The 57216-nt window shown below is 56.1% G+C and carries 52 protein-coding genes and 2 pseudogenes (1 of these 54 only partly in view); 36 read left to right on the forward strand and 18 right to left on the reverse strand.

What is annotated here, in order from left to right; translation table 11 throughout:
- The 6 genes from G0034_RS05415 to pheP all read left to right on the forward strand — a co-directional run.
- On the forward strand, nucleotides 1–837 hold the 3' portion of the coding sequence (locus G0034_RS05415; protein ID WP_179120585.1) for an iron ABC transporter substrate-binding protein. It extends 180 nt beyond the left edge of the window; the window shows 837 of its 1017 coding nt (coding positions 181–1017); the start codon falls outside the window, past its left edge; its stop codon occupies nucleotides 835–837.
- Between the two features lie 24 nt (nucleotides 838–861).
- Nucleotides 862–2436 (forward strand): ABC transporter permease, encoded by a 1575-nt coding sequence (locus tag G0034_RS05420; RefSeq protein WP_048997086.1) that lies wholly within the window; start codon nucleotides 862–864, stop codon nucleotides 2434–2436.
- A 1-nt stretch (nucleotide 2437) separates the two neighbouring features.
- Nucleotides 2438–3460 carry an ABC transporter ATP-binding protein gene (locus G0034_RS05425; protein WP_179120586.1) on the forward strand — a complete coding sequence of 341 codons (1023 nt, stop codon included), beginning with the start codon at nucleotides 2438–2440 and terminating at the stop codon, nucleotides 3458–3460.
- Nucleotides 3461–3637: 177 nt separating this feature from the next.
- Entirely contained in the window at nucleotides 3638–5821 is a 2184-nt protein-coding gene (locus G0034_RS05430) for a TonB-dependent receptor (RefSeq protein ID WP_179120587.1), read from the forward strand.
- A 127-nt stretch (nucleotides 5822–5948) separates the two neighbouring features.
- Nucleotides 5949–7922, forward strand: a complete 1974-nt coding sequence (locus G0034_RS05435; RefSeq protein WP_179120588.1) for a PhoX family protein — start codon at nucleotides 5949–5951, stop codon at nucleotides 7920–7922.
- 102 nt (nucleotides 7923–8024) lie between these two features.
- On the forward strand, nucleotides 8025–9413 hold the full coding sequence (pheP, locus tag G0034_RS05440) for a phenylalanine transporter (RefSeq protein ID WP_179120589.1): 1389 nt from the start codon (nucleotides 8025–8027) through the stop codon (nucleotides 9411–9413).
- A gap of 110 nt (nucleotides 9414–9523) precedes the next feature.
- Here the strand turns inward: pheP and G0034_RS05445 are convergent, their stop codons facing one another.
- On the reverse strand, nucleotides 9524–9823 hold the full coding sequence (locus G0034_RS05445; RefSeq protein WP_014882863.1) for a helix-turn-helix domain-containing protein: 300 nt from the start codon (nucleotides 9821–9823) through the stop codon (nucleotides 9524–9526).
- Nucleotides 9811–10173, reverse strand: a complete 363-nt coding sequence (locus tag G0034_RS05450; protein WP_014882864.1) for a type II toxin-antitoxin system RelE/ParE family toxin — start codon at nucleotides 10171–10173, stop codon at nucleotides 9811–9813. The genes G0034_RS05445 and G0034_RS05450 overlap by 13 nt, the downstream gene beginning before the upstream one ends.
- A 205-nt stretch (nucleotides 10174–10378) precedes the next feature.
- On the opposite strand from G0034_RS05450, the gene G0034_RS05455 reads away from it, so the two are divergent.
- From G0034_RS05455 to G0034_RS05470, 4 genes are all read left to right on the forward strand, one after another.
- A complete protein-coding gene (locus tag G0034_RS05455; RefSeq protein ID WP_179120590.1) occupies nucleotides 10379–11614 on the forward strand; it encodes an MFS transporter in 1236 nt (411 codons plus the stop codon).
- A gap of 15 nt (nucleotides 11615–11629) precedes the next feature.
- The gene (locus tag G0034_RS05460; protein WP_063666829.1) at nucleotides 11630–12655 is read left to right on the forward strand and encodes a sugar phosphate isomerase/epimerase family protein; all 1026 of its coding nucleotides are present in this window, start codon (nucleotides 11630–11632) and stop codon (nucleotides 12653–12655) included.
- The gene (locus tag G0034_RS05465) at nucleotides 12648–13790 is read left to right on the forward strand and encodes a Gfo/Idh/MocA family protein (RefSeq protein ID WP_179120591.1); all 1143 of its coding nucleotides are present in this window, start codon (nucleotides 12648–12650) and stop codon (nucleotides 13788–13790) included. The genes G0034_RS05460 and G0034_RS05465 overlap by 8 nt, the downstream gene beginning before the upstream one ends.
- Nucleotides 13791–13865: 75 nt before the next feature.
- Nucleotides 13866–14837 (forward strand): LacI family DNA-binding transcriptional regulator, encoded by a 972-nt coding sequence (locus G0034_RS05470; RefSeq protein WP_045281665.1) that lies wholly within the window; start codon nucleotides 13866–13868, stop codon nucleotides 14835–14837.
- Here G0034_RS05470 and G0034_RS05475 read toward each other — a convergent pair whose 3' ends face one another.
- Nucleotides 14838–16082 (reverse strand): mechanosensitive ion channel family protein, encoded by a 1245-nt coding sequence (locus tag G0034_RS05475; RefSeq protein WP_014882869.1) that lies wholly within the window; start codon nucleotides 16080–16082, stop codon nucleotides 14838–14840.
- A gap of 66 nt (nucleotides 16083–16148) precedes the next feature.
- On the reverse strand, nucleotides 16149–17585 hold the full coding sequence (locus G0034_RS05480) for an MFS transporter (RefSeq protein WP_179120592.1): 1437 nt from the start codon (nucleotides 17583–17585) through the stop codon (nucleotides 16149–16151).
- A gap of 107 nt (nucleotides 17586–17692) precedes the next feature.
- On the opposite strand from G0034_RS05480, the gene G0034_RS05485 reads away from it, so the two are divergent.
- Nucleotides 17693–18562, forward strand: a complete 870-nt coding sequence (locus G0034_RS05485) for a helix-turn-helix transcriptional regulator (RefSeq protein ID WP_063434030.1) — start codon at nucleotides 17693–17695, stop codon at nucleotides 18560–18562.
- Nucleotides 18563–18715: 153 nt separating this feature from the next.
- Nucleotides 18716–19318 carry a hypothetical protein gene (locus G0034_RS05490; protein ID WP_023336855.1) on the forward strand — a complete coding sequence of 201 codons (603 nt, stop codon included), beginning with the start codon at nucleotides 18716–18718 and terminating at the stop codon, nucleotides 19316–19318.
- A 27-nt stretch (nucleotides 19319–19345) separates the two neighbouring features.
- Here G0034_RS05490 and nfsB read toward each other — a convergent pair whose 3' ends face one another.
- The 3 genes from nfsB to G0034_RS05505 form a co-directional block, all read right to left on the reverse strand.
- On the reverse strand, nucleotides 19346–19999 hold the full coding sequence (nfsB, locus tag G0034_RS05495; protein WP_014882873.1) for an oxygen-insensitive NAD(P)H nitroreductase: 654 nt from the start codon (nucleotides 19997–19999) through the stop codon (nucleotides 19346–19348).
- Between the two features lie 120 nt (nucleotides 20000–20119).
- Nucleotides 20120–20488, reverse strand: coding sequence for an MmcQ/YjbR family DNA-binding protein (locus G0034_RS05500; RefSeq protein WP_014882874.1), 369 nt, complete (start codon nucleotides 20486–20488; stop codon nucleotides 20120–20122).
- Nucleotides 20478–21068 (reverse strand): TetR/AcrR family transcriptional regulator, encoded by a 591-nt coding sequence (locus G0034_RS05505; RefSeq protein WP_014882875.1) that lies wholly within the window; start codon nucleotides 21066–21068, stop codon nucleotides 20478–20480. The genes G0034_RS05500 and G0034_RS05505 overlap by 11 nt, the downstream gene beginning before the upstream one ends.
- 190 nt (nucleotides 21069–21258) lie before the next feature.
- Between G0034_RS05505 and G0034_RS05510 the strand changes: the two genes are divergently transcribed.
- Together G0034_RS05510 and G0034_RS05515 are read left to right on the forward strand one after the other, a co-directional pair.
- On the forward strand, nucleotides 21259–22362 hold the full coding sequence (locus G0034_RS05510; RefSeq protein WP_023332301.1) for a RomA family MBL fold metallo-hydrolase: 1104 nt from the start codon (nucleotides 21259–21261) through the stop codon (nucleotides 22360–22362).
- A gap of 32 nt (nucleotides 22363–22394) precedes the next feature.
- Nucleotides 22395–22736: a RamA family antibiotic efflux transcriptional regulator gene (locus G0034_RS05515; protein WP_014882877.1), complete on the forward strand. Its 342-nt coding sequence runs from the start codon at nucleotides 22395–22397 to the stop codon at nucleotides 22734–22736.
- 57 nt (nucleotides 22737–22793) lie between these two features.
- Here G0034_RS05515 and G0034_RS05520 read toward each other — a convergent pair whose 3' ends face one another.
- A complete protein-coding gene (locus tag G0034_RS05520) occupies nucleotides 22794–23042 on the reverse strand; it encodes a DUF1158 domain-containing protein (RefSeq protein WP_023332302.1) in 249 nt (82 codons plus the stop codon).
- Between the two features lie 488 nt (nucleotides 23043–23530).
- Here G0034_RS05520 and G0034_RS05525 point away from each other — a divergent pair, with 488 nt between their 5' ends.
- The 3 genes from G0034_RS05525 (at nucleotide 23531) to G0034_RS05535 (ending at nucleotide 30555) form a co-directional block, all read left to right on the forward strand.
- Nucleotides 23531–26239: a cation-transporting P-type ATPase gene (locus G0034_RS05525; RefSeq protein WP_032637259.1), complete on the forward strand. Its 2709-nt coding sequence runs from the start codon at nucleotides 23531–23533 to the stop codon at nucleotides 26237–26239.
- 110 nt (nucleotides 26240–26349) lie between these two features.
- Nucleotides 26350–27411: an efflux RND transporter periplasmic adaptor subunit gene (locus tag G0034_RS05530; RefSeq protein WP_179120593.1), complete on the forward strand. Its 1062-nt coding sequence runs from the start codon at nucleotides 26350–26352 to the stop codon at nucleotides 27409–27411.
- A 9-nt stretch (nucleotides 27412–27420) separates the two neighbouring features.
- The gene (locus G0034_RS05535; RefSeq protein ID WP_179120594.1) at nucleotides 27421–30555 is read left to right on the forward strand and encodes an efflux RND transporter permease subunit; all 3135 of its coding nucleotides are present in this window, start codon (nucleotides 27421–27423) and stop codon (nucleotides 30553–30555) included.
- Here G0034_RS05535 and G0034_RS05540 read toward each other — a convergent pair.
- Nucleotides 30506–31627, reverse strand: a complete 1122-nt coding sequence (locus G0034_RS05540; RefSeq protein WP_014882882.1) for a YbdK family carboxylate-amine ligase — start codon at nucleotides 31625–31627, stop codon at nucleotides 30506–30508. The two genes, G0034_RS05535 and G0034_RS05540, sit on opposite strands and share 50 nt — an antisense overlap.
- A gap of 105 nt (nucleotides 31628–31732) precedes the next feature.
- Between G0034_RS05540 and G0034_RS05545 the strand changes: the two genes are divergently transcribed.
- Nucleotides 31733–32623, forward strand: coding sequence for an oxidoreductase (locus G0034_RS05545; RefSeq protein WP_179120595.1), 891 nt, complete (start codon nucleotides 31733–31735; stop codon nucleotides 32621–32623).
- Here the strand turns inward: G0034_RS05545 and G0034_RS05550 are convergent.
- Complete coding sequence (locus G0034_RS05550; RefSeq protein WP_014882884.1) at nucleotides 32620–33414, reverse strand: AraC family transcriptional regulator; 795 nt, start codon at nucleotides 33412–33414, stop codon at nucleotides 32620–32622. The two genes, G0034_RS05545 and G0034_RS05550, sit on opposite strands and share 4 nt — an antisense overlap.
- Before the next feature lie 76 nt (nucleotides 33415–33490).
- On the opposite strand from G0034_RS05550, the gene G0034_RS05555 reads away from it, so the two are divergent.
- The 11 genes from G0034_RS05555 to G0034_RS05605 all read left to right on the forward strand — a co-directional run bounded on the left by G0034_RS05555 (nucleotide 33491) and on the right by G0034_RS05605 (nucleotide 45081).
- The gene (locus G0034_RS05555) at nucleotides 33491–35473 is read left to right on the forward strand and encodes an FUSC family protein (protein ID WP_179120596.1); all 1983 of its coding nucleotides are present in this window, start codon (nucleotides 33491–33493) and stop codon (nucleotides 35471–35473) included.
- Nucleotides 35466–35681, forward strand: a complete 216-nt coding sequence (locus G0034_RS05560) for a DUF1656 domain-containing protein (protein WP_014882886.1) — start codon at nucleotides 35466–35468, stop codon at nucleotides 35679–35681. The genes G0034_RS05555 and G0034_RS05560 overlap by 8 nt, the downstream gene beginning before the upstream one ends.
- Nucleotides 35678–36562, forward strand: coding sequence for an efflux RND transporter periplasmic adaptor subunit (locus tag G0034_RS05565; RefSeq protein WP_179120597.1), 885 nt, complete (start codon nucleotides 35678–35680; stop codon nucleotides 36560–36562). Before G0034_RS05560 ends, G0034_RS05565 begins: the two co-directional genes overlap by 4 nt.
- Before the next feature lie 51 nt (nucleotides 36563–36613).
- Nucleotides 36614–37051, forward strand: a complete 438-nt coding sequence (locus G0034_RS05570) for a DcrB-related protein (RefSeq protein WP_179120598.1) — start codon at nucleotides 36614–36616, stop codon at nucleotides 37049–37051.
- Between the two features lie 17 nt (nucleotides 37052–37068).
- Nucleotides 37069–41265: an RHS repeat-associated core domain-containing protein gene (locus G0034_RS05575; RefSeq protein ID WP_179120599.1), complete on the forward strand. Its 4197-nt coding sequence runs from the start codon at nucleotides 37069–37071 to the stop codon at nucleotides 41263–41265.
- 7 nt (nucleotides 41266–41272) lie between these two features.
- Nucleotides 41273–41716, forward strand: coding sequence for an SMI1/KNR4 family protein (locus tag G0034_RS05580; RefSeq protein WP_032628744.1), 444 nt, complete (start codon nucleotides 41273–41275; stop codon nucleotides 41714–41716).
- 356 nt (nucleotides 41717–42072) lie between these two features.
- Complete coding sequence (locus G0034_RS05585; RefSeq protein WP_050863423.1) at nucleotides 42073–42639, forward strand: hypothetical protein; 567 nt, start codon at nucleotides 42073–42075, stop codon at nucleotides 42637–42639.
- A gap of 155 nt (nucleotides 42640–42794) precedes the next feature.
- Nucleotides 42795–43379, forward strand: a complete 585-nt coding sequence (locus G0034_RS05590) for a hypothetical protein (protein WP_080361091.1) — start codon at nucleotides 42795–42797, stop codon at nucleotides 43377–43379.
- A 159-nt stretch (nucleotides 43380–43538) separates the two neighbouring features.
- Entirely contained in the window at nucleotides 43539–43925 is a 387-nt protein-coding gene (locus G0034_RS05595; RefSeq protein WP_045134287.1) for a hypothetical protein, read from the forward strand.
- A gap of 443 nt (nucleotides 43926–44368) precedes the next feature.
- Nucleotides 44369–44677, forward strand: a complete 309-nt coding sequence (locus G0034_RS23290; protein WP_230679501.1) for an HNH endonuclease signature motif containing protein — start codon at nucleotides 44369–44371, stop codon at nucleotides 44675–44677.
- Nucleotides 44677–45081: an SMI1/KNR4 family protein gene (locus tag G0034_RS05605; protein ID WP_179120600.1), complete on the forward strand. Its 405-nt coding sequence runs from the start codon at nucleotides 44677–44679 to the stop codon at nucleotides 45079–45081. Before G0034_RS23290 ends, G0034_RS05605 begins: the two co-directional genes overlap by 1 nt.
- A 468-nt stretch (nucleotides 45082–45549) precedes the next feature.
- Here G0034_RS05605 and G0034_RS05610 read toward each other — a convergent pair whose 3' ends face one another.
- The 5 genes and pseudogenes from G0034_RS05610 to G0034_RS05625 all read right to left on the reverse strand — a co-directional run bounded on the left by G0034_RS05610 (nucleotide 45550) and on the right by G0034_RS05625 (nucleotide 48275).
- Nucleotides 45550–46023, reverse strand: coding sequence for a GNAT family N-acetyltransferase (locus tag G0034_RS05610; protein ID WP_179120601.1), 474 nt, complete (start codon nucleotides 46021–46023; stop codon nucleotides 45550–45552).
- Between the two features lie 168 nt (nucleotides 46024–46191).
- Complete coding sequence (locus G0034_RS05615; RefSeq protein ID WP_014882897.1) at nucleotides 46192–46782, reverse strand: hypothetical protein; 591 nt, start codon at nucleotides 46780–46782, stop codon at nucleotides 46192–46194.
- 131 nt (nucleotides 46783–46913) lie between these two features.
- Nucleotides 46914–47331, reverse strand: a pseudogene (locus G0034_RS05620) (helix-turn-helix domain-containing protein).
- Nucleotides 47328–47637 (reverse strand): annotated as a pseudogene (locus tag G0034_RS23295) (type II toxin-antitoxin system HigB family toxin). The pseudogenes G0034_RS05620 and G0034_RS23295 overlap by 4 nt, the downstream one beginning before the upstream one ends.
- An 80-nt stretch (nucleotides 47638–47717) precedes the next feature.
- Nucleotides 47718–48275 carry a nucleotidyltransferase family protein gene (locus G0034_RS05625; protein ID WP_048996277.1) on the reverse strand — a complete coding sequence of 186 codons (558 nt, stop codon included), beginning with the start codon at nucleotides 48273–48275 and terminating at the stop codon, nucleotides 47718–47720.
- A 299-nt stretch (nucleotides 48276–48574) separates the two neighbouring features.
- Between G0034_RS05625 and G0034_RS05630 the strand changes: the two genes are divergently transcribed.
- Nucleotides 48575–48913 (forward strand): hypothetical protein, encoded by a 339-nt coding sequence (locus G0034_RS05630; protein WP_088127041.1) that lies wholly within the window; start codon nucleotides 48575–48577, stop codon nucleotides 48911–48913.
- 141 nt (nucleotides 48914–49054) lie between these two features.
- On the opposite strand, the gene G0034_RS05635 is transcribed toward G0034_RS05630, so the two are convergent.
- Together G0034_RS05635 and G0034_RS05640 are read right to left on the reverse strand one after the other, a co-directional pair.
- The gene (locus G0034_RS05635) at nucleotides 49055–49510 is read right to left on the reverse strand and encodes a hypothetical protein (RefSeq protein WP_088127040.1); all 456 of its coding nucleotides are present in this window, start codon (nucleotides 49508–49510) and stop codon (nucleotides 49055–49057) included.
- Between the two features lie 294 nt (nucleotides 49511–49804).
- A complete protein-coding gene (locus G0034_RS05640; protein WP_014882912.1) occupies nucleotides 49805–50689 on the reverse strand; it encodes a LysR family transcriptional regulator in 885 nt (294 codons plus the stop codon).
- Nucleotides 50690–50808: 119 nt separating this feature from the next.
- Between G0034_RS05640 and gstA the strand changes: the two genes are divergently transcribed.
- The 3 genes from gstA (at nucleotide 50809) to G0034_RS05655 (ending at nucleotide 52882) form a co-directional block, all read left to right on the forward strand.
- Complete coding sequence (gstA, locus tag G0034_RS05645; RefSeq protein WP_023336874.1) at nucleotides 50809–51414, forward strand: glutathione transferase GstA; 606 nt, start codon at nucleotides 50809–50811, stop codon at nucleotides 51412–51414.
- 211 nt (nucleotides 51415–51625) lie between these two features.
- Nucleotides 51626–52444 carry an AraC family transcriptional regulator gene (locus G0034_RS05650; protein WP_088127039.1) on the forward strand — a complete coding sequence of 273 codons (819 nt, stop codon included), beginning with the start codon at nucleotides 51626–51628 and terminating at the stop codon, nucleotides 52442–52444.
- 75 nt (nucleotides 52445–52519) lie between these two features.
- On the forward strand, nucleotides 52520–52882 hold the full coding sequence (locus G0034_RS05655; RefSeq protein WP_014882915.1) for a cupin domain-containing protein: 363 nt from the start codon (nucleotides 52520–52522) through the stop codon (nucleotides 52880–52882).
- Nucleotides 52883–52947: 65 nt separating this feature from the next.
- On the opposite strand, the gene G0034_RS05660 is transcribed toward G0034_RS05655, so the two are convergent.
- Nucleotides 52948–53829, reverse strand: a complete 882-nt coding sequence (locus G0034_RS05660; RefSeq protein ID WP_014882916.1) for a LysR substrate-binding domain-containing protein — start codon at nucleotides 53827–53829, stop codon at nucleotides 52948–52950.
- Between the two features lie 105 nt (nucleotides 53830–53934).
- On the opposite strand from G0034_RS05660, the gene budA reads away from it, so the two are divergent.
- Genes budA through G0034_RS05675 form a run of 3 tightly spaced genes read left to right on the forward strand, consistent with a single transcriptional unit; the run spans nucleotide 53935 to nucleotide 57198 of the window.
- On the forward strand, nucleotides 53935–54714 hold the full coding sequence (gene budA / locus G0034_RS05665; protein ID WP_014882917.1) for an acetolactate decarboxylase: 780 nt from the start codon (nucleotides 53935–53937) through the stop codon (nucleotides 54712–54714).
- Nucleotides 54686–56407: an acetolactate synthase AlsS gene (gene alsS, locus G0034_RS05670; protein WP_269836736.1), complete on the forward strand. Its 1722-nt coding sequence runs from the start codon at nucleotides 54686–54688 to the stop codon at nucleotides 56405–56407. Before budA ends, alsS begins: the two co-directional genes overlap by 29 nt.
- Before the next feature lie 20 nt (nucleotides 56408–56427).
- On the forward strand, nucleotides 56428–57198 hold the full coding sequence (locus G0034_RS05675; RefSeq protein WP_014882919.1) for a (S)-acetoin forming diacetyl reductase: 771 nt from the start codon (nucleotides 56428–56430) through the stop codon (nucleotides 57196–57198).
- Nucleotides 57199–57216 lie beyond the last annotated feature (18 nt).

Consider the following 57216-nt stretch of genomic DNA (forward strand, 5'->3'; position numbering starts at 1 on the left):
CTGCGTAACGGCGATGACAGCGAGCTGGGTAACCAGCTGGTTCAGGAAGGCAGCGCATCACCTGCAGACGTATTTCTGACGGAAAACTCGCCGTCCATGGTACTGGTGGATAACGCCAACCTGTTTGCCCCGCTGGATGCAGACACCCTGAAGCAGGTACCGGCAGAGTACCGCCCGGCGCATGGCCGCTGGATCGGCATTGCCGCCCGCAGCACCGTATTCGTCTATAACCCGGCAAAACTGAGCGAAGAGCAGCTACCTAAGTCACTGATGGATCTGGCCAAATCCGAGTGGAAAGGCCGCTGGGCTGCATCACCGTCAGGCGCGGATTTCCAGGCCATCGTGAGCGCAATGCTGGCGCTTAAAGGCGAAAAAGCCACGCTGGAATGGCTGAAGGCGATGAAAGCTAATTTCGTGGCCTATAAAGGCAACAGCACCGTGATGAAAGCCGTCAACGCCGGCCAGATTGATGGCGGGGTGATTTATCACTACTACCGTTTTGTCGATCAGTCCAAAACGGGTGAGAACAGCAAAAACACCAAACTCTACTACTTCAAACACCAGGATCCGGGCGCGTTCGTCAGCCTTTCCGGTGGTGGCGTGCTGGCGTCCAGTAAACACAAAGCGCAGGCCCAGGCGTTCATCAAATACATTACCGGTAAAGAGGGCCAGGAAAGCCTGCGCACCAACAATGCCTTTGAATATGCGGTGGGCGTGAACGCGGCCTCTAACCCGAAACTGGTCCCGCTGAACGATCTGGATGCACCGAAAGTTGAACCTTCAACGCTCAACAGTAAAAAAGTTATCGAGCTGATGACGCAAGCCGGTCTGCTGTGATCCTGAGAGTGAAGTGAAGGTATTATGTCTGGTCTGAGTCTCGACCTCGGCAAAAACAGCGTGCGGGAGCCTGGCCGCAGGCGTCCTGCACTGCCGATGGTAGCGTTAGCTGTCCTTTTTTCTTTACTGGCACTTCTGCCCCTGGGTTTTATCATTGCCATAGGCGTTGAGACGGGCTGGGAAACGATTAGGGCGCTGGTATTTCGCCCACGTGTTGCTGAACTGCTCAGTAACACGCTGTGGCTGACGGCGCTAGCGGTACCGCTGTGTATCGTGATAGGCGTGGCGATCGCCTGGCTCACGGAGCGCACGCAGCTTGCCGGGCGAGGGATCTGGTCCGCGCTGGCGGTCGCCCCACTGGCGATCCCCGCGTTTGTGCAAAGCTATGCCTGGGTGAGCGTGGTTCCCTCGATGCATGGCCTTTCCGCGGGCGTGTTCCTCTCCGTTTTAGCTTACTATCCGTTTATTTATATGCCGGTTGCGGCGGTGCTGCGTCGTCTTGACCCAACGCTGGAAGATGTGGCCGCCTCGCTCGGCACCCCGCCGTGGCGGGTCTTTTTCCGCGTGGTGCTGCCGCAGCTAAAACTGGCTATCTGCGGCGGCGCGCTGCTGGTGGCGCTGCACCTGCTGGCGGAATACGGTCTGTACGTGATGATCCGTTTTGATACCTTCACAACGGCCATCTATGACCAGTTTCAGTCCACCTTCAGCGGCCCGGCAGCGAACATGCTGGCGGGCGTATTGGCCTTATGCTGCCTGGCGATCTTAGTGCTGGAAGGCGTGACGCGCGGGAAAGCGCGCTATGCACGCATTGGCGCTGGCGCGGCACGTGAACAGAAACGCTGGCCGCTGAAGCCTGCGGCGGCTGTGCTGGGACAGCTGTTTTTCCTCGCGCTGGTCATTCTGGCGCTGGGCGTGCCGTTACTTGTCCTGTGCCGCTGGATTTGGCTCGGCGGCGTGCAAAACTGGATGAACGCCGATCTCTGGCACTCCCTGCGTCAAACGCTGATGCTTGGCGTGGGCGGAGCGCTCCTGACGACGGCCTGCGTGATCCCCATCGCGTGGCTTGGGATCCGCTACCCGCACCGTATTTTCCGGATGCTGGAAGGGTGCATCTATATCACCAGTTCGCTGCCGGGCATTGTCACCGCGCTGGCGCTGGTCACGGTCACTATTCATTACGCTCGCCCCATTTATCAGACGGAAATCACCCTGTTCCTGGCCTATCTGCTGATGTTTATGCCCCGCGCACTCATTAACCTGCGGGCAGGGATTGCCCAGGCGCCGGTGGAGCTGGAAAACGTGGCGCGCAGCCTGGGCAGCACGCCTGCGAAAGCGCTCTGGAGCGTTACCCTGCGGCTGGCCGCACCGGGCGCTGCGGCAGGCGCCGCGCTGGTATTCCTTGGCGTCAGCAACGAATTGACCGCCACGCTGCTGCTCTCGCCGCTGGGAACCCGCACGCTCTCCACCGGATTCTGGGCGCTGACCAGTGAAATTGATTATGTGGCCGCCGCGCCCTACGCGATGCTGATGATCCTGATTTCACTCCCGCTGACCGCCATTCTCTATATGCAGTCGAAAAAAATTGCAGGGCTATGACATGCTTGAATTAACCGCCATTTCAAAATCGTTTTCGGACGTGCAGGTGCTCGACAGCTTAAACCTGAGCGTTGCGCCGGGGAGCCGCACGGCGATTGTCGGCCCCTCCGGGTCGGGGAAAACCACGCTGCTGCGTATTCTCGCCGGGTTTGAGACGCCGGATACCGGCCGCATTGTCATGCAGGGAAAAACGCTGTTTGATGAAAATCATATTGTTCCTGCTCACCTGCGCGGGATCGGTTTTGTGCCCCAGGAGGGCGCTCTGTTCCCCCATCTCAACGTGGCAGATAACATTGCCTGGGGGCTGGACGGTACCCGCCACGAGAAGCGCCAGCGCGTTGAGGTGCTGATGGAGATGGTCTCGCTCGACAGGCAGCTCGCGACGCACTGGCCCCATGAGATTTCCGGCGGACAGCAGCAGCGCGTGGCGCTTGCCCGTGCGCTGGCCCAGCGTCCTTCGCTGATGCTGCTGGATGAACCGTTCTCGGCGCTGGATACCGGCTTGCGCGCCATGACGCGTAAAGCAACGGCCGATCTGCTGGCGGAAGCGGGCGTGGCCTCAATTCTGGTCACCCACGATCAGAACGAAGCGTTGTCTTTTGCCACGCAGGTTGCCGTGATGCGTTCTGGCCGCTTCACGCAGGTGGGAACGCCTTATGACGTCTATACCCGTCCCGTTGACGAAGAGACGGCGCTGTTTCTTGGCGATGCCGTGATCCTGCCTGCTCAGCTCGCTGGCGGTTACGCCGTGTGTGCACTGGGCGAGGTGCCGACGGACAATCCGCATGCAGCAGGAGAGGGCCGGGTAATGATGCGTCCTGAACAATTGCGCGTGACGGCATGTGCGCCTCATGAAAGCCCGGTCTCCATTCTTGATGTCGACTTCACCGGTCAGCTGTCTACGCTGACGCTGGGATTAGCGGGGCATGAACAGCCCGTTATCCTCAGGACCGTCAGTCAGCCGGGCTGGCACCCGGGCGCGGCGGTACGCATTGATGTGACGGGCACTGCGCGCGTTTTATAATCGTAACCACCCCAAAACGGGGTGGTTGTTCCCCATCGTCCTCATTACCTCCCTTCATGAACGCGTGACGCTTGCCAATGCATAGATAATGCGTATAGTTCTCATTTGCATTGCTGTTAATACATTCTAAGGCCCGACAACGGGTCATTTTTTCGCGCACTTTCAAATGAGTTAACGATGGACAACACCAAAATACACAGAACGCTGCTGGCGCTCGCCATTGGGGCGGTGACACATTCCGTCCAGGCGGTGGATGATAAAAAAGAAGATACGCTAGTTGTGCAGGCTGCACCTGCCAGCGACTTTAAACCCGGCGGCGACCAGCTGGTACCGGCCTTTCTTGACGGGCAGGTGGCGAACGGCGGGCGCATGGGGATGCTGGGCCAGCAGAACGCCATGGACGTGCCGTTCAACATCATCAGCTACACCTCGAAGCTGGTGGAAGATCAGCAGGCGAAAACCATCGCTGACGTGGTCGCCAACGATGCGGGCGTGCAGTACGTTCAGGGATACGGTAACAGCGCGGAGACCTACCGCATTCGTGGCCTGAAGTTTGACGGCGACGACATGACGTTTGGCGGGCTGTCCGGCGTACTGCCGCGTCAGGTGGTGGATGCGCAGATGGTTGACCGCATTGAGATCTTCAAAGGCGCCAACGCGCTGATGAACGGCGCGGCAAGCTCTGGCGTGGGCGGGATGATCAATCTTGAGCCGAAACATGCGGGCGATACCCCGCAGGCAAAAGTGGGCGTGGATTACACCTCAGATTCGCAGTTTGGCACCACGCTGGATGCAGGCCGTCGCTTTGGTGACAGCGACCAGTTCGGCGCGCGCGTGAACCTGGTCCACCGTGAAGGGGAAACCGGCGTACCAAACGACCGTCGCCGCACCACGCTGCTCTCCACCGGTCTTGATTACAACGGCGACAACGTCCGCACCTCGCTGGATCTGGGCTATCAAAAGAAAACCTTCCACGGCAGCCCGACCAGCGTCAACATCTCGGCGGTGGATTTAGTGCCTGAACCGCCGAAAAACGATCGTAACTTCTCCCAGAAGTGGGCCTACAGCAACATCGAAAACGAATTTGGGATGTGGCGCAGCGAATACAACATCACCGATAACTGGACCGCCTATACCGGCCTGGGCGCGCAGCACGCGCACGAAGAAGGGATCTACAGCGCGCCGAAGCTGTTGGACAAAAGCGGCAAAGCCACGGTCAGCCGTCTGGATACTAACCGCATTAGCGATTCCGTTAGCGGCATGGCGGGCATTCGCGGGAATTTCACTACCGGCTTTGTGTCGCACAAGGTGAACGTGGGGTATTCGGCGACGACCAAAAACGAAAAAATCGCGTGGAAAATGTCGGCGACGAAGGATAACCCGACCACCAACATCTACCACAACACCGGCGTTGATATGCCGGACAGCTCCAACTTCAATGGATCAGGTGGCAAATACAGCGATCCGCTAACCAGCGGGCGCACCCGTACTCAGGGCTGGCTGCTGAGCGATACGCTGGGCGTCCTGGACGACAAGCTGCTGTTCACCGCGGGGGCGCGTCATCAGAAAGTGGTCATCCGCGGGTATAACAAAATTACCGGTGCAGAAAACGACGCGGACGGCTTCGACGGTAGCCGCTGGATGCCAACCTACGGCGTGGTTTATAAACCGTGGGAGCAGATTTCCCTTTACGCCAACCACACCGAAGCGCTGCAGCCGGGAAAAACCGCGCCGGACACCGCTACCAACTACGGTCAAAGCACCGGTATTGTTCACTCTAAACAGAATGAAATCGGCTTGAAGGCAGACTTTGGTCGCGTGGGCGGCTCTCTGGCGCTGTTTGAGATCAAAATGCCATCGGCGATCCTCGACGATGACAATCACTACGGCCTGGACGCTGAACAGCGTAACCGTGGCGTAGAGCTCAACGTTTTTGGCGAGCCCATGCTCGGGATGCGCCTGAACGCCAGCGCCACCTGGCTGCAGGCCGAGCTGGCCAAAACCAAAAACGGCGTGAATCAAGGCAACGATGCGATTGGCGTGCCGAACTTCTATGCCGTGCTGGGGGCAGAGTACGACATCAAGCCAGTTGACGGCCTGACCGCCACCGCACGCGTGAACCACTCGGGCACGCAGTATGCCGATCTCGCGAACAGCAAAAAGCTGGACAGCTATACCACGCTGGATCTGGGCATGCGCTACCGCTTCGCGTTAAACCACAATGCAAACCAGATGACCGTGCGCGCAGGCATCGACAACGTGACCAATGAAAACTACTGGGCCAGCGTGGACGATTCCGGTACCTACATCACTCAGGGCGAACCGCGAACCTTTAAGGTCTCGGTGGGCTACGAGTTCTAAGCGTTCCACCTCGTTATCCGGGGCAGGGACGCCCCAATCCCGCCGTTATCCTGTTATAAAATTGTAACAAAAGCTTCTTACACTGTTCGCCAACTCCTTACCTCTTGGCCAATGACAGGAAGCCGCTATGGGCAGACCCCTCAAATCCGTTTTTAAAAAAGAACATCGCGACGACATCACTAACCGCAGCGCTAACCCGGTTTTCTCCGAGGTTGCAGAGGTTTTCCTCTCCCGCCGTCGTTTTCTCCAGATGGGCGCCGTGGCGGGTGCTGCCGTTTCCTTTCCCTTTTTGATCAAACCTGATAGCGCCATTGCCGCGGTATCGAAGCCGTCCGCGCTGGCAAAAGCGGTGTCGCTTGGGTTTACCAGTATTCCCGTTTCCACGGACGATACGGTGAGGGTGCCGGAAGGTTATATTGCCCGCCCGTTTTATCGCTGGGGTGACCCGACGGGCATCAAAGACCACATGCCGGCATTTAAGCCGGATGCCAGCAACACGACCGACGAACAGGCCGTGCAGGCGGGGATGCACCACGACGGTATGGCGTGGTTTAGCCTGCCGCAGGGGGAGCAAAACCCGGAACATGGTCTGCTGGCGCTGAACCATGAATACATCGATAACGGGATGCTGTTTACGGACGGTATGGCGAACTGGAACCTCGACAAAGCCCGCAAGGGGCAGAACGCGATGGGCGTGTCGGTGGTGGAAGTGAAAAAAGCGGGCAGCGACTGGGAGGTGGTTCGCCCGTCTTCTTATGCCCGCCGTATCACCGTCAATACGCCGATGCAGCTTACCGGCCCGGCGCGGCATCAGCCCCTGATGAAAACCGCCGCCGACCCGCAGGGGGAGCGCGTGCTGGGCACCATGCAAAACTGCGCCAACGGCCACACGCCGTGGGGCACCTACCTCACCTGCGAGGAGAACTGGTCGGATATTTTTGTCAAAAAAGCCGATCTCAATCCGCTCGAAAAACGCTACGGCATCAGCGACAGCGACGAATCTTACCGCTGGAACGAGGTGGATGAGCGGTTTAGCGTCGATAAAACGCCTAACGAGCCTAACCGGTTCGGCTGGGTGGTAGAGATTGATCCCTACGAACCGACCTCCACACCGCGCAAGCACACCGCACTTGGCCGCTTCAAGCACGAGGGGGCCGCCGTTACGCTCGCCGCCGATAATCGCGTGGTGGTCTATATGGGGGACGATCAGAAGTTTGAGTACATTTATAAATTCGTCTCTGACAAAAAATACGATCCTGCGAACCGTGAGGCCAATATGCAGCTGCTGACCTCGGGTACGCTGTATGTTGCCAGGTTCAATGAAGAGGGAAGCGGCGACTGGCTGCCGCTGATCTTCGGGCAGAATGGCCTGGATAAAAGCCACGGTTTTGAAAACCAGGGCGATCTGCTGATTAAAACCCGCCTGGCGGCTGACGTGGTGGGGGCGACGAAAATGGATCGCCCGGAGTGGATAGCCGTCGATCCGCACGCCAGCGGCAGCGTCTACTGTACGCTCACCAACAACAGCGATCGCGGTAAAGAGGGGAAAGCCCCGGTCGATGCCGCCAACCCGCGTGCTAATAACGTGTTTGGTCATATTATGCACTGGCACGAAGAGGGGGCCGATCCTGCCGCCGCACGCTTTACATGGGATATTCTGGTCATGGGCGGGCGCACAGACAGCGACGATCCGAAGGCCAAAGGCTCTATGCAGGGCGCGGCATTCGGCAGCCCGGATGGTCTGTCGTTCGATCATCAGGGCGTTCTGTGGATCCAGACCGACGTCTCTTCCAGCACGATCAACAAAAAAGCGTATGAGGGGATGGGCAATAACCAGATGGTGGCCACCATTCCGGGCAGCAATGAGTTTCGTCGTTTCCTGACGGGCCCGCGTGGGTGTGAAATCACCGGTATTGCGTTTACGCCGGACAACCGGACGCTGTTTATCAATATTCAGCATCCGGGAGAGGGCGGGGATGATATTACCGACCCGGCCAATCCGCGTGCCGTCTCTAACTGGCCGGACGCCAGCCCGAACGGACGCCCGCGTTCGTCGACGGTGGTGATCGTCAAAGCGGACGGCGGGATCATCGGGTCGTGACGTTAATCCGCCGGGCGCATGCGCTGGCCCGGCGTTAAACTTGCTACCACCAGCATGAAGTGTTAAAACGTGCCCCTTCTAAAAAAGAGACAGGGGTAGGGCGTGAAAGACGCGTCATTCGCTTCAGGCCATGGTAGCGCTGAAGCCTCGTCGGATCAGAATCCGACGCTGCAACGTGGTTTGCAAAATCGACATATTCAGTTAATTGCCCTCGGCGGCGCGATTGGTACCGGGTTGTTTCTCGGCATCGGCCCCGCCATTCAAATGGCTGGTCCTGCGGTACTGCTGGGATACGGCATCGCCGGGATTATCGCCTTCCTGATCATGCGCCAGCTCGGCGAAATGGTCGTTGAAGAGCCGGTGTCAGGCTCCTTCGCACACTTTGCTTACAAATACTGGGGCCCGTTTGCAGGCTTCCTCTCCGGCTGGAACTACTGGGTGATGTTCGTGCTGGTGGGGATGGCCGAACTGACCGCCGCAGGCATCTACATGCAGTACTGGCTCCCGGATGTCCCGACGTGGATCTGGGCGGCGGCCTTTTTCATCATCATTAATGCCGTTAACCTCGTCAATGTGCGCCTGTATGGCGAAACCGAGTTCTGGTTTGCGCTGATCAAGGTACTGGCGATTATCGGGATGATCGGCTTTGGCCTGTGGCTGCTGTTCTCCGATCACGGCGGCGAGCGGGCAACCATTGATAACCTCTGGCAGCACGGCGGCTTTCTGGCAACCGGCTGGAAAGGACTGGTTCTCTCTCTGGCGGTGATCATGTTCTCCTTCGGCGGGCTGGAGCTGATTGGTATTACCGCTGCCGAAGCGCGCGACCCGCATAAAAGTATCCCAAAAGCGGTCAACCAGGTGGTGTACCGTATTCTGCTGTTTTACATCGGCTCGCTGGTGGTTCTGCTGGCGCTCTATCCATGGGTGGAAGTGAAATCTGACAGCAGTCCGTTCGTGATGATTTTCCACGATCTGAACAGCAATGTGGTGGCGTCGGCGCTGAACTTCGTCATTCTGGTGGCGTCGCTTTCGGTCTATAACAGTGGCGTTTACTCCAACAGCCGTATGCTGTTTGGCCTTTCCGTACAGGGGAACGCGCCGAAGTTCCTGACCCGCGTCAGCCGTCGCGGTGTGCCGATTAATTCCTTGTTCCTTTCCGGCGCGATTACGTCATTAGTGGTGCTGATCAACTACCTGCTGCCGAAAGCGGCATTTGGCCTGCTGATGGCGCTGGTTGTCGCCACGCTGCTGCTGAACTGGATCATGATCTGCCTGGCGCACCTGCGCTTCCGTGCAGCGATGCGACGCAAGGGACGCGAGACGCAGTTTAAAGCGCTGCTCTACCCGGCAGGAAACTATATCTGTATCGCGTTCCTGGGGCTGATTCTGGTGCTGATGTGCACGATGGATGAGATGCGTCTCTCAGCGATGCTGCTGCCAGTGTGGGTGGTGTTCCTGTTTATTGCGTTTAAATTATCCCGTAAAAAGTAGCACGTTTTTCGCCCGGTGGCGCTTCGCTTACCGGGCCTACATGTCCGGGGCCATTATTATTTTGTAGGCCGGGTCAGGCGAAGCCGCCACCCGGCTTTGAATGTGCGATATCAAATCTGAAACGCTATTCGTTTCCCATTCGGTAACGTCACATCAATGCTCATTTCACCGCCGAGCGCACTGACATAGCGTTTGAGTGTTGAAAGCCGGGGATCGTTTCCCGGCTGTTCGATTTTTGCCACAGTTGGTTGTTTTACCCCCATTGCCGCGGCCAGTTCTGTCTGCGAAATATTGAGCTCTTCCCGCAGTTGGTTCAGGGCAACAATTCTGCGTATTACATCAACTTTAGCCGCAATACGCTCCTGACTTTCCGCGCTCTGTTGTGCCATGAGTTCTTTTAGCGTTGCCATATGGCCTCCTTATCCGCCAGATGTCTGCTGTACTCAACGTCAGCCAGCGTAATCATTTCGTTATAAAACCGTTTTTGATTGCAACCGGTTTTGTTTCCAGCACAGAGCACAATTGCCTTACGGTCAGGATCAAAAGCAAAAAAAGCTCTGATGGGATTTCCCGCATGTTGAATCCGTAATTCCTTCATGTTCGCATAGGCTGAAGCCTTCACGGTATCTACGTATGGCCGCCCAAGCGTTGGGCCAAACTCAGCAAGAATATGCATCATCGCTAGCACATCTTCTTTTAATGCTGTTGTTTGTTCGAAGTACCATTGATCAAATCTGTCCGTTGTCTCGACATTCCACATCGTTTCTCCTTTAGCTTCCTCGCTGTATTATTTTATAGCCTGTAGGCTATAGTGACAATCAGAACACCTCGTTTAGTCATACATCGACCTTTATCGTGACCCCCCTCCCAATTCTGTTTCGATCCACAGGATCTTTATTTTGTAATCGATTACTTTTTATTTGCTGTCATTTGTAATCGATTACTTTTTCCGGGTGAGGCTTATCATGGTGTCAACTGAAAGTAGTGAAAAGGCGATAACACAGCACCGGCTGCTGGTGCCGCGTCTGTCGTTAATGATGTTTCTGCATTTTTTCATCTGGGGTAGCTGGTCAGTCACGCTTGGCCTGGTGATGACCCGGCACAACATGTCTCTGTTAATTGGCGATGCGTTCTCCGCCGGGCCCATCGCCTCCATTCTCTCGCCGTTTGTGCTCGGCATGCTGGTGGATCGTTTCTTTGCCTCGCAGAAGGTGATGGCGGTGATGCACCTGGCGGGCGCGGCAATCCTCTGGTTCGTGCCGGGGGCGCTGATTGCCGAAAACGGCGCGCTGCTGATTGGCCTGCTGTTTGGTTACACGCTCTGCTATATGCCAACGCTGGCGCTGACCAACAACATCGCATTTCACAGCCTGGCGAACGTGGATAAAACTTTCCCGGTGGTGCGCGTGTTCGGCACCATCGGCTGGATCGTGGCGGGAATTTTCATCGGCGTGACCGGCGTGGCGTCCAGCGTCACCATCTTCCAGGTGGCGGCAGCCAGCTCCCTGCTGCTCGCACTCTACAGCCTGACGCTGCCGCACACGCCAGCGCCAGCGAAAGGGCTACCGGTGCAGGTGCGCGATCTCTTTTGTGCCGATGCCTTTGCGCTACTCAAAACCCGCCATTTCTTTGTCTTCTCCGTCTGCGCGATGCTGATCTCCGTCCCGCTTGGCACCTATTACGCCTATACCGCCTCGTATCTGGCGGATGCCGGTATTGCAGACGTCAGCACCGCCATGTCCTTCGGGCAGATGTCAGAGATCTTCTTCATGCTGGTCATTCCGCTACTGTTCCGCCGTCTGGGGGTGAAAGTCATGCTGCTGATCGGCATGCTGGCGTGGTTCGTGCGTTATGCCATGTTCGCGCTGGGCGTCAGCGAGGAAGGACGCATCCTGTTGTACCTCGGGATCCTGCTGCACGGCGTCTGCTACGATTTCTTCTTCGTCGTCGGCTTTATCTACACCGACCGCGTGGCGGGTGAAAAGGTGAAAGGACAGGCGCAAAGCATGATTGTCATGTTCACCTACGGCATCGGCATGCTGCTGGGCTCTCAGATTTCCGGCGCGCTTTATAACCGTCTGGTGGCCGGGCAGACCGTGCCGCAGGCATGGGTGACATTCTGGTGGATCCCGGCGGTGGCTGCCGCGGCGATCGCGCTGATTTTCCTTCTCACGTTCAGGTATGACGATGACAAGGCGTAATGTTCAGGAGGGGCTATGAGGACGATGAAAGGACCGGGCATTTTTCTGTCGCAATTTATTGGCGAGAAAGCGCCGTTCAACACGCTCGACGGACTGGCAGGCTGGGCGGCGGCGAAGGGTTACAAAGCGGTGCAGATCCCCTGCAATCATCCGCACATTTTTGATGTCGAAAAAGCGGCAGAGAGCCAGGCCTACTGCGATGACATTACCGGCAAGCTGGGCGCGCACGGGCTGGTCATCAGCGAGCTGTCGACCCATCTGGAGGGGCAGCTTGTGGCGGTAAACGAGGTCTACAGCGACGCGTTTGACCACTTCGCCCCCGCCGCCGTGCGCGGTAATGATGCAGCTCGCCGGGCATGGGCAACGGAAAAGCTAAAGCAGGCGGCAGTCGCCTCAGCCAGACTCGGCCTGAAAGCGCACGCCACCTTCTCCGGCTCGCTGGCGTGGCCGTTTTTCTATCCATGGCCGCCGCATAACGAGCAGCGTTTTCAGGCGGCATTCGAGGAGCTGGCAAACCGCTGGCGACCGATTCTGGATACCTTTGACGAACAGGGCGTGGACGTCTGTTTTGAGTTGCATCCGGGCGAAGACTTGCACGACGGCGTGAGCTTCGAGCGTTTTCTGGCGCTTCTGGATAATCACCCGCGCTGCAATATCCTTTACGACCCGAGCCACATGCTGTTACAGCAGATGGATTACCTGACCTTCATCGACATTTACCACGCGCGCATCAAAGCCTTCCACGTCAAAGATGCCGAGTTCCGTCCTAATGGGCGCAGCGGCGTGTACGGTGGTTACCAGCCGTGGATCAACCGCGCCGGGCGCTTCCGTTCGCTCGGCGACGGACAGATCGACTTCAAAGGCATTTTCAGCAAGCTGACCCAGTACGATTATGACGGCTGGGCGGTGCTGGAGTGGGAGTGCTGCCTGAAAGACGGTGATACCGGCGCAAGTGAGGGAAGCGAGTTTATCCGCCGCCACATCATCCCCGTATCCGGGCGTGCGTTTGATGACTTCGCGGCAGGGGGCAGCCATGATTAATGTCGGGATTGTCGGCAGCGGGTTTATCGGCCCGGCGCATATCGAGGCGCTGCGGCGTCTCGGGTTTGTGCAGGTGGTGGCGCTCTGCGACGGCACGCTTGCCAGCGCGCAGGAAAAAGCACGCCAGCTTAACGTGCCCCACGCCTGCGCCAGCGTGGCGGAACTGCTCGCACTTCCTGACCTGCACGTGGTGCACAACTGCACGCCCAATCATCTGCACGCGGAGATTAACCGTCAGATCCTGCGCGCGGGAAAACATGTCTTTTCTGAAAAACCGCTCTGCATGACGTCGGACGAGGCGCGTGACCTGGTGGCGCGGGCGGAGCAGGCTGGCGTGGTGCACGGCGTGAGCTTTGTCTATCGCCAGTTTGCGATGGTGCGCCAGGCGGCGAGCATGATGCGCGCGGGCAGCCTCGGGCGGCTATTCGCCTCACACGGCAGTTATTTACAGGACTGGATGCTGCTGGAAACCGACTACAACTGGCGGGTGGATGCCGCGCTTGGCGGGGCTTCGCGCGCGGTGGCGGATATCGGCTCCCACTGGTGCGATACGGTGCAATTTGTGACCGGCAGGCGCATTACCGAGGTCATGGCCGATCTCTCCATCGTCTGGCCGACGCGTAAGGCCAGCATGGGCGGTCATCAGACCTTCTCCCACGATGAGGCGGCGGCGTATACCAACACACCGGTCAGTACCGAAGACTTCGGCTCAGTGCTGTTCCGCTTTGACGATGGCAGCAAAGGTTGCTTTAGCGTCTCGCAGGTGAGCGCCGGGCGTAAAAACCGCCTGACGTTTGAGATTAACGGCAGCGAGCAGTCAGTGGCGTGGGATCAGGAGGTGCCGCAACAGCTGTGGATCGGCCATCGCGCGCTGGCAAATCAGACGCTCACCGATGATCCGGGCCTGATGAACCCTGACGTGGCCAGCAGCGCACACTTCCCCGGCGGGCACATCGAAGGCTGGCCTGACGCCTTTAAAAATATGATGATGCAGTTCTACCGCGCCCTGCTGGCGGGAGCGATGCCGGAGGCACCACAGTTTGCGACCTTCCACGATGGCGCAAACGTGATGTATATCATTGATGCCATAGTGAAAAGTCATCAGCAGCAGCGTTGGGTACGCGTGGCGCAATGACGTGTTGCCCGGTTCGCCGGGCAACAAATTTATGGTAGCCTGCACAAAACGCTAACCGCAGGATGTGTCGTCGCTATGTCAATTCAGAAAATCGCTCAGCTGGCCGGGGTCTCCGTGGCGACGGTCTCCCGCGTGCTCAATAACAGCGACACCGTGAAGGCAAAAAACCGCGAGCGCGTCCTGCAGGCCATCAAAGAGAGCAACTACCAGCCTAATTTACTGGCCCGTCAGTTACGTACTGCCCGGAGCTATATGATCCTGGTGATGGTCTCAAACATTGCCAACCCGTTCTGCGCCGAAGTGGTGAAGGGCATCGAAGAAGAGGCGGAGAAAAACGGCTATCGGATCCTGCTGTGTAACTCCGGGTCGGACATCGAACGTTCCCGTTCGGGCTTAAGCCTGCTGTCGGGCAAAATCGTCGACGGCATTATCACCATGGACGCTTTCTCAAAGCTGCCGGAACTGGCCGCGCTGATTGGCTCCGCACCGTGGGTGCAGTGTGCCGAATATGCCGATGCCGGCGCGGTTTCCTGCGTGGGGATTAACGACGTTGATGCGTCGCAGCATGCCGTCAGCCAGCTTGCCGACGGTGGACGCAAACGCATCGCGATGATCAACCACGACCTGAGCTATAAATATGCCCGTCTGCGCGAGCGCGGCTATAAGAGCGTGATCCACCTGAAAGATCTGGAGTATCAGGCGGTTGAATACGCCAGCGATCTCAGCTTCCGCGCCGGGATGGTGGCGATGCAAAATCTGTTGCAGGATAATCCACCGGATGCGGTGTTTGCCGTCTCCGATACGCTGGCGGCGGGCGCGCTGCGCGCCATTCAGCAGGCCGGGCTGCGGGTGCCGGAGGATATTGCTGTTGTGGGATTTGACGGTACCGAGCTGGCGGACATGATTTCGCTGACCACCATCGAACAGCCGTCGCGGGATATCGGGCGCAAGGCGGTCGACCTGCTCTTAAATAAAATCGACAACCCCGATGCGCCCACGGAAAGAGTGATGATGGACTGGCGCTTTATTTCCCGCGCCAGTACCTGATTATTGGGCTATAACCCCTGCCAGGGAGCGAATATCGTTCCCGGTAGGTGACTGATGAATACGCAAACCAAACTCCTCCACCACCGCAAAAATATGATCGAAGATGTCAGCCTGAATCTCCTCATATTCTGCCCAGATCACCGTATTGGTGAAAGCGTATATTTCAATCGGCAGGCCGTTGGCATCCGGTGCCAGCTGACGCACCATTAACGTCATATCTTTGCGAATGCGCGGGTGGTTACGCAGATATTCATTCAGGTAGGCGCGGAAGGTACCAATATTGGTCATTTTGCGCAGGTCTAATACCGATTCACCTTCGCCATTTTTCTGATTCCACAGGCTAATTTCCTCATGTCGCGCGGCCAGATACGGCTTGAGCAGTTTCGCCTGAATCAGCTTCTGCTGCTCCTGCTCGTCCAGGAAGTGAATGCTGGTGGTATCGATATTCAGGCTGCGCTTAATGCGTCGGCCGCCGGAGGCCGACATGCCGCTCCAGTTGATAAAGGCGTCAGAGACCAGCGCCCACGTTGGGATCGTGGTGATGGTGTTATCGAAGTTGCGCACTTTAACGGTGGTCAGGCCGATGTCCGTCACCGTGCCGTTGGCACCGTATTTCGGCATCTCCAGCCAGTCGCCAAGCTTGAGCATGTCGTTGGCGGAAAGCTGAATCCCGGCGACCAGTCCCAGTATCGGGTCTTTAAAGACCAGCATAAGAACGGCGGCCATGGCACCCAGGCCGCTAATCAAAATGGCCGGTGACTGACCGATCAGCAGAGAGATAATTAAGATCCCCACCAGAATCGCGCTCACCAGCTTGATGCCCTGGAAGATCCCTTTCAGCGGCAGCTGTGAGGCGGTCGCCATTTTCTGCGAAAGATTGAATATGACGTCCAGCAGCGAGAAGAAGGAGAGCAGGGCATACACCATCACCCACAGCTTCGCGCAGGTGGTGAGCATTTCTGCCGCTTCGCTCCCTTTTTGCAGCCAGAGAACGGCCTGAACGTTAACGATTATCCCCTGAAGGGTAAATGCCAGACGGTGAAATAATTTATTCTGGGTAATGATCTGCAACCATAAATGGCTGCTGGCCCGGGCGCGTTTCTCGAATGCGCGCAGCACGACTTTGTGCAGAATAAAATGAACGATGATGGCAGTAAGAAAAATAATACCAAAGATAATCACTAAAGAGGTGGTGTGATTAATTTCAATGCCTAACTCTTCAACCTGAGCAATTAATTCCTGCATAACGTCTCCTGTATTGATGCAGCCCCATAATGGCGGCTGCGGATCTATTATGCAAATACCTCAGGCTTATTTGCTTGCCTGGCAGACCTTCACGACGGGTAAACACAGCCGATGGCGGATGCGCAGCGTTGCCAGCGCCAGGATGACCATCAGGCCGGTTTCCACCGTCAGGAAAAAGTTAATCGCCTGGGCGTAATCCCCGTGATGATGTTGCAGCCCGTGCAGCAAAATCGCCCCGAAAATGGCCGGGCCAAGCCCCAGCGCGGCCTGCTGCAGGGTGCTTAAGATGGCGCTGGCGGCCCCTGCGTCATCAGGCTGAATATCGCGCATCCCGATGCGGTAGAAGCTGTTCACAATCAGCGCCTGACCGTAGCCTACCAGCCCGGTGGCTGGCGCCAGCGTCAGCGCCGTATTTTGCACTCCCCAGTAGCGGAACGTGGCGATCAGCGCCAGCAGGCCGATTATCTGGATTGCCAGGCCGGTGAGCAGAATCGTGCTGGTGCTGTAGCGCGCAATCAGCCGCGGCGCGAACCACGCGGAGATAAAATAGGTCACCCCGAGGGCGATAAAACTGTTCCCGGACTGCCACGGCGCCATTCCCAGACCCGTTTGCATGGTCAGCGCCATACAGAACATAAACCCGGACCAGACGCTGAAAAAGAGCAGCGCAATTACGATGCCAAAGCGAACGCTGCGGAGCTGAAGCAGACGCGGTGGGATCAGCGGATGGGCATTTCCACGCTCTTTTTTGCGCGCATTCTGTGCCATCAGCCAGACCAGCGGAATAATGGCGAGAAGCATAACCTTTAGCGACCACGGCCAGTGCCACTGTGGGCCGAGCGCCATCGGGAACAGCAGACAGCAGAGCATGATGGCCAGCAAGACGGTCCCTGCCCAGTCGATGCGCGACGGCGTTTCACGGCGGGTTTCCGGCACGTAGCGACGGCTTAGCGCCAGCACCACCAGGCAGATGGGGACGTTAATAAAGAAGGCGTTACGCCAGCCCAGTCCGGCGATATCCGCCGATACCAGCCAGCCGCCGCCCATCTGGCCGACGATAAACGCAATCCCCCCAATGCCGCCGAACAGGCTAATCGCCTTCGCGTGGGCGGTGCCTTTTAACGTGACGTGCAGCGTGGCAAGAATTTGCGGCATGATCAGGGCGGCACCCGCCCCCTGAACAATACGCGCGGCCAGCAGTTGTTCAATGTTCCCCGCCATTCCGCACAGCAGCGAGGCCAGGCCAAAGATTGCCACACCCCACATAAACAGGCGACGGCGGCCAAGATTATCTCCCAGCTTGCTGCCGAGCGCGAGGCAGACGGCAAACGCCACGCCATAAAGCGCGACAATCAGCTCCAGCTCGGTGGCGGTAGCGTGCAGTGAATGGGTAATGGCGTCCAGCGCCACGTTAGTGATTGAGGTATCAATCATGGGTAGCATCTGGCCGGTTAACAGCAATATCAGGCCTGCGCGACCCGGTGAAACAACTGACGTATTCATGGTAACTCCATTGCGTCATTCATCAGATGGTCGTAGCATCAACTATCTGATAAACGGGTACCAGTTCTTGCTTATACTGGTACTGGTACTACCATGCAGGGGGATTTATGGCGTTGATGTCTGAACCCGTCGCCTCACTTCAGGATGACACGCGAAAACAGCTGGGCGCATTTTTACGCGCCCGGCGTGAAAGCCTCGATCCGCAGCGTCTCGGTTTGCCACGCAGCGGACGCCGCCGCACGCCGGGTCTGCGCCGCGAAGAGGTGGCGATGCTCGCCGACGTGGGTGTGACCTGGTATACCTGGCTTGAGCAGGGCAGGGACGTCAATCCGTCCAGCGCGGTGATGGCAGCCATAGCGAAAGCCCTGCAGTGTACTCCGACCGAAGCCCGGCATCTTTTCGTGCTCGCCGGTTTGCCGCCGGGCGAAGCACCGCAGGCGGTCTGCTGCGAGGGGATCAGCGAAGGCACGCGTCGCCTGCTGGATACGCTGATGCCAAAACCTGCCAGCATCCAGAAACCCAATTTCGATATCGTGGCGTGGAACGACAGTTTTGGGCACCTGATGGGCGTTGATTTCAATGCAATCCCGCCGGAGGACCGCAACTGTATTTACCTGTTTCTCACCCATCCCGCGTGGCGCGCGCGGCTCGGCAGACGCGACGATGTACTGCCGATTTTTGTCTCCTATTTCCGCGCGGCGATGGCCGAGCACCGGGGCGACCCGCTGTGGGAAGCCAAACTGGCGCGCTTCTTTGCGGTGTCTGAGGAGTTCAAAACGCTGTGGCACCAGCGCAACGACGTGCGCGGCGTGGAGAACCAGCTCAAGCTGTTTACCCATCCCGAGCTGGGGGATTTTACGCTGCAGCAGATGTACTGGTACTCCGCACCGCGAAACGGGTCGCGGCTGCTGGTCTATTTACCGGTGGACGAGGCGGGGGAGAGGGCGATGGCATGGCTGGCTGAACAGGCTAAATAATTTTTTTGCGAGGCGTTTTCAGGGAATCAGCACGGATCCTGCCGTGTCGGTTCACATTGCGTAAGATAAGGTCTGAATGAGACCAACCTGCTGAATCTACATCATTTAGATGAGTAGTGAAGTGGACTATACTTACGCGATGAGAAACCACCGATGTCGCCACTGATGATTGATTCCGCAGAATTTAGCCAAAAACTTGGGCTTATCACTCAAAACGTTGAACATACTGAAGCGTTTCTGTTGCGGGGCACGGTGGATTTTCATCTGCCTGGTTTTTTGTTGCCTGTGGGGTATCGGCTTCTGAAGTCGCGCTATAGCGATGAATACCGTCTCGTGACTACCGACGACGGTAAGCCTTATACGGCATATGCCGTGAAGCTGACGTTTCATAAAGAAATTACCTTTCCTCACGGTGCCGCCACGCAAGTGATGGTCTGGCGTACGCCCCGCGCGGTCCATCAATCCGTTATCAGCGGGTTGCCACAACTTTTCTTTCAGTGGGTGCTCAGCGAATACGATATCGTGGTCTCAGACAGCGAGCAAACGGGAGACGGGCAGCGGTTTTGGTTGCGGATGATAGACTGGGCGTTCAGCATGAATTACCAGATAAGCGTGGCGGACGGTACGGTAGGCGCAGAGTGGGAATTAACACCAGTGAGTTCATACGCTGAACTGGAAGAACGCTGGATTGCTTTTGCCTGGGGAAACGATCGTGATGTCCATCCGCATCGCAGACTGGTCATCAGTAAAACGTAACGGGCCGCGCGCGGCGGCCCGTCGGGATTAGCACTCGGTCACAATCGTGCTCAGCGGCAGGCGAGACTTCGGCAGCGTGGCGTTGAAATCTTCCACGCTGTGATGGCCAACCGGCACCACCACTACGCTGGTGAAGCCTTTCTCTTTCAGGCCAAACTCTTCGTCGAGGATCGCGGCATCGAAACCTTCGATTGGCACTGCATCCAGACCCATGGCACCCACGCCCAGCAGGAAATTACCGACGTTCAGGTAAACCTGTTTCGCCATCCACTGGTCATCATCTTTCAGATCCACACGGTGCATATCGGCGAAGTAAGTCCGGCCCTTATGGTTCGCGGCTTTGGCTTCTGGCGTGTTAAAACGACCATCGGCTTCTTCCTGATCCACGACGCGCTCAAGCCAGGCATCATCCATCGCGGTTTTCGCGCAGAATACCACCACGTGAGAGGCGTCCAGCATTTTGCGTTCGTTGAACACATAGGTCCCTGCGGCGGATTTCGCAACGCGCGCTTTACCTTCCTCGGTGCTGGCCACAATAAAGTGCCACGGCTGGGAGTTGGTGCTGGACGGGCTGTACTGCAGCAGGGTTTTGATTTTTTCTGCTTCTTCAGCGGTCAGTTTTTTAGTCGGGTCGAACGCCTTGGTGGAGTGGCGTTTCAGGGCGACAGAAATGATATCCATAACTACTCCTGGTAATGAAATTCGCCCGAACGCGGGCGCGAAAGGAGAGCAGATTACCGCGCAAAGCGGCAAAAGATAAGTGCATTTCGAGCGCTTAATCTGTTCGTCTCAGACGAACAATCAGGCAGGGCGTATCCACTTCTGGTCTTTCTTCGGCAGTTTATCAACGACCAGATTCCAGGAATCTGCAATCAGGTCGGCAACCAGTTCCGGGGTGATGTCCTCGGTGCCGTAAAGGGAAATCCAGTGTTTTTTATTCAGATGGTAACCAGGCTCAACGCCCCGGTAGATCTGCTGATTTAACAGCGACGTTTCCGGATCGGATTTCAGGCTAACGTGCGGCCGTCCGTGTGCGGTTGCCATCAGCATGAAAATTTTCCCGCCGACCTTGAAGACGTCGTACTCCGGGCCGAACGGCCAGCAGTGTTCGGTAAAAGGCATCTCCAGCGCGACGCGCTTCGCGTGTTCCTGCAAGGATTTACTGTCCATCGCTCTCCTCCTGAGCCAGTCCGCGCCACATCACCTCAAAACCCAGGGCTTTAAAATCGACGGCGCGGGACGGATCGCGGGTGGCAAATTCCATCGTGCTTTCGGCCAGCGATAAAAACAGCGCATCGCCAAACGTTTTGAATTCATCCGACATAAACACCGGGCGCACCGAACGACGGCACAGTTCATGCAGTTCCGGGAACATCTCTTTCACCGCCATCTCCGTTTCGGCGCTCAGCTTTTCACTGACCCCAATCTGGCGGATAGCCGCATGCGCCACGGGGTTACGAATCCCCCAGTCCACATAGCTGTTCCAGATATTGCGGGTATGTTCTTTCGGCAGCGTGATGGTGCGATCGAGGTTCGCCAGCATGGTCTGGCAGAGATCCTGCTTCAGGTGCAGATAGAGGGCATTCAGCAGATCGTCTTTGGTAGCAAAGTAGCGGAACAGGGTGCCTTCGGCGACACCCGCCTTACGGGCAATGAGCGCCGTTGAGGCGGCAATACCTGACTGTGCAAATGCCGCCGTTGCGGCGTCCAGTAAGGCCTGTTTTTTATCTTCACTCTTCGGACGTGCCACTAAATTTTTCCCCCTTTCAATGATAAAAACCCCGATTGAAACACGTGCTTTGACACGCTGCAACGCGGAATGTCAAAGATCGAAAACGTCTTGACGACTTTCTCATCATATCTATAATGAGTGCTTACTCACTCATAATCAAGTTTACCCCACGCAAACCATCGGATGGCTCGCGTTTTCGGGTCAGGATATGAAAAAAACTCTCTTCATCTGCGTGGTGTTCGTCATGATTATTGCTTCAGCTGCGAGTTTACCGTTTGTTCTGAATGCCGGTTTTGGCCAGCCACCGCAGGGTGCGCAGCTCACGGAAGTGGAAGCGTCTCCGCACTACTACGAGGGGAAATTCCACAATACGCTCCCGACGCCTGGCTTTACCGGCCAACAAAATATGCTGGTGGCGTGGTGGCAATTTCTGACCCGTAAAACCGAAAATGCCCGCCCGGCTCAGCCGCTGCCGCTGGTGAAAACCGATCTGGCGAGCCTGCCGCTGGAGCAGGACACGCTGGTGTGGCTCGGCCACTCCTCCTGGTATCTGCAGCTGGCGGGAAAACGTATCCTGATCGACCCGGTCCTTGGTAACTATGCCGCGCCGTTTTCGTTTCTCAATAAAGCCTTTGCGGGGGAGTATCCGTGGCGCGCGGCGAGCATGCCGGAGATCGACCTGCTGATTATCTCTCACGATCACTACGACCACCTGGATTACGCCACCATCAGGGCGTTATTGCCGAAGGTGAAACGCGTGGTGACGCCGCTCGGGGTAGGGTCACACCTGCGCTACTGGGGGATGAAGCCAGAGATTATCGACGAACGCGACTGGAACCAGTCGGTGCACATCAGCGATGCGCTGACGGTTCACCTGTTGCCCGCGCGTCACTTCTCCGGGCGAGGCATCAAACGTGACCAGACGCTGTGGGGCAGCTTTATGTTTGTCACCCCAGAGCAGAAGATCTACTACAGCGGAGATTCTGGCTACGGCCCGCACTTTAAGGCAATCGGCGAGCAGTTTGGTGATGTGGATTTAGCCATCATGGAAAATGGCCAGTATGACCAGGACTGGAAGTACATCCACATGCTGCCAGAGGAGACGGCTCAGGCGTCGGTCGACCTGAATGCAAAGGCGGTGGTGCCAGGGCATAACGGTCGTTTTGTGCTGGCAAAACACACCTGGAACGACCCACTGATCCAGCTGGCAAAAGCCAGCAAGGATAAAAACTATCGACTGCTCACGCCGGAACTGGGCGAGCCCGTTCGGGTGAGTGATACCACACAAACTTTTCGTCAGTGGTGGGAATAATGTTTAAGCAAGAAGCAGAAGGGGAGAGCAGTATGACCATTTCCGCTCAAGTCATTGATACGATCGTCGAATGGATCGACGACAACCTGCACCAGCCGTTACGCATTGAAGACATTGCCCGCCATGCGGGTTACTCCAAATGGCATTTGCAGCGGCTGTTTATGCAGTATAAAGGTGAAAGCCTGGGGCGCTATATTCGCGAACGCAAGCTGCTGCTGGCGGCGCGGGATCTGCGTGAATCGGACGAGCGCGTTTATGAGATCTGCCTGCGCTACGGGTTTGAATCGCAGCAGACGTTCACGCGCATCTTTACCCGCACCTTCCATCAGCCGCCAGGGGCGTACCGCAAGGAAAACCACAGTCGGACGCACTGAAACTGACAACACACAGGCCGGGTAAGGCGAAGCTGCTACCCGGCTTTTTTTATGCATTCATGACGCCAGTGAAAACCAGCGGCGCCAGACGAAACGCAGCACGAAGAATTCGATAGCGCCAAGCAGTAAAAACCACACGCAAAACAAAATGGTGTAAAGCTGGTTCAGATCGACCATGTGAAAGGTCGTCATCAGCTTTTGCGCCAGCACCAGGCCCAGCGACGGCGCGGGTAACAGCAGGCAAGAGATCAGCGCCAGTAATAAAATGCCCCCGGCAGTCAGCAGCGATTCTAACGGGTGTTTCATCGTAATGTTAATCGTCAGTTAAAAATGTCATTGTCCGGCATCCTTTAACGTAAAGCAATATCAACCTGCCTGGGCTTTTTTAATGAAATAATCACCTTCTCCGGCAAATAAAGCGCGTAAGGAGAATGATTTAATCGTGGTGATTAAATTAATATTGTGCCGTGTAAATAAATGTCTGCGTCATGAAAATAATTTTACAAAACTATATGTGCTATATCCAATTAACGTCGCAATAACAATGGCTGCGACAATGTATAACGCCAGGCGTCGTCCGCGATAAATACCAAACATGCTTCCCCCTCGTTTAGCGTTGGTTTAGAAATATTTTGTAAAAATCAGCTTGTCGAAATAATCGTAATTAATTTTGAATAACCCAGCGGTAAATATATTGCGGTAGATCAATTTTAGCCGCAAGACTTAAAAATGAATAAATTAAAGCCCGAAAGGAATTCAGGCTTCTGTTCACCGGATATTGAAGGAAAAATACGATGACCGAAAAAAAATTATCCCCAAACATGCCGCCTTCCGGCGGGCTGGCATACCAGCAGACCGTAGAGCAGGTGCTGGCTCATACGCAGAGCCAGGTGAGCGGTCTGGACCGCGCAGAGGCGCAGGCGCGTCTGCAAAAACATGGCCCGAATGCATTGCCGGAGAAAAAAGGCAAGCCGGGCTGGCTGCGCTTTCTCGCGCATTTTAACGATGTACTGATTTACGTCCTGCTTGCCGCCGCGGTATTAACCGCGGTCATGGGGCATTGGGTTGATACGCTGGTTATTTTAGGCGTGGCGGTTATCAATGCCTTAATTGGTCATATTCAGGAAAGCAACGCGGAAAAATCCCTGAAGAGTATTCGTAACATGCTCTCCAGCGAAGCGCGCGTCATTCGTAATGGCAATCATGAAACGCTCCCCACAACTGAAATAGTCCCGGGCGATATTATTGTATTACGCGCTGGGGATCGTATTCCGGCGGATATGCGTTTAATTGAGGCGCATAATTTACGCGTGGAAGAGGCGATTCTGACCGGTGAATCCACCGTGGTGGATAAACATACTCAGCCGCTGAATGGTGAGCTGCCGCTGGGCGATCGCACCAACCTGGTCTTCTCCGGCACTACCGTGAGCGCGGGCGGTGGCGTGGGCGTGGTTATTGCCACCGGGCAGGAGACCGAGCTTGGCCATATCAATCAGATGATGGCGGGCATTGAAAAACACCGCACGCCGCTGCTGGTGCAGATGGACAAGCTGGGTAAGGCGATCTTCGCCATTATTCTGGCGATGATGGCCGCGCTGTTTGTCTTCAGCCTGGCATTCCGCGAGATCCCAATGGGCGAGCTGCTGCTCTCCCTCATCAGCCTGGCGGTCGCCTCCGTACCGGAAGGTCTGCCTGCAATTATCTCCATTATCCTCTCCCTGGGCGTGCAGGCGATGGCGCGCAAGCGGGCGATCATCCGCAAGCTGCCGACGGTTGAAACCCTGGGCGCGATGACCGTGGTCTGCTCGGATAAAACCGGCACCCTGACCATGAACGAGATGACGGTCAAAGCCATCATCACCGCCGACACCTGCTACCGCGTGGACGGCAACAGCTATGAGCCGGTGGGCAACATTTACCTGGAAGGCAGTGATGAGCCAGTGCAGATCCAGCCGGGCACCGTGCTGGAGCAGTACCTGCGCACTATTGACCTCTGTAACGACAGCCAGCTGATTCAGGACGAGCGCGGCCTGTTTGGCATCACCGGGGGGCCAACCGAGGGCGCGCTGAAGGTGCTGGCGGCGAAAGCCAACCTCGCGCCGGTAACAACGACGCTGGTTAACAAGATCCCGTTTGACTCGCAGTACAAGTACATGAGCACCCACTATCAGATTGGCTGCGAGGAGCAGATCCTGATCACCGGCGCGCCGGACGTCATTTTCGCCCTGTGCGCACAGCAGCAAACCCGCCACGGTGCAGACGCCTTCAACCGCGCGTACTGGGAAAACGAGATGGAGCGCTATGCGCGTCAGGGACTGCGCATGGTTGCGGCGGCGTTTAAGCCAGCCAATGGCGAAACGGCGCTCACGCACGACGATCTGAGCCACGGGCTGATCTTCCTCGGCATTGCCGGAATGATGGATCCGCCGCGCCCGGAAGCGATTGATGCCATTAACGCCTGTCAGCAGGCGGGGATCCGCGTGAAGATGATCACCGGGGATCACCCGCAGACGGCGATGAGCATCGGCCAGATGCTGGGGATCACCAACAGCGAGCAGGCGGTGACCGGCTATCAGCTTGAGAAGATGAACGATGCCGAGCTGGCGGATGCGGCGGTGACCTATGACATCTTTGCCCGTACCAGCCCGGAGCATAAGCTGCGCCTGGTGAAAGCGCTGCAGGAGAAAGGTGAAATCGTCGGTATGACCGGCGACGGCGTGAACGATGCCCCGGCGCTGCGTCAGGCGGATGTCGGCATCGCAATGGGCATCAAAGGCACGGAAGTGACCAAAGAGGCGGCGGACATGGTCCTGACGGACGATAACTTCGCCACCATCGCCAGCGCGGTGAAAGAGGGGCGTCGCGTTTACGACAACCTGAAGAAGACCATCCTGTTCATCATGCCGACCAACCTGGCGCAGGGGCTATTGATTGTGATTGCGCTGCTGGCGGGGAACATCATTCCGTTGACGCCGGTGCTGATTCTGTGGATGAACATGGCGACCTCCGCCACGCTCTCCTTCGGTCTGGCCTTTGAAGCCGCCGAGCGCAATATCATGCGCCGTCCACCACGTCAGACCGGGCAGCACGTGATGGACGCCTACGCGGTGTGGCGCGTGGCCTTTGTCGGCACCATGATTGCCATTGCCGCCTTTGCGCTGGAGGCCTGGCTGGCCCCGCGCGGCCACAGCGCGGAGTTCATCCGCACCGTGCTGCTGCAGATGCTGGTCTGCGCCCAGTGGGTGTACATGATTAACTGCCGCAACACTGAAGGGTTCTCCCTGAACCGTGGTCTGTTGGCGAATAAAGGCATCTGGCTGGTCACGGGCGTGTTGTTCCTGCTCCAGGCCGCCATCATCTACCTGCCGTTTATGCAGATGCTGTTTGGCACCGAAGCGCTGCCGCTCCGCTACTGGTTTGTGACGCTGGCGGTTGCAATGGGAATGTTCTTCGTCGTCGAAATCGAGAAGCGACTGACCCGCAGGTTCCGTAAGGCTGCATAACAAAACCTTACCCCTCACCCTAACCCTCTCCCACAGGGAGAGGGAACTCTGACCTCCCTCGCCCTGTGGGAGAGGGCGGGGTGAGGGGGAAATCACGCTGAGGTACTTCCATGAAATTCCCACTCCTGTTCGCACTCCTTGCCTGCACCCTGCAACCCGTCTTCGCCGCCATTCCCGTGCGCGTCGCCAACGTGGAGCAGACCGCCCATGCCGCCGAGCGTCAGATCCCGGGGCGCATTGAAGCCATCCACACCGTTGAGCTGCGCGCCCGCACGGAAGGTGTTATCACTAAAATCCACTTTCGCGACGGGCAGTATGTGAAAAAAGGGGATGTGCTGTTTGAGCTGGACGATGCCGAGCCGCGTGCCGCCGTGCGTCTGGCGCAGGCCGAAGTCAACAGCGCTGAAGCCACGCTGCGCCAGGCGCAGCAGCAGCTTTCCCGCTTTGAAAGCCTGGGCAGCAGCAAGGCCATCAGCCGTCATGACGTGGACAACGCGCGTATGCAGCGCGACGTCGCCCGCGCCGCGCTGGAGCAGGCCAAAGCCCGGCTCGACGCACGCAACGTCACCCTGAACTACACCCGCATCACCTCGCCGATTGACGGTCGCGTGGGGCACAGCAACTTCCACGCAGGTAGCCTGGTCAACCCCGCAAGCGGTGTGCTGGTGGAGGTAGTACAGCTTGATCCGATCCGCATCGCTTTTGCGCTGGAAGAGGGCGCCTTTGCCACCAAAGCCGGACAGCATGCAGATATCAGCGCCATGAAACAGGCGTGGCAGGTATTCATTGACAGCAACGGACAGCGTATCCGGGGTGAACTGACCTCGGTGGATAACCGCATCGACCCGCGCACCGCCAGCGTGATGCTGCGCGCCGGGTTTGCCAACCCGCGCCATCAGCTGTTGCCCGGCGGCAACGTAAATGTGACGCTGCGCCCGGCCAGCGAGCAGCCGGTACTGACGCTCCCTGCCGCTGCGGTCCAGCAGAATGGCGATGGATTCTTTGCCTGGGTGGTGAGTGCCGACGGAAACGCCGAAAAACGCCCGCTAAAAATTGCCGGGCAGGTTGGGCAGCTGTTCCAGATTGCTTCCGGTGTTAAGCCTGGTGAGCGAGCGATCACTGACGGTGCACAGCGTGTACAGCCCGGTGCTGCCGTCCAGATACTGAATTAAGGAGCCATCATGCTGACGTTTTTCATCAAACGCCCGCGCTTTGCGATGGTGATAGCACTGGTCATTACCCTGCTGGGGGCCATCGCGCTGAAGATTATCCCGGTGGAGCAGTATCCGCAGATCACGCCGCCGGTGGTGAATGTCTCTGCCAGCTGGCCGGGGGCCAGTTCGGCTGACGTGGCGGAGGCCATCGCCACGCCGCTGGAGACGCAGCTTAACGGCGTGGATCACATGCTGTACATGGAGTCCACGAGTTCGGATGAAGGCACCTACAGCCTTAACATCACCTTTGCCGCGGGGACCGATCCGGATTTAGCCGCCATCGACGTGCAAAACCGCGTGGCGCAGGCCGTGGCGCAACTGCCAGCGGAGGCGCAGCAAAACGGCGTGCAGGTGCGCAAACGCGCCACCAATCTGATGATGGGGGTAAGTCTTTACTCACCTGACAATACCCACACGCCGCTGTTCGTCAGTAACTACGCCAGCACCCAGGTGCGCGAGGCGCTGTCGCGCCTGCCGGGCGTCGGTCAGGTGCAGATGTTTGGCGCGCGCGACTACAGCATGCGCATCTGGCTGCGTCCGGACCGCATGAACGCCCTGAACGTTACCACGGACGACGTGGCGCAGGCGCTGCGCGAGCAGAACGTGCAGGGAGCGGCGGGCCAGGTCGGCACGCCGCCGGTGTTTAACGGCCAGCAGCAGACCCTGACCATTAACGGGCTGGGGCGCCTGAACCAGGCTGATGATTTTGCTGACATCATTATCCGCGCCGGCGAGATGGGCCAGCTGGTGCGCCTGAAGGACGTCGCCACCATCGAGCTTGGCTCGCGTAGCTACAGCTCCGGCGCGCAGCTGAACGGACACGACTCCGCCTACCTCGGCATCTACCCGACACCGTCCGCCAACGCCCTGCGCGTGGCCGACGCGGTGCGCGCCGAGCTGGAGCGCCTCGCGTCGCGCTTCCCGGACGACCTGGTCTACGAGGTGAAATTCGATACCACCACCTTCGTTGCGGCCACCATCAAGGAGATCGGCGTCTCGCTGGCGCTGACGATGCTGGCGGTCGTTGTTGTTGTATCCCTGTTCCTGCAAAGCTGGCGTGCGACGCTGATTGTTGCGCTCGCCATTCCGGTGTCGCTGGTGGGCACGTTTGCGGTGCTGTACACGCTGGGCTACTCCGCCAACACGCTCAGCCTGTTCGCCATCATTCTGGCGCTGACGATGGTGGTGGATGATGCCATCGTGGTGGTGGAGAGCGTCGAAACGCTGATGGCCGAAGGGCAGAGCCGCACGGCGGCGACCGCGCTGGCGCTGCGCCAGATTGCCGGACCGGTGATAGCCACGACGCTGGTGCTGCTGGCGGTATTTGTGCCGGTGGCGCTGCTGCCGGGGATTGTCGGTGAGCTTTACCGCCAGTTCGCGGTCACGCTTTCCACGGCGGTCACGCTCTCAAGCCTGGTGGCGCTGACCCTGACGCCCGCGCTCTGTGCAATGCTGCTGCGCCCGCGTCCGGCACAGCCCGCTGCGATTTTTCGCGGATTCAACCGCGGGCTGGATGCCACGCGCAATCGCTATACCCGGATCGTAAGCGTATTCACCCTGCGCCCGTGGCTGGCGCTGCTGGCCACCGCAGGCGCGGCGGCCGTGGTGGCGTTCAGCTTTACCTCGATGCCAAAAGGCTTCCTGCCACAGGAGGACCAGGGCTACTTCTTTGCCAGCGTTCAGCTGCCGGAAGCCGCCTCGCTGGAGCGCACCGAAGCGGTAATGACCACCGCACGCGAATTAATCGCTAAAAATCCGGCGGTGGAGGATGTGATTCAGGTCTCCGGCTTTAACATTCTTAACGGCACCAGCGCCTCCAACGGCGGGTTTATCTCCATCATGCTCAAAGACTGGAGCGAGCGCCCGCCGCTGGACGAGGTGATGGCTACCCTGCAGCGTCAGCTTCTGGCCCTGCCGGAAGCGACCATCATGACCTTCGCGCCGCCGACCCTGCCGGGGCTGGGCAACGCCTCCGGCTTCGATCTGCGCATACAGGCGCAGGCGGGGCAAAGCCCGGCGGAGCTGGAGCGCGTGACGCGCGGGGTGCTGATGAAAGCCAATCAGCACCCGCAGCTAAGCCGTGTGTTCACCACCTGGAGCAGCAACGTCCCGCAGCTGACGCTGACCGTCGATCGCGAGCGTGCGGCCCGTCTTGACGTGCCGGTATCGCGCATCTTCAGTAGCCTGCAAACCGCCTTTGGCGGCACGCGCGCCGGGGATTTCAGCGTCAACAACCGCGTTTACCACGTTGTTATGCAGAACGAAATGCAGTGGCGCGAGCGCGCTGAGCAAATCAGCGAGCTGTTTGTGCGCAGCAACAGCGGCGAGCGGGTGCGCCTGAGCAACCTCGTCACCATCACGCCGGGCGTTGGCGCGCCGTTCCTGCAGCAGTACAACCAGTTTCCGTCCGTGTCGGTGAGCGGCTCGGCGGCGGAAGGGGTGAGCAGCAGCACCGCGATGGCGGTGATGAGCGAAATTCTGGCAGAGATCCTGCCTGCCGGATACGACTACGCCTGGAGCGGCATGTCGTATCAGGAGCAGCAGACCGGCAATCAGGCGATATGGATTGTGCTGGCGGCGGTGGTGATGGCGTGGCTGTTTCTCGTCGCCCAGTATGAGAGCTGGATGCTCCCGGCGAGCGTGATGCTCTCGGTGCTCTTCGCCCTCGGCGGGGCGCTGGTCTGGCTGTGGATGGCGGGCTACGCCAACGATGTCTACGTGCAAATTGGTCTGGTATTGCTGATCGCGCTGGCGGCCAAAAACGCGATTCTTATCGTGGAGTTCGCTCGCGCCCGGCGCATGGACGGAATGACGATTGTCGATGCGGCGAGGGAAGGGGCATCGCGCCGCTTCCGCGCGGTGATGATGACCGCCGTGTCGTTTATTATCGGCGTCATGCCAATGATGCTGGCGACCGGGGCGGGTGCCCAGAGCCGTCGCATCATTGGCACCACGGTGTTCAGCGGTATGCTGGTGGCGACCGTCGTGGGGATCGTGTTCATCCCCGCGCTGTTCGTACTGTTCCAGCGTCTGCGTGAGTGGGGCCACGGCCTTACGGACTCGTCGCCCACAGCTCGCAGTGCTTCTGAACCAGAGAAATAAGCGAGCCGCCGTCGGCAATAAAGTCCCGCATGCGCTGCGCCTCGCTCTTGCCCTGCTTTAACAGCAGGGCAATTTCAGTGATTGCGCTTGTCGCGCCGAGCTTCTCGGCCGATGGCGCAACCTGTTCCAGCAGCCAGGCGATATCTTCCGCCACGGTTTTCTGTTCGCCGGTATGCACGTCCGTCAGAATCCCCTCCAGCCCGTAGCGACAGGCCTGAAAACGGTTAAATCGGTACAGCAGAAAATCCTTCTCCTGATGCTTATAGGGCCGCGTGGTCAGCAGCCAGTGGGAGGTTGCCTGGATCAGCCCGGCAATGTTTATCGCGTGGCCGAGCGTCAGCGGCGTATCCATCACCCGCACTTCCACGGTACCAAAGTGCGGGCTGGGGCGAATGTCCCAGTGCAGGTCTTTAATGCTGTCGATCATGCTGGTGGCGCTCAGGCGGCGGAACAGCCCTTCGAACGCCTGCCAGTTGTTGACCCACGGCATCTGGCCGTTATCCGGAAATCCCGAAAAAATATTCAGACGCGATGAGGCGAACTTCGTGTCCGTGCCCTGCATGTAGGGTGATGCGGCGGCGAGGGCGATAAAGTGCGGCACAAAGCGCGACAGACCGTGCAGCAGGTAGATGGCATCGTCCCCGGTTCGACAGCCGACGTGTACGTGCTGGCCAAACACCGTGGCCTGCAAAATCAGGTAGCCAAAGCGCTCCAGCGTGACGTTATAGCGCTCGTCATCGCACACCTCCTGGCGCTGCCATTTCTGGAACGGATGCGTCCCGCCGCCGCAGATCTGGATATGCTGCTCCGCCGCCGCGCGCAGAATACTCTGCTGCATCACCGAGAACTGCGCCGCTGCCTGGTCGATGGTCTGGCATACGCCGGTGGCGATTTCGAGCATGCTTTCGGTGATGTCGTGCTTCACTTCTCCGCCTTTGATGTCGTCTTTGACGGCGGCGATCAGCGCGGAAGAGTCCTGGCTCAGATCGTACCCGGGCGGATTAACCACCTGCAGTTCGAGTTCGATGCCGAGGGTGAACGGTTCAGAGGACGTGAAATCGGGTAAAGGCATGGCGCACTCCGTTGTCAGTTGTGTGTTGAGTATAGACAACGACGTGGCGCTCACTTTTCAGGGTGGTATAACTGTTAGCAGGCTTAGCGAAAAGGGGAGTTAATCATGTCTGACAATCCAGTGATTGCGCTGATAGGTCCCGGTGCGATTGGGACCACCATTGCCGCGGTGCTGCATGATGTGGGCCGCACGCCGCTTTTGTGCGGACGTACCGCACATCCGGAATTACGCCTGCGTTATGACGAGGGCGAAACGGTGGTACCCGGTCCGGTCTTAACCGATCCTGCCGTCATTACGCGTCCCGCCGATCTGGTTTTTATCGCGGTAAAAACGACGCAAAATGCCGACAGCGCCGGATGGCTGCGCGCGCTGTGCGATGAAAACACCGTGGTCTGCGCCCTGCAAAACGGCGTGGAGCAGAAAGCCCAGCTTGAGCCGTGGGTCAACGGCGCAACGGTGCTGCCGTCGGTGGTCTGGTTCCCGGCACAGCGCGAGCCGGATGCCTCCGTGTGGCTGCGTGCCAAACCGCGCCTGACGCTGCCGGAGGTGCCGCAGGCGCAGCGGGTGGTGGATGCGCTTCTCGGTACGCGCTGTGAAGTGGAACTCTCGGCAGATTTCGCCACGGTCGCCTGGCGCAAGCTGCTGCAAAACGCGGTCGCCGGGCTGATGGTGCTGGCTAACCGCCGCGCCGGGATGTTCAGGCGTGAGGACATCAGCGAACTTGCGCTGGCCTATCTGTGCGAGGGGCTTACCGTTGCCCGCGCCGAGGGGGCGAAGCTTGACGATGCGGTGGCCGGGGAGATCCTGGCGAACTTTCAGCGTGCGCCTGAAGACCTGGGCACGTCGATCCTGGCCGATCGTCAGGCCAACCGTCCAATGGAGTGGGATATCCGCAACGGCGTGATCCCGCGCTATGGCCGCAAACACGGGATTGCGGTGCCCATCAGCGACGTGGTGGTGCCGCTACTGGCGGCGGGGAGCGAGGGGCCGGGTTAACGGCCGCTGTTTTTCCGTTCGGCAAAATAATGCGCGGGTGTGCTGCCCATCGCTTTTCTGAACATGGTGATAAACGCATTCACGGATTCATACCCAAGCGTTGCCGCCACGTTCTGGACAGGTACGCCGCTGGCCAGCTCCCGCAGGGCAATAATCAAATGCAGCTGCTGGCGCCAACGTCCGAAGCTCAACCCGGTCTCGCGTTGCATCAGGCGCGCAAACGAGCGCTCGCTGAGGGCGAGCCGTTTCGCCCAGTCTTTCAGGGTGCTTCTGTCCTCAGGGCGGCTGACCAGCGCGTCGGCCATGGCGCGAATTTTCGGGTCGGTCGAGACCGGCAGGCTGAGCTTCTGCTGCGGCATGCTGGCGAGCTCATCCAGCGTGACCCGGGTCAGTCTGGCGGCGTGGCTGTCGGGAGGATAATCCACGCCTTCGCGCGTCAGGCGGTCTACCAGCTCCGTAATCAACGGCGAGATCGCCAGGGTGCAGCACCTCTCCGGCAGCGCCGCCGCGCCGGGCTCAATAAACAAATAGTTCAGATGCGCGTTCCACGTCGCTTTCGCGCTGTGCGGGATCCCGCCGGGGATCCAGACTGCGCAGTCTGGCGGCACGATCCAGATGTCATTCTCCGCGTAACAGCTGACCGCGCCGTAACGGGCAATAATCAGCTGGCCCTTGCGATGGGTATGCACCGGCACTTCCGCAGCGTAGTCCACAAAGTCCAGATGACGCGCCACGGCAGGAGAGGCGGTAGAGTCAGGGTCATACAGCGTATTAGCGGATTGCGGCTTCATGATTCTGGCAACATTTAGGTATTTTTTGACAGAATAGAGTATTTAAGCGGGTCTGCAAGCCGGTAATAATCCCGGCATGAATAAAATCTTCTCTCATCACGTGCGTCTCCCCGCCACATTGCGAAACGATGCGGGCGCGCTGATCTACTCCGCGAAGAGTTTTGCCGCGGCGATGCTGGCTTACTACCTCGCGCTGTCGATAGGTCTCGAACGTCCTTCATGGGCCATTATTACGGTTTACATCGTATCGCAGACGTCGGTCGGGGCGTCGCTGAGCAGAAGCCTCTACCGGCTGGCCGGGACCGTGGCGGGGGCCTGCGCGACCGTTCTGATCGTGCCCATCTTCGCGAATATGCCGATCCTGTGCAGCGTGGTGCTGACGGGCTGGATCACGTTCTGCCTGTGGCTCTCCCTGCTGGAACGCACGCCCCGGGCCTATGCCTTCGTGCTGGCCGGTTACACCGCGAGCCTGATTGGTTTTCCCGCGGTATCCGATCCGGGTGGCATTTTTAACGTTGCCCTCGTCCGCGTGCAGGAGATCGCGATTGGGATTTTCTGTGCGGGGCTGATTCACCGCTACGTGCTGCCCGCACGCGTATCAGGGCTATTCAACGCGAAATTATCCCAGACGCTACAGGCCGCGCGCGGTCGGGTGGCGGACACCCTGGCGGGTAAACCCGGCGCGGCTTCCGGCCCCCTGCATCTGGCCCTGGCGCTGCAGTTCCTGCAGGGGATAAGCCACCATGTTCCGTATGATTTTGCCCTGTCCGCTCCGGTGCGGCAGGCCAGAAAAGCGATTCACGATCGGCTGGCACGGCTCGCGATCGTCAACTGTGAACTACACGATCGCTTGCTGACGCCCGGAATTCTGCCCGCCGACATGCAGGCATTGCGGGAGGATGTTCAGGCCTGGCTTGCCGCTGAAGACGCGGGTGCCAGCAGCGCGGCTGAGGCGTTGCGGCTCCGCTGTACGCTTCTTATCGATCGGTATGCCGCGCATGCGCTGACGATTGACGACGCGCTGCAGGTCAGTTTTATTCGCTACCTCTCAGAGGCTATCGCGCTTCTGGAGCAGTGCGAGCGTCTTTCCGGGGCTATCCACCACGCAAAACCTGCGTTTGGGGAGATGCAAACCCGCGCGGCAAAAGGGTACGTTTTCCACCGCGACCCGCTTACCGCCGCCCGCACGGCGCTGGGGGCTTTCGTCATCATTCTGAGCGGTTGTCTGGTCTGGATTTTCTCTGCGTGGCCGGATGGCGGTACGGCGGTCTCTATCCTTGGCGTCTGCTGCACGCTGTTTGGCAGTTTCGACACGCCGGCGCCCCACATCGTGAAATACATCATTGGCTCGTTCTGGGGCGTGGTGATTAGCCTGCTCTACAGCTTTGCGCTGCTGCCGCAGGTAAGCGATTTCCCGGTGCTGGTGGCGGTGCTTGCTCCGGCGTATCTGCTGGCCGGGTCGCTTCAGGCGCGCCCGCCAACCACGTTTATGGCGATGGGCATCACCCTGACGCTGCCCATTCTGTGCGAGCTGGGCGCGCACTACAGCGGCGACTTCGCCGTCGCGGCTAACACCGCCATTGCGCTCTTTGCAGCGACCGGCTTTGCCGTCATCAGCATGAGCCTGATGCAAACCGTGCAGGCGGACGCCGCCATCACGCGTCTGCTGAACCTCTGCCAGCGCGACATTCGCCGCAGCGTGAAAGGCACGCTGCGGGTCGACGAAACGCACTGGATCAACCTGATGATGGACCGAACTGCCCTGTTGCTGCCGCGTTTGCAGCGCAGCGAGCGTGCGCCAGAGCAGGCGCTTGAAAGGCTTTTGCACGCGCTGCGCCTGGGGCTTTCAGTCATGCATATACGCCGCAGTGACACACCGCCCGGCTGGGAGGTTGACGCGCTATTTCATCGGATAAACGCCGCTGACCGCCACGCCTTAGGCGAACGCATTACCGCCATCATCGAGCAAAACCTGCCTGCCGCAGATGAACCTACGCGCCAGTTTGTCTTCAGGCTGGTGGATCTTCACTGTGCATTACGGGGGCCAGACCATGGTTAACGATATTAATATCGGCGGCGTTTTTATTCCGGGGCTGCTGATGGCCGCCCTCGCGACGCTGGTCTGCACGCTGAGCCTCGTCGCGCTTTTCTCTCTCAGCAGGGTCTACCGGCGCTTGCCGTTTCGCCCGCTGATGGATGTTTCAATCTGGATTGTCATCTTTTACCTGCTGATGCAGGGCCTGATCGCGTTGGGGTTATTGTCATGAAATCACTGCTCTCTTTACTGGCTCGCTATGCGCTGACGTTAAGCGCCGTCGCAGCGGCCACGCTGCTGGCGTTTATGATGTGGAAACACTACGCGCAAACGCCGTGGACCCGCGACGGCCGCGTCCGGGCGGACGTAGTGCAGATTGCGCCGGACGTCTCCGGGCCCGTCATCAGCGTGGCCGTGCGGGACAACCAGTGGGTGAACCGGGGCGATGTACTCTACGCCATCGATCCGCGCTGGCTCAGGCTGGCGGTGGCCAGCGCGCAGGCGGATGTGGAATCGAAACGCCATGAGATGCTGATGCGCCAGGACGCGGCCCATCGCCGCACGCTGATTAAAAACGCCATTTCGAGCGAGGATGTGCAGCAAACCGGCAGCGCGGCGAACGTCGCGGCGGCCAATTATCACGGCGCGCTGGCCGCGCTGGATCTGGCAGAGCTGAATCTGGCGCACGCCACCGTGCGTGCGCCGGTCTCGGGGTACGTTACGCACCTGCGGCTTCGGCCCGGAGACTACGCGACGGCGGGGGAGACAAAGGTCGCCATCGTCGATGCCCACAGCTTCTGGGTGGTGGGGTATTTTGAGGAGACTAAACTGCGCCATATTCGCGTCGGGGATGCCGCGCAGATAGTGCTGATGGGATACGATCCGGTCATCACGGGGCACGTGGAGAGCATCGGGCGTGGGATCGGGGACAGCAACGACGAAACGGGCGGGCTGGGGCTGCCCGACGTCGAACCCACCTTTAGCTGGGTGCGGCTGGCGCAGCGCGTGCCGGTGCGTATTCATATCGACAGGTTGCCGGAGGGGGTTGAGCTGGTGGCGGGGCTGTCGGCGAGCGTGGCGGTGGGGCGAAGATCTGGGGATAGTCAGCTTTAAACACATATGCGAAACTTACCGCTTCTGAAAATATGTGGTGGGACCCGCTCAATGTCAGAACCAACTTCGCAGTGCCTTTTCAGTGAAGGTCTGATCGATTTTCCTGAAGGTTATCAGGATCGTACCGTCAACGTCTTCGCGCCGCCCGCAGCGGACGCGCCAGCGTTCAACCTCTCCCGTGATGCCCTCAACGCTGGCGAAGCGCTTGCCGCGTACATCGATCGCCAGCTCGCCCTGATGGAAAAACACATCAAGGGATGGAAGCAGGGGGAGCGCAGCGCCGCTACGCTGGGTGACGGCCTTTCACAGGGTGAAACCGTCCATGCCAGCTACCTCCGCGACGGCAAACGCATCTGGCAGCAGCAGGCCGTGTTTAACGTCGACGGCAATAAAATTCTGGTCTTCACCATGACCTGCACCCGCTCGCCGGGCGATGCTGACCGCGAGCTGTTTGGCGATCTTCTCAGGAGCTTTCGCTTCCACCATTAACATCAGGGATCGTTGTTATGTTTGAAGCTGCACGCGTAGGTGATGATATCGGCCACTCCGGTGCGCTTGCCGGGATGATTGCCGGAACGATTGTCGGCGGCCTGATTGCCGCCGCCGGGGGCATTCTGGCGGGGGCGATGTTTATTGCCGGACTTGGCGCATCCTGCCTGGGCGTGGGCGTCCTGCTCGTCGGCGCGAGCCTGGCCGTGGGGTACTACACCGGGGAGCTGGCGACCGCCGCCCGCGACAGCATCGCGGACGCCGGGGCATCCAGTATGACGAAGAAAGGCGTCATCACTTCCGGCTCGCCCAATGTGTTTATCAACGGTAAACCCGCCGCGCTTGCCACCGATAGCACCGTCGACTGTTCTGACGACGGCTCGCAGCAGATGGCCGAAGGCTCTAAGCGAGTCTTCATTAACAGCCAGCCTGCGTCCCGCATCGGGGATCGTACCACCTGCGACGCGAAGGTGATGACCGGTTCGGACAACGTCATCATCGGCGGCGACCCGCAGCAAACCCTGCCCATTCAGTCTGAAGTCCCCGAGTGGCTGTATAAAGTCTCCGATCTTACCCTGTTGTTCGCCGGCCTGCTCGGCGGGTGGGGCGGTGCCGCTGGCAAAGTTGGGGCGCTGTCTAAGCTGCTGGGGAAAATTCCCGGTATCAATAAGCTGGCCCGTATCGCCTGCCGCGCCGGCACGCTGATGACCGGCGTTGCCGCCGCGGGGATCATCGCCCGCCCGGTGGATATCGTCAGCGGACAGAAGTTTCTCAGCGGGGATGATGAGCTGGACTTCGTCCTGCCTTCCCGTCTGCCGGTGCGCTGGCAGCGCTACTGGCGCAGCGGCAACCCCGGTGACAGCGTGCTGGGCCGCGGGTGGAGCCTGTTCTGGGAAAGCCGCCTGGAGCCGTATCAGGACGGGCTGGTGTGGCGTGCACCGTCCGGTGATTACATCGCCTTCCCGAATGTCCCGAAAGGGATGCGCACCTACTGCGAAAGCGAAAAAAACTGGCTTGAGCACCACTCTGACGACAGCTGGTCGGTCTATGACGTCAGCGGCGAGCGCTGGCACTATGCGCCGCTTAAGGATGATGCCCCGTCGCTGCTCCAGCGCATCTCTGAACCCTGCGGCAACGCTATCCTCTTCGAGTGGAATGCGAATAATACTCTGCATGCCCTTACCGACAGCGCGGGCCAGCGCGTAGTCTGCCGCTACGACAATGACAGGCTTGCCGGTGCCTGGCTGGATGACGAGATCTGCCTGGTCAGTTACGCTTATGATGAACAGCGCCAGCTGGTCTGTGTGACCGGCCGGGGCGGTAGCGTGCGCCGACGCTTCCGCTGGCAGGACGGGCTGATGAGCGCCCATGAGGACGCCAACGGCCTGCTGAGCGAATACCGCTGGCAGGAGATTGACGGCCTGCCGCGCGTGGTCGGCTTCCGCCACAGCGGCGGCGAACAGCTGACGTTTGAATACGATTTTGATAACGGCACCCGCCGTGCGACCCGCGAAGACGGCGCGCAGGCGCACTGGCTGGTGGACGACGACGACAACGTTGCGCGCTTCACGGATTACGACGGTCGTCAGACGACGTTTGTTTACCGCGACGGCGAACTCTGCGACGTCATTCTCCCCGGCGGTGCGATGCGCCGCAGCACGTGGGACAAATACGGCCGCATGACCAGCGAGACGGACCCGGCGGGCCGCCGTAGGGAGTATCACTGGTATCGCCTGACCGACCGCATCACCCGGACAGTGTATCCGGACGGTACCTCATCGCAGGCCATGTACGACCTTCGCGGTCGCCTGCTGTCGGAAACGGATCCGGCCGGTAACGCCACCGCGTATGACTATCCCGATGATCAAGAAAACCTGCCGGAGAGCATCACCGACGCCATTGGCGGCGTGGTGCGTCTGGTCTGGAACCACCAGGGGCTGCTGACGCAGCGCACAGATTGCTCCGGCAGCGTGACCCGCTTTACCTACGACCGATTCGGGCAGCTGATTGCCAGCGAGGATGCGGAAGGGAATATTACGCGTCGGGAATGGAGCCGTGCCGGGCTGCTGAGCGCCGTGATCCACCCGGACGGCAGCCGTGAGTCGCTGGTGTGGAACGAACGCGGTCAGCTCACGGGCTGGCGCGACCCGCTGGAAAGCGAAGTGAGCTGGGCCTATAACGCGCTCGGCCTCCCGGTCAGCCTTACCGACCGAATTGGCCGCGTGCGCCAGTGGCGCTATGACCCGCGCGGTAACCTGTTGCGACTCGATAACGGCAACGGGGCGGAATACCGCTTCACCTACGACGCCGTGGGCCGCCCGCTCAGCGAAACGCGTCCGGACGAGACCGTGCGCCATATGGAATGGGACGCGCGAGGGTTCCTCTGCGCGCTCGAAGAGAACGGCCGGCCTGCCGCCGACGGCGGCATCGCCCGTCGCGTCCAGCAGTTCAGCTATGACGACAGCGGGCTGCTGATCGGGCGCACTCAGCGCCACGCGGAGTACCGCTACTTCCGCGACCTGAGCGGCCAGATTACCCGCATCCGCCGCACGCCAACCGCAGAAGGCGTTGCCCTGGGTATCGAAAGCGATGAGATTGTTTACCGGCACGATGCCAACGGGCGCGTGCTGAGTGAATCCGGTATTAACGGCGCGGTGGGCTACGAATGGGATGCCCTGAGCAACCTGACCGGCCTGACGCTGCCCGGCGAGCAAAAGCTGGCCTGGTTGCACTACGGATCCGGCCACGTCAGCGCCATCCGCTTCGGGCAGCAGCTGGTGACCGAGTTCACCCGCGACCGCCTGCACCGCGAGGTGCGCCGCACCCAGGGCGCGCGCGAGCAGCTCCGTCAGTATGACAGCCTCGGCAGACGCACCCTTCAGCGCAGTGAGCTGAACACGGACGTGACCCTGCCGGAGAAGGCGCTCCTGGAACGGCTGTATCGCTACACCGCGCGCGGTGAGCTTTCCGGCGTCAGCGACACCCTGCGCGGTGAGGTAGATTACGGCTACGACGCCGAAGGTCGTCTGCTGAAGCACTACGAGGCCCGCCAGGGGCACAGCCGCGCGCAGTTCAGCTATGACGCCGCGGATAACCTCGCCGCCAGTGACGATGCGGCACCGGTCACGGATAACCGCCTGCAGCACTGGCAGGCGCTGTTCATGAAATACGACCACTGGGGCAACCTGGTCAGCCGCCGCAACGGGCTGTATGAACAGCATTATGCGTATGACGCCGAGAACCGTCTGGTATCCGCCCGGGGAACCGGGCCGGAAGGGCGGTTTGAGGCGCGCTATCACTACGACGCGCTGGGCCGCCGCACGCGCAAAATCGTCACTACGACGCACGGCACCACCGAAACGCGCTTCCTGTGGCAGGGCTACCGGCTGCTGCAGGAGCAGCAGGAGAGTGGGCTGTGCAACACCTATATCTACGACCCGAATGAAGCCTGGAGCCCGCTGGCGCGGGTGGATCATCTTCGTGACCAGAACAGCGGTGAGATTTACTGGTTCAACACCGACCTGAACGGCGCGCCGCTGGAAGTGACCGACGAGCGCGGCGCGGTGCGCTGGAGCGGCCAGTACGGCAGCTTTGGCGAGGTGCGCCATCAGAGCGAAGGGTTCTCACGGGTTGCGAATCGCTCGGCGATGGCGCACCAGCCGCTTCGCTATGCTGGGCAGTATTCTGATGGTGAGACGGGGCTGCATTATAACCTGTTCCGCTACTACGACCCGCAGGTCGGGCGGTTTATTGTGCAGGATCCGATTGGGTTGGCGGGTGGAAACTTAAATTTATATAACTATGCCCCTAACTCTCTGTTATGGATAGACCCTATGGGTCTGGCATTGAGCGGCGTTGACTTTAGTGGAAGCCCATCACTTTATCCTGTTACTGGGACACAACGAAATATCGTTGAAATTACCCTTCAAGGATCAAGGGGGCGGGATTTCACAGAAGCCTACAAACTTGCAGGCATAAGTGAAGCTGATGCAAGCGAATATACATGGCATCACCTTGATGATTTTGATCCAAAAACAGGTAAGTCAACTATGCAGTTAGTCACGACTGAGGCGCACAAAGCATCTTTCCCACATAAGGGGTCTGTATCTCAGTTCGAAAAACATTTTGGAGTGAAGTATGGCTCTCCTGAAGCTATAAAAATATCTCATAGTAAAGGATGGCTGAGAGGTCGTATTCCTAAACATTGTCAATAGGAGAGAAATGATGATTAAACTTATAGATTCTTCACCTGCTGTATCTGCTAATGAGCTAGGCAAGATCGAAGTTTCGCTGGGCGTAACTTTTCCTAATGCCTTAAAATCTTTATGGCTTATAAGTAATGGTGGCATACTGGACGAAGGTCGTCGTGTTTATCAAAGTGAACACTACGAGAATGATATAAAATATTTCTTACCTATATTACATACTAAAAGTTCAGGCATATTAACTGTTGATGATTACTATAAGGATTTAGTAGTTAACAAAAAAATTCTTGCAGAAAATTTTATACCATTCGCAATTGATGGAGGTGGGTTTCCCTATTGTGTTGGGATAAATGATGGTGCAGTATATTTTTGTGATTTGGAAAATCAGGAGGAGATCTATCTTGAGCCAGATTTTGACAGTTTTATCGGAAAAATAATTCCTGAAGATGAAGCATGGTGATACAGGTTCTTACCCTCGTAAGAGGGTGGCTTTGTTGATCACTACTTTTTACAGGGGGCTTCATTGATGCATTGATGGAGTGCCCAATTATTTCATTGATAACATATTTCCTTTTCTGCTGACTTGGTATAAGAGATGCTAAATCACGTTCAGACTCCAGGCTTTATTAAATCCATTAGTCGGTAAAGAAAATAAACTTTTCCGGCTTTTATTAATTTGTTTTTCAATCCTACCTAAAGAGACGTACATTGTAGTTGATCATAAATGTGACTTAAAGATGCTAAGAATTTTTACGCTGAAATTGTTATGGGAATTAGGAAAGAGAAAATGTACTTTTTATGGGGTGAGTTGAAGAAATGATTAAAGATAACCTGATCTCTAAAATAAGTATCTTTTCTGATGGTAATGTCATTGGGCGGATAGGTGGAAATGTCCCTGAATTCTTTTTAGATAAACTAGGTGATATTCAGGGACATAAGTTTTATTTGACAGTTCAGAATCCTGATGATGGACATGAGTATATTACGATACTTATTCCTGAAGGGCATGAGGATATGATTGATAACAATATCTACCCCAATTGTTCAGTAAAAGTTTTTACGCATCCGTTTTCTGATGAAAGCAATAATGATGCATTTACGATAAAACATATTAATAAGGCAGTTATTGTTGGGTATGATAAGGTTGAAAAGGAAGAGTTTGACTTTATCACTAAAACCGAAGATGCAAGGTTAATACAATCGGAAGATTATTATTTTGATGCTTTGCAAAAAGATGGTTATGAATTTTTCATGCAGATAGATGAAGATTATTATCCAGATGCATTGCTTGATGGTGATTACATCTTTGGTTACGGTGCTTTGTATTTGTATAAAAATATATCTGGCGGGAATATCGTGGCTGGTTTTTGGCAGTGCTCGTAAAGATAAGTGATTAATAAAAGCTGGATTAATGTTAATTATTTTCGGCTGATATAATACAGGTTGTTTTTTATTCAGAATGCATTTACTTTCTTATTTTTTAATTAGTTCTATAAAAATTTTTTTAATTTAATTGGTTATTGCTGAGGGCTATATTTATGGATGCGTCTGATACTATTATTAATGAGATTGAAAAAGCATTAAAACAACTTATTTTCATTTGCAATAAATACTCGCTTTCAGGGATTTTCAGCACCGTCAATGATCTGGACAATGCCTTCCCGTCCAACTTACCTCGTTCGACAGAGGTGGAATTTTTATATGAAAATTATAATCCTGAAAAATTAAAGATTGAAACAGGCTTCACGCCATTTAAAATTCACTCTGTGAGTGAGATCTCGAAGGCTCAAAATGGATATGAGTACTTGCCAAACAATTACCTGGTTATTGGTGATGATTTAGGTGGAGGTAAACCTATAATTGCAGTTGTCGATGAAGATAACACTCCTGTTTATGCAAGTTATGATGTAGTTGAACCTTTTAAAATAGCTGATAGTCTCTCTGGATTTATATTTTCATTAGCTGAGCTTATTGATTTAGTATATGGTAAATACGATATCTTTGATATAGCAGATGATAATGACGAAGTAAAGGATGATTTTATTGATGAGTTGCGGAAAAGAATTGTACCTCTCATCGGTAATGAAAGTTTTAATGCGTTTTATAATTATTTTTATGGGTAAATTCTTTTCGTTCAAAAGAGAGTTAGCGATAATGTTATTTTTTTTGCGAAGGGGTGCTCTCTGTGATTCTTACAGATATTTTATGCAAGATTTTAAAATGGTTATGCTGTGTATTTATTTAATTGAATTAATTATGATGAATGAAAGGAGAGGGATTCTATGCAGACTACGCGAGTAATGGGAGAAGGATATGAACCTTACGTTGAGCAATTAGGCGACAAACTGATTTATTCATTACCTGTTGAATCGGGATTTGTCAGCTTTTATTTTAAGTTTGATATTCGTCAGACCGATCTTGACGTCCTGCTGTCCGATCATTACCGGCGGGCCGTCATGGAAGTGACCGCACACACTCTGCTTCAGCACTCGACGTTGAAGGGACACAAACGATTTACTCAGAACGATTTTGATAACCTTATTGCCACTACCCTTCATGCATCGCAAGAGCATCTTAGCGCATTCATTTCTCAGATTAATCGGGAGCACAATATTTCGATTGAACATTATGTGAATGACATAGTGAATAAACGCATTACTAAAGGGTGAAAAGACCGATTCCAGATAAAATCAATATTCATCTTAGAATCACGCTTTAACTACAACTCTTTTCAACCTCTTACTTCCCTAAGAGGCCAAATCGATTTCGTGATAACTGAAGAATGCTGCGAGGTACATCATCAGAGCGAAGGATTCTCACGGATTGTGAAACACATCAGCCGTTTCGCTATGCCGGGCTATAAGCTGACGGTGAATCTGGACCGTACTATAACCTGTTTCGCTGCTATGACCTACAGGGCGGTCGGTTTATTGTACAGGATCAGTTTTGGTTGAATGGTGGATGAAACCTTTATCATTATGCAGCTAATCCTTGGGGATGGATTGAGCTGCTGGGTCTTGCCATCGATCCAATCGCTAAGCTTAGTGAGCGTGGATACAGTACTGTTGATCAAACCCCTACAGGTGGGCTGGATTATTCGGGAAGTAATGACTTGTATAATAAAGCTGGCATTAATCCTGTTGTTTATATTGAATATACCGGAGATTATTTGCAAGATTTACATGCTGCAAATACAGAGGCTGGATTGAATCAAAAAACTACGCCAAGTGTTTATGTTTGGCATCATCTTGATGATTATAATCCTGAAACTAACAAAGGGACTATGCAATTGGTTAAACAAAGTGCTCATCAGGTAATTTCGCATACTGGTGGCGTAAGTCAGTACAAAGCTGCCACTGGAAATGCCTATATCCATCCAGCCAGAAACCGTGCCCGCAGATCAGTTGGAGGAAAATGCTAATGTACCTTACTGATTCAGAAAAGAAACTGACTGTAGACGAAATAAACGCGTTCAATGCGTACTTTGATTATCATCTTCCTTCATCATTTCTTGATTTTTATCTTAAAAATAATGGTGGATATCCTCACAATAATGAAGAGGGTAATCCTTTTATACTTGGCGGTTTTAACCCTATAAAATATGGTGACCTGCCAATTGAGCAACTCTATCATGACCTTATCGAGTCATTTGGCGAGTTAAGGAATATGGTTCCTTTTGCTTATGATGACGGGGGGAACACTTTTCTATTATCTCTCAAATCTGATGATTCATTAGGGAGAGTGTTTATTTTTCTGATGGATGATAAAGAGGTTGAGTTGGTCGCTGATTCGTTCTCGATATTTTTAGAAGAATTATTTGCATGAAAGTAAAGAGGCTGTTTCTAAAATTATCGGTGGTGAGGTTTTCTTTTTGGAAACTCAAAGTCAGAGTCTGGCTTAAATATTTAAGTTCAGTCATTAATTTTAGATTTTATAGATTTATAACCCGGCTTATGCCGGGTTTATTAATAGGGTATGGTAACTATTAAATTTTCATATCCGATAACAGCTTTGCCTCAAAGAACTGATGCATAACCTAATATTATTTATGGTTATGCAGAGCCGTTTCGTGCAGATGGCACAATTGTTGAGCCAACTTCAACGGCGAAAAGAATAGCTGCGTCACTTTTTTCTTAACACCTGGTTGAATTCCATCCTAATCAATTCCCCACAAATGTCCCTACCGGCACGCCAAAACGCTTCGCCAGCGCGCGCATATGCTCCAGCGTTAATGTCGGGGTCGTGCTCGACAGTGGGCATTACCTCGACGGAATTCTTTTTAATAAGCGCCGATTAAATAGCGCGCTTCATCATCACGTAATCGCCAAAGATAACATCTGGCTCCCAGCCATCGTTTTTATAAAACGCAAGGGCAGGCAAGTTTTTTTGATAAACACCCAGCTTCAGCGTTTTAATATTTAACGCATTGGCTGCCTGATAAAGTTGCGCCATTATACGTTTAGCCAGGTATTGTCGGCGATATGACGGAGCAATAGCAATCGTTAACTCAGGACCCGAAATCCCAGGTTTGTCCCCTTCGGGGAAATTCCTGAGCCAGGCAGCCCCTGCTGGAGTTCCATCTGTGGATTCCGCAATAATACCCACCTCGCCCGCCTCAGGGAAATTTTCTATATATGCATATGAGTGGGGAGAATTTTCAATGTTATCTATGTCAAATGTTTGTTCAGAGGCTATCGTTGCTTCATAAAGCATCTGCACCATAAAAGGGCGATCTTCTGCTGTAATTAATCTAAATCTAAAATCCATTTTCAGTATCTTCCATAACGTATTGTACCCAATTGGCTTAAGGCGCAAGCGATACATGCCATCTGTGATGATCTCAACGTATAAGAAGGTTATTTACAATCAGCTGGCGGTTTGAGTCCAAATGGCATTAGCGTTGCTGATAAACGCTGTAACGTTTTCGTTAGCATCTCACTCCAGCCCTTCAATATTCGACTTAAGTGCCTTCAGCGTTCTTTTACGGATCCAGCCGCTGCCTGCCCGAATGACCAGCCAGTAAGCTGTCATTTTTAGCTGAGTGCTTCTGTCGGGACAATAAACAAAGGTTTCCGTGGAGAGCTCATGTTGGCCTGGTGCGCGTTCCGTTACCTGATAGCGCAGCAGCAGCTTTGCTTTACCCGCAGCGACTGGCGTCTGAAAAGCGCTGGCATCTGGCATGTTTTCAAGGTTGAAATCTGTACGCCAGAATTGTCCTCTTAACCCGTAACAGATCTCTGACGCTGATTGGGTCAAAAGGGTAAAACTGTGCAACCCAAAGTTACTCATCGACCCGGCCTGTTTATTCCGTAATAATTTTTTCGGTATTTGCCGCAAAGACATTAACCGCCGAATCACGGCATCCTGACGAATGTCAAAGTTTGCAATCAACGGCAGAATATTTTCAGGGTGGGAAGTGTGGATGACCATTTGGTGTTTTTCATGAAACTGGAACTGGGGGAGAAAAGCGGGAACATCCTGCCAGTTAGCAAGCGCTTTGCGGGTAACGAATCCTGGGTTCAGCATCTCTTATCCTTGTCACTCCTTGAGTTCAGCCAGAGTAACAGATGGTGTGCCGCAGACAATTACCAGGAAAAGGGAGTGGGGAAGCGTTACGATGTCTTCATTAATTCCCTGTCACCTTAACCTGCTTTCGATCAATTCCCCACAAACGCGCTCACTGGCAATCCAAAACGCTTCGCCAGCGCGCGCATATGATCCAGCGTTAACGTGCGCTGTCCGTTGAGGATCCGACTCACCAGAGACTTCTTGCCAATCTCGTTCTCAAAGTCGCTCTGAGTGAGTTGGTACTGATCCATCAGCGTTCTCAGCAGCGCAACACCTGACGGAATGCTGGCAGCGCGCGCGTTAAATTCTGCAAACTCCGGGGACTCGTTTTCGTACTTATCGATTTTGGCTGTGCAATTCTACCAGCGGGCTATCGGGGTCATGCTCAATCAGATACTCCACAAGTGTCAGCGCATCCTCATAATCTTGTCGTGACGGGCTTGATCCCAGGAAAGGGAGCTCGTTTGTCAGATCATTTGCCGCTTTGATGGCTGCTGCATAATTCATTCTTTCGTTCTGCGGTAGAGGTCCGTGAGCTTGTCACACTCTGCGTGTGTGCTGATGTGTTTGATGACGATCTTTCCCCGCTCAAAATCAGCAAAAACATTATCCGTAAAGGCCAGCCACCTATATCGATGACCTGCCCGTTTTCCCGATACTTTATCCTGTCCAGGTTGGAGAAGCGCTTTCGCATATAGTCTGGTGTCGGTAGTGCTCTATTTTTAGTACCCGATAAAGATCGTTTGCGGCGACTGCTTGATTTGGAAATTGTCTGGTGGCCAGAGTACAAACACTGAATGAGGTGACTGTGATAGATATGTCCGCTTTGTGCCAGTAGCGGACTGTCAATCATACAATCGAACCGCAAGAAACGAGATATGTGTATATTGTGGTTATAAGGAAACGATGAGCTGTAACCTGGGATAACGTTCCAACCATTGCTTTGCAGTGACTCGTTGTTTAAAAGAGTCCAGCTTTTCACGTTCAAATGCAGGAGTCGGTCGTAAACGCAGTTCAAATAAGTCAGAAAGTCCATAAGGTGCGGCGATATCGAGACCTTCCTTCCCCAATCTGACAGCTACGGCCGTAGCTGTTTCAGGCCAGTGCAGTAGAGCATTTCCCGTTGAGGTATAGGGATGATCACCATTACGTTGATGCATTCTGGCTTGATTCTTCACCGACCAGTCTAACGAAGGTAATTGTTGCCTAAGCCTGTCTTCCAGGTAGCGATCATGGTCTGGGTTGCAGTACTCACAGTCAAACCAGACGACATCTACATCACCAGAAACAGGACTTAACCCATACCCATGTAAGTGATCCCAAACAGCGTCTCGTACAAATCCCGCTCCAATCCAACCATCATTGAGTTCCAGTTCTCGAACTGCATATAGGATCTGCATTCTTACAGGGTCATCTGACAATATTTTCTGCAATGACGTTTGGTATTTCATTCGAACCCCTGTCGGAAACAGTAATTCACTGGGGGAAATATTATCAGCATCCTCATGTCCATGTCCGCTCCTCGCGGACCTTTTGCTGGGTCAGTTCGTCCGCTCCGTGTTGGGAGCGGGCGTTTGTAGTTCATGAAACATACCTTATAATGCGGTTTGGTTTCGTTGGCCATTTCACTGGAAGAAATAAGAAGCTCCATTGTGTTATCTGCTGTCGCCCAGCATGTCAGTTGGTGCTATATTAACTTAATGAATTTATTAGAATTCATCCCCTTAATCATGTATGTAGAAAATAAAGAATGAAAAGACTGCTGATATTGATTCTTTTAGGGTATTCCTGTGTATTACAAGCCAAGTCAGTAATGCGTTGTGAGGGCGACAAAGAGGTCATCTTCGACAAAGAACGGGCAACTATTGTTTATGAAGGGCGTGTTTTTGAAAATGCATACCAGAGAACGTTGAGTGGGATGGTCATAATCGCCGGTACTGACGATCTAGGATATGAAGGTGAATTGTTGTTTTCGAGAGCCAAAGATGTTGGTTCATGGAGCTTCAATATCAGCGAAAGCGAGGAAATGACCCCTCCAGAAGCTAAGTCACGGAAAACGATTTTATCCATAAATTGCACTCCACAGTAGGATGGAGGGGCGGGCGTTACTATTGAACTGCCATAGTTCCGCTCCTCGCTCTTATCAGACATTCAACAAACAAAATTGCATTTTGCGTAAGGACGACATCCTGTTTTTCATCAAGCAGAACCCGGCCCTTCATCATCCGCCTCAATGCGCCGTAATATAAGGCTCCTTCACAAACTCCGCCAACAGCCAGACCATATCATGCAGCAGCCCCGTGAGTTCTTTCGCCACGCTCATAGGCAGTGTCTCGCCCGCCAACGCCAGCGTTAACGCGACGGCATAGTCCACTTGTAGCGTCGTCTCCTGCCAGCAATCCGGCACGCAGGAGGTCATCTTTTCCCCTGCGATCAACTGTTCAACCAGATACGACGGCAGTTCAGCATCACAGCACTTCCGCAGCCGCTTCAACGCAGCCAGTAATCGCTTGCAGAGCGTTTTAACCGTCACCGCGTCGTCAGTGTCCACCAGCACGCTGACATAAGCGGTACAGGCATCGACCAATTCAAAGAGATCCGCAGAATCGGAAATTGAAGTATTGATAAGGTGATGAACTGCGCTTTCTTCACAGAACGCGTAAGAAACTTCAGGGGTAGTAGCCATTTAGCATCCTCTTTGTCCAAAATAAGTCATGTTATGCTAACGGGTTCCTACGCCTGGTTACGGATGCGCCGCAACGCAGGCACTTTAAAACCGCGAAGAAGGGAAGAAAAGCGATACACCTGGATTACATAAGGTTGCTTGCAGGTTTGCGAGGCGGCTTCCAGAGCAGCATTGCCGGGTGGCGGCTACGCCTTACCCGGCCTACAACGCCGCCAATCAGCTTACCCGCGACACGAACCGTGGGCCCGCGCAAGCGCAGCGCCGCCGGGAACTGTTTGCACCGCGGTTACGCCTTCACGCAGATCTTTTCATTTTGAGCAACCCTTCTAATAACGCCTGCGTTGCCTGGGAAGATTTTCCCGCCGCCGAACAAACCAGCCCAAATTCCCGGCAGAGTGAAGGCGTCACGGGCACGACGCACAACCCGCGTAATTCACCAGGCAGGGCGGATTCTGGTATCAGCGTGACGCCCATGCCTTCGCGTACCAGCAAGCAGGCGCTGATCCAGTCGCGGACGGTCACACGTACATCAGACAGCTGCAAACCAGCCTGTTCCATCAGGCTTTCTCCGTTGACGGCACAACCGCCCGTGGCGAGCACGAAGGGCTGGTCCGCCAGTTCCTCAAGCGTGATGCCGCGCGAACGTACATAGCGAGCCTGACGGTGACTGGCCGACAACACCGCGACCCATGCATCTTGTCCTAAGATCGCTTCAGCACGTCCGGGAACAGGGTTCATGACCACACCCACATCAACCGTATCTGCCGCCAGCCACTCTTCGACCTCCTGGTCCGTTCCTTCGAGTACGACCACCTCAATTTCAGGATGCAGGCGCTTAAAGTCGCGCAGCAGTCCTGGCAAAAATGTGGCTGTCACCGAGGGAAAACTGGCAAGACGAATGCGCCCGCCACTCAGCCCCCGGCTCTTATCCGCGAGTACGCGGATGGCGTCCAGCCGCGCCAGCATGCTCCTTGCTTCTTTGACCACCCGTTCACCCTGGGCAGTCACGCCGACGTGGCGTCGCTCACGCGTGAATACCGCAAATCCTAATGAAGCCTCTAACTGAGCGATCGCCTGGCTGGCACCCGATTGCGTCATGCCGACCTCTTCAGCGGCACGCGAAATATTACTGGCATCGGCCACGGCAACCAGTAAGCGCCAGTGTAAAAGATTCATCATATTTATCAGTAGCTCAGCTAATGGCTTATTTATGGATCATTAATTTTACAGCGAAGGCGGCTTTAAGCACAGTGTATTCAAACCGAAGTGTCACCCCTCACAGCTTTAACGGAGAGATTATGAAACTCTATTACGCCCCGGACACCTGTTCACTTTCACCCCATATTGTGCTTCGCGAACTGGCGATTGAGTTCGAACTGGTTAAAGTAGATAACAGAAGCAAGCTTACCGCTGACGGGCGCGACTTCCTGACCATCAACCCCAAAGGTTATGTCGCCGCGCTTGAACTGGATGACGGGAAAATCCTGACCGAGGGGCCAGCCATTTTGCAGTATCTTGCAGACCTCAAGCCAGAAAGCGGGCTGGCACCGCGAGCAGACAGCTGGGAGCGAGTGCGGCTTCAGGAATGGCTTAACTTTATCACCAGCGAAATACACGCGGGATCGGCACCTCTTTTTAACCGCCAACTGCCCGAAGAGGTCAAATCCATTTTTCGTGAGAAGCTGTTCAGGCGGTTCTGTTTTCTTCAGGAGACGCTTTCCGCAAACGCTTATCTGACAGGCTCGTCGTTCAGCGTGGCGGATGCCTATCTTTTCACCGTGCTGGGATGGTGCACGTTCTTCTCAATTGAACTGAACGACTGGCCAGCACTACTGGCATTCAGAGAAAAAATCAGTACCCGCCCCGCAGTGCAGGCCGCAATGCGTGCGGAGGCGAAAGTCTAGTTCTGCGTATTCCGCCGCATGGAGTAATGCCTGAAGCAGGAGTCTAGTGAGGATGGGGAGCCAGGATGCGTTAGCATCCTGTCACTCTGCATCTGATTGCCCTGCGCTGAGAGGGTGCTCTCCGACCCCGCGATGCCTACAACGACTTTCCAAACTCCACTCGATGCGTTTATGGTGTTGTTTCACCCTCACTGGGCATCAGGTGTCAGCTATGTCGAATGCAAAAGCCAACAAAGACTGGGTCAGACTGGCGCAACAACCCGGAAAAATAGAGCGCATAGAGGCGTATTTCAGCGGACATGGCTATGAGCCGCATCGTCATGACACTTACGCCATAGGACGGACCTTATCCGGGGTGCAGAGTTTTCACTATCGGGGGAGTAAACAACATAGCTTGCCGGGCGGGACAATGGTCCTGCACCCTGACGAAATACATGACGGAGAGGCGGGAACGAACGACGGATTCCAGTATCGGATGCTGTATATCGATCCGGCGTTAATTCAAAAAATCCTGGGCGGAAAGCCTTTGCCGTTTATTCCCGGCGGCATTTCATCCGATCCCCGGCTTTTTGCAGCGACCGAACCGCTGTTAAAAGCGCCAGAAGAATCTTTCGATACGCTGGAAGAAGACGATGCGCTCTACGATCTCGCCCACACGCTGGCCGTTGTGGGAGGGCAACGTTTTCGCCGGAATTGCGTGGATTATCACTCCGCAGAACGCGCGCGCGAATATATACACACTGAATTCATTCAGAACATTACGCTGGATACCTTATCCGCCGTAAGTGGCAGAGGTCGCTGGAGCCTGAGTCGGGACTTCCGTGCGCTTTATGGAACGAGTCCTTATCGCTATGTGACCATGCGTCGTCTTGAGTACTGTCGGCGCCTGATTCAGGCGGGCCTGTCGCTTGCTGAGGCTGCCGTTGCTTCGGGATTTTCAGATCAAAGCCACATGACTCGTCAGTTCATCAAAACGTTGGGTATGTCACCGGGGCGTTGGCAAAAATTCATCAAAGGTAACCCTGCCTGACTTGCACGATCGTTCAAGACCGGCACTCCGACCTTATTCTATCCTGGACGTTTCTCAACCATAGGGAATGTCACCATGTATCAACCTGTTAATCTGGAAAATAAGTTTTCTCTCTTCGACGCACACTGGCAGCCGAAAGTCATCGCCCAGATGAACGACTATCAGTTTAAAATCGTCAAAATATCGGGTGATTTTATATGGCACGCGCACCCGGAAACCGATGAAGCATTCATCGTAGTTGAGGGTGTGTTACGTATTGATTTTCGTGACGGACATGTGCTCGTCAATCCAGGGGAAATGTACGTTGTGCCAAAAGGCGTTGAACATAAAACGTCTGCTGAAACAACGGTAAAAATGATGATGATAGAACCTTGTGGGGTCCTGAATACCGGACACGAAGGCGGGGATCGCACCGCAGAAAACGACGTCTGGATTTAACGACGGAGTCTATGTTGCCGGGTGGTGGCTACGCCTTACCCGGCCTACAAAAACCTATACAGCCGCTACCCCTCACTCATCATCGTCAAAAACCGCTTCACCGTCCGCGAACGCTCAAACCGACGCCAGCAGAGCGCGATATCGGTATAAAGTTCCGGTGAGTTCAACGCATGATAGGTGACATTCGGTGGAGAAATGGCCGCCATCGATTTTGGCACCAGCGCGAATCCGCCGCCCGCGGAAACCATGCTCAGCGAAGATGAAAGCTGTGACGCCTGCAGCGCGTGCTGCACGTCGATTCCGGCCCGCTCGCAGTAGCTGTAAACCCTGTCATACAATCCCGGCGCGACCTCCTGCGGGAACAGCACCACCGGTGTATCCCGCAGCTGCTCTAAGGCCAGCGAATCGCTCTCCGCCAGCGGATGGTCGCGATGCAGCGCCACCACCATCGGCTCGCGGTCGAGAATTTTGATTTCAAACATCTTGCTGCTTTCGCACGGCAGGCGCACGAAGGCGATATCCAGTTCACCGTCCGCCAGCATCGTCGTCAGCGACGACATATTCGCTTCTACCTGATGAACCTGCACCGCCATGTTCTGCACCTGAAACTGACGGATTAGCGCGAAAATCTGAGGATGAAAAGCGTCGGAGCTGGTGATGCCTATCGACAGGCTGCCGTTCAGCCCGCGCGCGATGCCGCGCGCTTTCTCCAGCGCGGCGTCGCTCAGCGCCAGGATCTTACAGGCGTCCTCATAGAAGGCTTCTCCCGCCTCGGTCAGCTCTACGCCTCGCGTCAGACGCCTGAACAGCGGGGTGCCCACTTCCTCTTCGAGCCGTTTGATCTGCTGACTCAGAGGTGGCTGTGAAATGCCCAGCGCTTTGGCTGCTTTGGTGAAGTGTCGCTCGCGTGCAACCGCGACAAAATACCGCAGATAACGAAGTTCCATATCTAAAACGTCTCAAACCAGCATGGTTTCTATATTGGAACTCTCTGCTGAATCGGGTCAACATTTATTTAACCTTTCTAAATAAAGTTGAAGAGGACGAGCATGATGATGCATTCATCTGCCTGCGACTGTGAGGCCAGCTTGTGCGAGACCCTGCGTGGGTTCTCCGCCCAGCATCCTGACAGCGTGATCTATCAAACATCGCTAATGAGCGCCCTGCTAAGCGGCGTCTACGAAGGTGAGACCACCATCGCCGATCTGCTGGCACACGGTGATTTTGGCCTGGGTACGTTCAACGAACTGGATGGCGAAATGATTGCCTTCAGCAGCCAGGTATACCAGCTGCGTGCCGACGGCAGCGCCCGGGCTGCGAAGCCGGAACAGAAAACGCCGTTCGCGGTGATGACCTGGTTTCAGCCGCAGTACCGTAAAACCTTTGATACGCCGGTCAGCCGTCAGCAGATCCACGATGTGATCGACCAGCAAATCCCGTCCGATAACCTGTTCTGTGCGTTGCGTATCGACGGTAATTTCCGCCACGCCCACACCCGCACCGTACCGCGCCAGACGCCGCCGTACCGGGCGATGACCGACGTGCTGGATGACCAGCCGGTGTTCCGCTTCAACCAGCGCGAGGGCGTGCTGGTCGGGTTCCGCACCCCGCAGCATATGCAGGGCATTAACGTGGCCGGTTATCACGAGCATTTTATTACTGACGACCGTCAGGGCGGGGGACACCTGCTCGACTATCAGCTTGAGAGTGGTGTGCTCACCTTCGGCGAAATTCACAAGCTCATGATTGACCTGCCCGCCGACAGCGCGTTCTTACAGGCCAACCTTCACCCGAGCAATCTGGATGCCGCGATCCGTTCCGTCGAAAACTAACAGGAGAACTACCGTGAACAGTGAGAAACAGTCACGTCAGTGGGCGCATGGCGCCGATATGGTTGTCGGCCAGCTGGAAGCGCAGGGCGTGAAGCAGGTATTCGGGATCCCGGGGGCGAAAATCGACAAAGTGTTTGACTCCCTGCTGGACTCCTCCATCGAGATCATACCCGTGCGTCACGAAGCGAATGCGGCGTTTATGGCGGCAGCGGTAGGGCGGTTGACCGGTAAAGCCGGGGTGGCGCTGGTGACCTCCGGCCCCGGCTGTTCCAATCTGATCACCGGCATTGCCACCGCCAACAGCGAGGGCGATCCGGTGGTCGCCCTGGGCGGGGCGGTCAAACGCGCGGATAAAGCGAAGCTGGTGCACCAGAGCATGGACACCGTCGCCATGTTCAGCCCGGTGACCAAATATGCCGTCGAAGTCAGCTCGCCGGACGCGATTGCCGAGGTGGTATCGAACGCGTTTCGCGCCGCCGAGCACGGCAGGCCGGGGGGCGCGTTCGTCAGCCTGCCGCAGGATATCGTCGACCAGCCTGCGACGGGGACGATTTTACCCGCCAGCGGTGCGACGCTGATGGGTCCGGCACCGGAGTCTGCGATTAACGACGTGGCGAAGCTTATCGAAAACGCTAAAAACCCGGTCATTTTACTTGGCCTGATGGCCAGCCAGCCCGCGAACAGCGATGCCCTGCGTAAGCTGCTGGAGAAAAGCCGTATCCCTGTCACCAGCACCTATCAGGCCGCCGGGGCGGTGAATCAGGAGCACTTTACCCGCTTTGCCGGGCGCGTCGGCCTGTTCAATAACCAGGCGGGCGACCGGCTGCTGCATCTGGCGGATCTGATTATCTGCATCGGCTACAGCCCGGTGGAGTACGAGCCGTCTATGTGGAACAGCGGCGACGCCACGCTAGTGCACATTGACGTGCTGCCTGCCTATGAAGAGCGTAACTACGTGCCGGATCTTGAGCTGGTGGGGGATATCGCCGGAACGCTGAACCTGCTTGCCAGCCGGATCGAGCATAAGCTGGAGCTGAGCCAGCGCGCCTCTGAAATCCTGGTCGATCGTCAGCATCAGCGGGATCTGCTCGATCGTCGCGGCGCCTCGCTCAACCAGTTTGCCCTGCACCCGCTGCGCATCGTGCGCGCCATGCAGGACATCGTCAATAACGACGTGACCCTGACCGTGGATATGGGCAGCTTCCACATCTGGATCGCCCGCTACCTTTACAGCTTCCGCGCGCGTCAGGTGATGATCTCCAACGGCCAGCAAACCATGGGCGTTGCCCTGCCGTGGGCGATTGGTGCCTGGCTGGTGAACCCGGGCCGCAAGGTGGTATCGGTCTCCGGTGACGGTGGCTTCCTGCAGTCGAGCATGGAGCTGGAAACCGCGGTGCGCCTGAACGCCAACGTGCTGCACATCATCTGGGTGGATAACGCCTACAACATGGTGGCGATCCAGGAAGAGAAAAAATACCAGCGCCTTTCCGGCGTCGAGTTCGGCCCGGTCGATTTCAAAGCCTATGCCGATGCCTTCGGCGCGAAAGGCTTTGCCGTGGAGAGTGCTGAAGCGCTCGAACCGACGCTGCGCGCGGCGATGGATGTCGATGGCCCGGCCGTGGTGGCCATTCCCGTCGACTACAGCGATAACCCGCTGCTGATGGGCCAGCTCCATCTCAGCCAGATTTTGTGACTCAATATAAGGACAGAGAAATGCAAAAAGTTGCTCTCGTAACCGGCTCAGGCCAGGGGATTGGTAAAGCGATTGCGCTGCGCCTGGTGAAGGATGGCTTTGCCGTTGCCATTGCCGACTATAACGATGAGACGGCAAGAGCCGTCGCCGATGAAATCATCCGCAACGGCGGCAAGGCTGTCGCCGTGAAGGTGGATGTCTCTGACCGCGAGCAGGTGTTTGCGGCGGTGGAAAAAGCGCGCACCGCGCTGGGCGGATTTAACGTCATCGTTAATAACGCCGGGATTGCGCCGTCCACGCCTATCGAATCCATCACGCCAGAGATTGTCGACAAGGTCTACAACATCAACGTGAAAGGGGTGATCTGGGGTATTCAGGCTGCCATCGACGCGTTCCGCAAAGAGGGGCACGGCGGGAAGATTATCAACGCCTGCTCCCAGGCAGGCCACACCGGCAACCCGGAACTGGCCGTGTACAGCTCCAGCAAGTTCGCGGTTCGCGGTTTAACCCAGACCGCAGCGCGAGACCTTGCTCCGCTGGGCATCACCGTTAACGCCTATTGCCCGGGCATCGTCAAAACGCCGATGTGGGCGGAAATCGACCGTCAGGTCTCCGAGGCGGCGGGCAAACCGCTTGGCTACGGGACGGAAACTTTTGCCAAACGCATCACGCTGGGTCGTTTGTCCGAGCCGGAAGATGTCGCCGCCTGCGTTTCATACCTCGCCGGGCCGGATTCTGATTACATGACCGGGCAATCCTTATTGATTGATGGTGGGATGGTGTTCAACTAAATACTAATAAGCTCTGAC

Source organism: Enterobacter sp. T2 (assembly GCF_010692925.1).
Taxonomy (GTDB): domain Bacteria; phylum Pseudomonadota; class Gammaproteobacteria; order Enterobacterales; family Enterobacteriaceae; genus Enterobacter; species Enterobacter kobei.

Excerpts from the sequence above, each read along its gene's own strand:
- G0034_RS05420 (WP_048997086.1), top strand. The coding sequence starts at position 862 with ATGTCTGGTCTGAGTCTCGACCTCGGCAAAAACAGCGTGCGGGAGCCT.
- G0034_RS05425 (WP_179120586.1), top strand. The coding sequence starts at position 2,438 with ATGCTTGAATTAACCGCCATTTCAAAATCGTTTTCGGACGTGCAGGTG.
- G0034_RS05430 (WP_179120587.1), top strand. The coding sequence starts at position 3,638 with ATGGACAACACCAAAATACACAGAACGCTGCTGGCGCTCGCCATTGGG.
- G0034_RS05435 (WP_179120588.1), top strand. The coding sequence starts at position 5,949 with ATGGGCAGACCCCTCAAATCCGTTTTTAAAAAAGAACATCGCGACGAC.
- G0034_RS05445 (WP_014882863.1), bottom strand. The coding sequence starts at position 9,823 with ATGGCAACGCTAAAAGAACTCATGGCACAACAGAGCGCGGAAAGTCAG.
- G0034_RS05450 (WP_014882864.1), bottom strand. The coding sequence starts at position 10,173 with ATGTGGAATGTCGAGACAACGGACAGATTTGATCAATGGTACTTCGAA.
- G0034_RS05455 (WP_179120590.1), top strand. The coding sequence starts at position 10,379 with ATGGTGTCAACTGAAAGTAGTGAAAAGGCGATAACACAGCACCGGCTG.
- G0034_RS05460 (WP_063666829.1), top strand. The coding sequence starts at position 11,630 with ATGAGGACGATGAAAGGACCGGGCATTTTTCTGTCGCAATTTATTGGC.
- G0034_RS05465 (WP_179120591.1), top strand. The coding sequence starts at position 12,648 with ATGATTAATGTCGGGATTGTCGGCAGCGGGTTTATCGGCCCGGCGCAT.
- G0034_RS05470 (WP_045281665.1), top strand. The coding sequence starts at position 13,866 with ATGTCAATTCAGAAAATCGCTCAGCTGGCCGGGGTCTCCGTGGCGACG.
- G0034_RS05475 (WP_014882869.1), bottom strand. The coding sequence starts at position 16,082 with ATGCAGGAATTAATTGCTCAGGTTGAAGAGTTAGGCATTGAAATTAAT.
- G0034_RS05480 (WP_179120592.1), bottom strand. The coding sequence starts at position 17,585 with ATGAATACGTCAGTTGTTTCACCGGGTCGCGCAGGCCTGATATTGCTG.
- G0034_RS05485 (WP_063434030.1), top strand. The coding sequence starts at position 17,693 with ATGGCGTTGATGTCTGAACCCGTCGCCTCACTTCAGGATGACACGCGA.
- G0034_RS05490 (WP_023336855.1), top strand. The coding sequence starts at position 18,716 with ATGTCGCCACTGATGATTGATTCCGCAGAATTTAGCCAAAAACTTGGG.
- nfsB (WP_014882873.1), bottom strand. The coding sequence starts at position 19,999 with ATGGATATCATTTCTGTCGCCCTGAAACGCCACTCCACCAAGGCGTTC.
- G0034_RS05500 (WP_014882874.1), bottom strand. The coding sequence starts at position 20,488 with ATGGACAGTAAATCCTTGCAGGAACACGCGAAGCGCGTCGCGCTGGAG.
- G0034_RS05510 (WP_023332301.1), top strand. The coding sequence starts at position 21,259 with ATGAAAAAAACTCTCTTCATCTGCGTGGTGTTCGTCATGATTATTGCT.
- G0034_RS05515 (WP_014882877.1), top strand. The coding sequence starts at position 22,395 with ATGACCATTTCCGCTCAAGTCATTGATACGATCGTCGAATGGATCGAC.
- G0034_RS05520 (WP_023332302.1), bottom strand. The coding sequence starts at position 23,042 with ATGAAACACCCGTTAGAATCGCTGCTGACTGCCGGGGGCATTTTATTA.
- G0034_RS05525 (WP_032637259.1), top strand. The coding sequence starts at position 23,531 with ATGACCGAAAAAAAATTATCCCCAAACATGCCGCCTTCCGGCGGGCTG.
- G0034_RS05530 (WP_179120593.1), top strand. The coding sequence starts at position 26,350 with ATGAAATTCCCACTCCTGTTCGCACTCCTTGCCTGCACCCTGCAACCC.
- G0034_RS05535 (WP_179120594.1), top strand. The coding sequence starts at position 27,421 with ATGCTGACGTTTTTCATCAAACGCCCGCGCTTTGCGATGGTGATAGCA.
- G0034_RS05540 (WP_014882882.1), bottom strand. The coding sequence starts at position 31,627 with ATGCCTTTACCCGATTTCACGTCCTCTGAACCGTTCACCCTCGGCATC.
- G0034_RS05545 (WP_179120595.1), top strand. The coding sequence starts at position 31,733 with ATGTCTGACAATCCAGTGATTGCGCTGATAGGTCCCGGTGCGATTGGG.
- G0034_RS05550 (WP_014882884.1), bottom strand. The coding sequence starts at position 33,414 with ATGAAGCCGCAATCCGCTAATACGCTGTATGACCCTGACTCTACCGCC.
- G0034_RS05555 (WP_179120596.1), top strand. The coding sequence starts at position 33,491 with ATGAATAAAATCTTCTCTCATCACGTGCGTCTCCCCGCCACATTGCGA.
- G0034_RS05560 (WP_014882886.1), top strand. The coding sequence starts at position 35,466 with ATGGTTAACGATATTAATATCGGCGGCGTTTTTATTCCGGGGCTGCTG.
- G0034_RS05565 (WP_179120597.1), top strand. The coding sequence starts at position 35,678 with ATGAAATCACTGCTCTCTTTACTGGCTCGCTATGCGCTGACGTTAAGC.
- G0034_RS05570 (WP_179120598.1), top strand. The coding sequence starts at position 36,614 with ATGTCAGAACCAACTTCGCAGTGCCTTTTCAGTGAAGGTCTGATCGAT.
- G0034_RS05575 (WP_179120599.1), top strand. The coding sequence starts at position 37,069 with ATGTTTGAAGCTGCACGCGTAGGTGATGATATCGGCCACTCCGGTGCG.
- G0034_RS05580 (WP_032628744.1), top strand. The coding sequence starts at position 41,273 with ATGATGATTAAACTTATAGATTCTTCACCTGCTGTATCTGCTAATGAG.
- G0034_RS05585 (WP_050863423.1), top strand. The coding sequence starts at position 42,073 with ATGATTAAAGATAACCTGATCTCTAAAATAAGTATCTTTTCTGATGGT.
- G0034_RS05590 (WP_080361091.1), top strand. The coding sequence starts at position 42,795 with ATGGATGCGTCTGATACTATTATTAATGAGATTGAAAAAGCATTAAAA.
- G0034_RS05595 (WP_045134287.1), top strand. The coding sequence starts at position 43,539 with ATGCAGACTACGCGAGTAATGGGAGAAGGATATGAACCTTACGTTGAG.
- G0034_RS05605 (WP_179120600.1), top strand. The coding sequence starts at position 44,677 with ATGTACCTTACTGATTCAGAAAAGAAACTGACTGTAGACGAAATAAAC.
- G0034_RS05610 (WP_179120601.1), bottom strand. The coding sequence starts at position 46,023 with ATGGATTTTAGATTTAGATTAATTACAGCAGAAGATCGCCCTTTTATG.
- G0034_RS05615 (WP_014882897.1), bottom strand. The coding sequence starts at position 46,782 with ATGCTGAACCCAGGATTCGTTACCCGCAAAGCGCTTGCTAACTGGCAG.
- G0034_RS05625 (WP_048996277.1), bottom strand. The coding sequence starts at position 48,275 with ATGAAATACCAAACGTCATTGCAGAAAATATTGTCAGATGACCCTGTA.
- G0034_RS05630 (WP_088127041.1), top strand. The coding sequence starts at position 48,575 with ATGAAAAGACTGCTGATATTGATTCTTTTAGGGTATTCCTGTGTATTA.
- G0034_RS05635 (WP_088127040.1), bottom strand. The coding sequence starts at position 49,510 with ATGGCTACTACCCCTGAAGTTTCTTACGCGTTCTGTGAAGAAAGCGCA.
- G0034_RS05640 (WP_014882912.1), bottom strand. The coding sequence starts at position 50,689 with ATGATGAATCTTTTACACTGGCGCTTACTGGTTGCCGTGGCCGATGCC.
- gstA (WP_023336874.1), top strand. The coding sequence starts at position 50,809 with ATGAAACTCTATTACGCCCCGGACACCTGTTCACTTTCACCCCATATT.
- G0034_RS05650 (WP_088127039.1), top strand. The coding sequence starts at position 51,626 with ATGTCGAATGCAAAAGCCAACAAAGACTGGGTCAGACTGGCGCAACAA.
- G0034_RS05655 (WP_014882915.1), top strand. The coding sequence starts at position 52,520 with ATGTATCAACCTGTTAATCTGGAAAATAAGTTTTCTCTCTTCGACGCA.
- G0034_RS05660 (WP_014882916.1), bottom strand. The coding sequence starts at position 53,829 with ATGGAACTTCGTTATCTGCGGTATTTTGTCGCGGTTGCACGCGAGCGA.
- budA (WP_014882917.1), top strand. The coding sequence starts at position 53,935 with ATGATGCATTCATCTGCCTGCGACTGTGAGGCCAGCTTGTGCGAGACC.
- alsS (WP_269836736.1), top strand. The coding sequence starts at position 54,686 with ATGCCGCGATCCGTTCCGTCGAAAACTAACAGGAGAACTACCGTGAAC.
- G0034_RS05675 (WP_014882919.1), top strand. The coding sequence starts at position 56,428 with ATGCAAAAAGTTGCTCTCGTAACCGGCTCAGGCCAGGGGATTGGTAAA.